Raw genomic sequence first — 57,671 nt, 5'->3', positions numbered from 1 at the left:
TCTTGCCGAGCCGTTCAATTTTGTGCTCGGCCCTTTGTTTTATGGTTATGTGTACAGCCGCATCTGGCAGCGCTTACCACGCTGGTGGGGATGGCATTTCGTGCCGTTTGCTATCTGGCTGGTAAACGCCATAACCTGGATTTACCAGCCTGTTGAGTTCAAATACAACTCCTACCTCGATTCATGGCATCCTGAGCTGACTTTTGTTGCAGTGAAGTTGTATCTAAAAGAAGATTTTACGGGCCTGCGTGACATTATCAATGAGATGACGTTAGTGAGCTGCATAGTGTATGCAGTACTGGCTTTGTTAACCATCCGAAATGCCACTCGTCAGGACGTGGCTTTGCGAACATCGACCAAGATAAATGCATTACGGGTCCTAAGCTGGTTATATGCGTTGGTATCTCTCTTAATTGTACTGGTAAAACCACAGTTTTACAACGATCTGGGCGATTATCTGCTAGCGACATATATGGCCGTAACCATTTATACAATCAGTTTTCTGGTCATGCGTGGGTCTAACTTTTTTGAGCACGAATCCCAACCCGCTCTGGCTGGTAGCGACGTACCACCGTTGGAGGAAGCCGCTCTTGAACCCCGAAAGAAATACGAGAAATCATCATTGTCGGAAGAAGTTGAAGAGGCTGTTCTGGCCAAGTTGAATCGGATAGTCGATACCGAGAAACCCCATCTTCAGCCGGATCTGTCGCTGCCTAAGCTAGCCCAGCAAGTAGACACCAGTCCGCATCATCTGTCGCAACTGCTCAACGACCGGCTCGGCCAAAACTTCTTTGACTGGCTGGCTACCTACCGCATTGCCGAAGCCCAGCGTCTACTGCACGATCCGATGACGGCCAATTTGAAAATCGACGAGATTGCTGAGCGCGTTGGGTACAATTCTCCCTCAGCCTTTCATACTGCCTTTAAGCGGCTGACGGGCCAGACGCCGGCTCAGTTTCGGTCGGCAGTTACTTCGTCCCGGTCGGCGCGAACTTCGTAGTTGTCGGCAAATAGGACGAATGGGACGCAGCAAGGCCAATTTTGGCTCATGAAACCGAATAAATCCATGCAAGCCCAAATCGCTTCTGCTTCACCGTTGCATCCTGAACCTGCCGTCTTAAACACCCAACGGCGGTATGACCTCGACTGGTTACGTGTCATCGCCATCATCACCTTACTGTTCTATCATACCGGCATGATTTACGTGTCCTGGGGCTGGCACATACAAAGCCAGGACACTAGTGCCGTCTTCGAACAGGTCATGCGATGGTTGCATAATTGGCGGATGCCATTGCTGTTTTTTATATCGGGTGCTGGCGCCTTCTTTGCGTTGAGAAAGCGCTCCTCAGGAACCTACGCTGGGGAACGTATCCGGCGGTTATTCATTCCCCTTGTCTTCGGCATGTTTGTCATTGTGCCGCCCCAGATTTATACGGAATGGATTTTCCGGGGAAGATTCAGCGGAAGCTATGCCGAGTTTTATCCGGAAGTTTTCAATTTTCAACCCTACCACGATGGAGGAACTGGAGGTGCCTTCAGTTGGCATCACCTCTGGTTCGTGGCGTATCTGTTTCTGTATTCGCTACTCAGTATTCCGGTGTTCGGTTGGCTGAAGAGTGCGGGTGGGCAACGTTTTACTGACCGGGTTGGTCGGCTGATTACTAAGCCGGGAGGAGCTATGTGGCTGGTTGTGCTGCTATTGTTGAACGATGTGGCGTTAGGGGGCTTTTTCCCCGATGAAACTCATGCCTTAATCGATGACTGGTCGTATTTCGTAAAAAATCTTATTCTCTTCTGGTTAGGCTACGTACTGGTTAGCCGTCAAGATTTCTGGCAAACCATTACGGACCAACGGCATTACTTTCTGGTGGCTACCCTTGTTTGTTCATTGATTATGTACGCTGCACCTGTTATGCTTACCTATGACCGAATTGATGGTTCCAGGTTGCTCACGACATTGTATAGTTTTGACAAACTCGGACTCACTTGGTTTTCAGTGCTGGCTACGGTAGCGTACAGCTATCGTTATTTGAACGTAAACCGACCCATTCTCCGCCACCTGAATGAAGCCGTTTATCCGTTTTACATCCTGCATCAAACCGTTATTGTCATCATTGGCTATTACGTATTGACCCGAACCAGTCTGGGCGTTTATGATGGGTTTCTGATCGTAAGCCTTTCGTCATTAGCCGTTTGCGCAGCTATTTATTTACTGTTGATTCGACCTTTTAAGTTGACGAGGTTATTGTTTGGAGTGAAGTGAAATGGTCCAGAGTGGCTGGTGGCTGTTTGAAATTCTGTGTTTTTCTTCAGATTTGTTCTAAAGGGTAGTAGCCCGGACGTGGACGTCCGGGCTACACCTTATGAGTCTTTTACAGGACTTTAGTACAGAAGTAAAAGTTGAATTTTATTTGAGCATATTAATGATTTGCTCCAGATCAACTTCTTCCTGCTGGTGACGAGCTTTCAGCTGTTGGCGTTCTTCGGTATGGCGTATACTCAATTGAGTAAGCCAGAAAACTTGATTAGTCACCTGTTCCAGCATAGCCATTTTACCAACACAATGACTGGATGATTGTCGATTAGCTTGTTCCTGGGCTAATCGACGAATTTGCTTTTGTTGCTCCAGCAAATCACTCCATTCGATCACATGCCGTTTCAATAGCTTAATACGTGGCCCTAAACCTCTTAGCTTTTGATTTGCTTTCATCGGATACAGGCGTTTTAAGTCTGCTACTACCGGATTGATGTTAGCTCTAAGTGTCTTGCTTAGGCATGTAGCAAAGGTAAAACTGTAAAAGATAAAAATCCTACCTGATCGGTATATTATATAGTAAATTAAACCGGAAATATTACCGAAATAGAATGGCCTGTTTATTGACGCATAGTTATATACGTTCGGTGTAGCTGACAGCTGGTTTACCTTCTTATAAACTGGGTGTCCTGGCTACTCTAGAGTTAAGTGTCGCGTACAGAGCGTCTTCTAATCGATTGACGGCGTCATTAATACTCCATTTCTCTGTCACAATTTGGCGGCCATTGGCTGACAATCGCTCAAACAAGGCTGAGTCGGTTAGCACCCGCTGAAGAGCAGCTGCAATATCGTTTTGATTCCGGGTCGTAATTAATCCATTGTAACCATCGATCACCGTTTCGCGAACCCCTCCTTCGCCGATGGCAACAACAGGCAGGCCGCAGGCATTAGCTTCGAGTGGCGCAAAACCAAACGGTTCAAGCGCTGATGTGTACAATAAGCAGGAGGCTGTGTTCAGTAAATGGACTAACTCATCTTGAGACACGTATTGGCGTGGTTCAAACACAACCCCGAGTCGTTGGCTCATGTCTACTAAGCTGGCGAGGTAGTTCTTATCCCCGATGTTGCCAACCCACACCAGTTTTGGCCGGAGCGGCTTAGGTATGCGTGATAGAGCTTCAATGGCTGCATCAGCCCGTTTAGGTGGATGAAAGGAGCCCAGACCCATCACGAAAGGCTCGCGGGGAAGGTTCTGAAATGGAAACAAAGCGGGGTCAATGCCGAGGTAGCACACTTCACCCGGACCCCCATACGCCCGGATCAGGCTTTCGTTACTGAAGTAAGAATTAACCAGAATTTTGTCGTAGCTGCGGTAGTTGATTAGTTCTTCCCGCACGAGGACTCGGGCTCGGTGCGTATGTAACAGATCCTGAATGTATTGGGAATAGTAAGACGGGTCAAAGTAATGTTGCTGAATAGACGGCAATCCGGTCCAGACCAGTTCGGGCGAGGCTTCGTAGAGCGATCGGTTCGGTTCCTGCAAATACAATAGTTTGGGTAGTTTATTAACAAACCGACCAATGTAAGGCATGTTAAAATAGTGGCAGGAATTGGCAAACAAAATGTCGAAATCGCCTTCCTCGATCTGATCCGCGCAGTGCTGGCAAAAGGCTAACATTCGTTTAATACGAGTGCTGTTTAGGAAAAGCAGCGAGCGCACATTGTCGATGTAGTCAACCCGAACCCGGGTGGCAATGGTAAGGGGAAGGATATGGGTCTTGGCAACGTACTGATCTACATCTAGGAACTTACTATCTGCTAGTGATGAGGTCCAGACTTCAATGTGGTGGCCCCGCTCGGAAAGACCTTTGATATGTTGGTGTAGTGCACGGCTAGCACCACCGCTTGGGAGATTATGCCAAACAGCAATTTTCATGGCAGATTTTCTTAGTCGAGTAGAGAAATGATGGTTATATCGCTGGTTTAAAGATATGTAGCTTGTTGTGCCGTTGTCAATTCGATGAGGTGTAATTTATTAAGCGGTTTGTTTTGGCTACAAATAAGCATATATGAGAAATAACGGTGTGGTATATAGGCTACTTCCACCATGCTTGGACGTACGTAAAACATTGGTATCCTAATGAACTGTATCTAAATTTGACTTTTCGCTTTCAAGATAATGACCATTATGCGTACCGACTGGACCCGCGCCGAAATCGCCGAGATTTATAACTCCCCCATTCTGGACCTGATTTACCGGGCCGCCACCGTGCATCGTCAACACCACGATCCGCAGGAAGTACAGGTTTGTACACTGCTGTCGGTTAAAACTGGTGGCTGTCCTGAAGATTGTGCGTATTGCCCACAGGCGGCTCGCTACCACACCGCGGTAAAAGTGCACAAGCTGATGGAAGTCGACGAGGTACTGACAGCGGCACAGCGGGCCAAGGATACCGGCAGCACGCGTTTTTGTATGGGCGCGGCCTGGCGCGAAGTCCGCGATAACCGCGACTTCGACAAAGTGCTGGAGATGGTGCAGGGTGTCAACGAAATGGGTCTCGAAGTATGCTGCACACTTGGTATGCTCACCGAAAGCCAGGCGCAAAAGCTGAAAGACGCTGGCTTATACGCTTATAACCATAACCTCGATACCAGCGAAGAATTCTACGGCGACATCATCAGCACCCGTACCTACGACGATCGCTTAGATACACTCGGCCACGCCCGCAAAGCCGGTATTTCGGTTTGCTCAGGTGGTATCATCGGCATGGGCGAATCCGATCAGGACCGCATCGGCATGTTACACACATTAGCTACTTTACCGCAGCACCCTGAGTCGGTGCCGGTCAATGCGTTGGTGCCGGTAGAAGGTACTCCGTTGGAAGACCAGCCGCGGGTGTCAGTCTGGGAAATGATTCGCATGATTGCCACCGCCCGAATCATTATGCCCAAAGCGATGGTCCGTTTGTCGGCGGGGCGCGTTCGGATGAACGCCGAAGAGCAGGCCTTGTGCTTTCTGGCCGGAGCGAACTCGATTTTTGCTGGTGACAAACTCCTGACAACGCCCAACCCTAACGAAGATGCTGATCAGCAGTTATTCCAGACGTTGAACATTCGCCCCCGAAAGGCGTTCAAGAACCAGGACCAGCCCGCGGTTGTGTTTGAACAGATTCCACTATAATACCTCTTTTGGCGAGTTGACTAACGTAGCAAACGGACTACTCTTACATCGCTCCGGTAACGGTTCGTCGCGTTATCGGAGCGATTTCTTTAGGAACAGTTGGGTTAAGAGATTGTTGATGCTCAAGAGACTGTTGAGCATAGTCTCAGACTATGCTCTGGTGTTATCCGGTCTTGGACCGGAGTAGAACGTCGACATACTCCGGTCCAAGACCGGATAACACCAGAGCGAAGTTTCAAACTTCGCTCAACAGCGCTCACTCAAAACCGCTTTTAGTGAAAGCAAAAGCATGTTTACAAATAAACCTAAGCGGCTGAGTCATCAGCTTACCAACACTATAAACTCATTTAGTAAACCTGTTTTTATACCTGATGATAAACGACTTAGCTACACTCGCGCACGAAATCGGTATGATCGCTACCAGCGCCGGGGCCTTCCTGCTTCAGGAGCGAACCCAGTTTCAGCGCGAGGCCATTGAATACAAAGGGCTGAACAATTTAGTCTCTTACGTAGATAAAGAAACAGAAAAACAGTTAGTCGAGCGCCTGAGTGAGCTACTGCCCGAAGCCGGTTTTATTACTGAAGAAGGCACAACTGGGCAAGAGGCCGACCCATCGGCGTTGAACTGGATCATTGATCCCCTCGACGGTACCGCCAATTTTATTCACGGATTGCCGGTGTTTTCGGTGAGTATTGGGTTGGCGCAGGGCAGTACGCCCATTGCCGGGGTGGTGTATGACCCCAATCGTGACGAAAGCTTTTTGGCCTGGCAGGGCGGAGGGGCGTATTGCAATGGTATTCCCATGCAGGTTTCCCCCGCGACCCAGTTGAACGAAAGCCTGATTGCTACCGGATTTCCGTATTACAGCTTCGACCAGATGCAGAAATACCTACAGATTCTGGAGTCGCTGATGCAGCAAACTCATGGGTTACGCCGAATGGGCTCGGCTGCCATCGATCTGGCCTACGTAGCCGCTGGTCGGTTCGAAGCGTTTTACGAGTACAACCTCAACTCGTGGGACATGGCCGCTGGCGTTCTGCTGGTGAAAGAGGCCGGAGGGCTGGTGACCGACTTCGACGGAGGAGACGAGTTTCTGTTTCGGGGCGATGTGGTAGCGGGTTGTGGAGTCCATCCCGAATTGATGCAGGCGATTCGAACGTATTGGCAGTAACACGGTAAACAATAAACAAAGCATTGTAAACCATACACTATGGAAGACATCGAAATCCTCCGATACCCAATTGGTAAATTCGATCACGGAAAACCGGTCTCGTTCGAAGAAATAAAGCAGCAGGTCGAGGCTATTGATCAACTGCCCATTAAACTAACCGAGTTAGTTGGCAAGTGGGGAGACGATCGACTTGATACGCCCTACCGACCGGGTGGCTGGACAGTACGGCAGCTCGTGCACCATGTGGCCGACAGTCATATCAATGCGTATGTGCGCACGAAGCTGGCGCTGACTGAAGATAATCCGACGATCAAACCCTATGAAGAAGGGGAATGGGCTAAACTGCCCGATTCTACGTTGGATATTGCGCCTTCGTTGGTCATTCTCCGAAACCTGCACCAGCGTTGGGTCGTGCTCCTCTCGGGATTAACTCACGAAGACCTGCAACGAACGTATTACCACCCTGACAGTAAGCGGTCGGTGCCCTTATCGGAGGTAATTGGATCGTATGCCTGGCACGGCGAACACCATTATCAGCACGTATACCGGTTGGCCGTTCGGAACGGATGGACAGAGACGAATGAGCAAGATTGACACTAATTGATTGGTGCGGATAGCGAGAACTATCCTGGCGTAAAAAAACGTTTTTTCGGAAAGACAAGCGTAGCTGCGGGTTACCGCCGTCATCTGTATGCAGGAGTTCATTATTATCTTAGTTTTTGTGGCCGCTGTTGGTTTTCTGGCTGTTAGAGCCTATCGAAGCTTTTCGAAGAAGCAGGCGGGGTGCGGAAAAGGATGCGGTTGTGCTACGAATACCACCGTGTCTGTCTCTAATAAGAGATAAAGACTACAGATTTTATAGGCTAACAATTTGATAATCCGGTAGTTTGTTGTAGCAGTGAATGGTTAATAAACCCTGTGAACGCTCGACGAATTATCGGATTTTTATTTGTGACTACGGCTTTGGTTACGGCCGTAGGTTGTCATCGTGTGCGGCCTAAAGCTCCCTTTGCCGCCGATTTTGAGCCGTCAATTCCTGATCCTATCTCGTACGTAGCTGGCAACGTTACGTTCAACATTCGGGACTTAGAGCATAAGATCAACCAGGCACTGGGTCAGGTGCTGGTGTCGGAGGAAACCTTTGAAGGAAAGAAAGGAGAAGCCTGGCGGTTACGTGTGGAGCGAACCGGCCCAGTGCACATTCAATACGCAAATAGGCGGGTGTCTTTTTCGGCTCCTCTACGAGTGTTGTACAGCAATCCAATTGGGTTGCGAAAGAAACGTAAACAACGTCAGCTTTGCGCTCTGTCGGTTAATTTTGCGAGCCCTCTTACTATTGCTCCTAACTGGCGGTTAACCACACGCTCCCGCTTCGAAAACTACCAGTGGATTGAACGGCCGACCGTTCGGTTGGTTGGCTTAAAGATTGGCGTGACCAAATTTGCTGAAAACATCCTCGATAAGCGCCGGGCCGACATTGAAGCCGCTATCGATAAAGCCGTTCACTCTGAATTAAGGCTCGACCGCTACGTTAAGGGCATCTGGCGTGATCTGCAAAATCCGCTTCGAATTAGTAAAACGCCCGAAGAAATCTGGATTGTTCCCCGGCCGTTTAGTGTGGCGGCAGCGCCCGTTTATGGCAACAAAAAACAAATTACGGTTCCTTTACAAATCGCTTTCCGGGTTGATACCAGGTTTGGTCCCAAGCCCGACAGCCTAACCCTCGAGCGACTGCCCAGGTTATTACGACGGATCAGGCTGCCCGAGGCCTCGCGGCTCCAGGTGCTGGCTCACATTCCCTACACAGACCTCAACCGGGTGTTGATGCAGACGATTGATAATCAAAAATTAAAGCTGGCTGGGGGTGAGGTGAAGGTAGGTAAAGCAACCGTATATGGCGGTGGGCGATCACTATTTGTAAAAATGGACGTTAGCGGATCTGTGAACGGAACGCTGTATTTCCATGGTGAACCCGCATACGATACACTGACGAATACCCTCCGCGTGAAAAATCTGGACTTCGACGTAGACACAAAAGAACGGCTATTTGCCACCGCTGATTGGCTTCTGCACGACCATCTCCGTGATACGCTTCAGTCGGTTATGGTAGTACCCTTACGCCAGGAAATTTCGGTGATCCCGAATAAAATAGAAACCGCCTTCACGCGCGCCAAAGCAGGACGCAAAACGGACCTGGATATCAACGCATTCAGGATGGTACCTCAGCGGCTGGTTGTTCGTCCCGACGGAGTACAGGTACTGGTCAAAGTGGAATCGAAAGTAGCGGTTAGGGTTAAACGGTTATGACTTTCACCGGCACAAAAGAGGAAACACATTCCTAATACAATAAAGTATGGACGAAGCTCCAAGAGTCACATATTTAATTAATTGTGACCTTTGATCGCCTATCAGACAGTCGTATGGAAGAAGCTATTCTGAATTATATCAAGGCCTACAACGCCAAGGACGTACCGGCCATGCTGGCTTTGTTGGATGATCAAATCCTTTTCGAAAATGTCTCTAACTCGTCAGGTACTACCGTAACAACCACTAAAGAGGAGTTCGAAACCATTGCCCGCCAATCGTTGAGCTACTTCTCGGAACGTAAACAGATTATTCGCTTTTCGGTGTTGAGCGAGGAGTCTGCTGCTGTAGAGATTGATTATCAGGCAACACTGGCGCAAGATTTGCCCAATGGTTTGAAAGCGGGGCAACAAGTACAGCTCCGGGGTGTGAGCCTGTTTGAAAGGAGAAACGGCAAGTTTGTCCGCATTAGCGATTATAGCTGATTAACCAGTTCGTTAAGATTGTGGTTTCCAGCGCCACAGATACCGGCTGGCCGTTGTTCGGTACGGACGCCAGGGAGCCGCAATTTCCTGCAACACCTTGTACAAAGCGCGACCTGTTAGCCCTTCGGTTCGGTCGGGATAAGCCAGAACCATGCGCTGTCGAATCACTAAATCATCAATCGGAAAAACGTCAGGTCGGTTCAGCACAAACATCAAGAGCATCTCGACCGTCCAGCGGCCAACGCCCTTAATGGGTAACAGATACTGCACAATTTCTTCGTCGGTCATCGGGTCGAGGTGCGCCCGGTCGAAGGCCGGGGTCGCGCCCGACTGGGCCAGCGAGAACTCGGCAACACTTTGTAAATACTTAATTTTCTGAAACGATAAACCCGCGCTACGTAACTCATCGGTTGTTTTCAGCAAAAGAGCATCGGCTTGTGGGTAACCGTCGGGAAACAAGGCCCGAAAGCGCCCGAAAATAGCGTCGGCCGCTTTCACAGAAATCTGCTGTGAGACAATGCTTTCGAGTAGGGCCAGATAAACGTCGTCGGCGTAGTCGTTGAAAATTTTCGGGGCTGGCGTTTCGGCGATGATACGGGCCATCGTTGGGTCCTGGGCCAGATGGACCAGGGCAGGGTCAGTCGGTTGCATACGGAAGGGTTTGGTCAGCAAAGGTAACGGGCCTTCAGTAATTTCTTAGGGCCACTGCCGAACCTCGCGCGCTTTACGCAGCCGTAGCCAGAACCAGGTCGTCAACACGACAAACAGAAGCACACAACCAAGGGGAAACCAATCGGGATGTCGCGTGTAAAAACTGAGCCGATTGTTGCATCGGATACTAAATGTTGCGGTGGCAGCCTGTCGGCGGGGAAGTAGCTCAACGATGCGCCCAAAGGGATCTATATACCCCGAAAAGCCCTGGTTCGAACATCGGGCAATACTACGACGGTTTTCAATGGCCCGCAGCCGGGAGAACTGGAGCAACTGGACAGCGCCGGGTGAGTCGAAGAACCACCCATCGTTCATCATGAACGTAAGTACCTGAGCGCCTTGCGCCGTTAAGCGAGCAATGGTTGTCGGATACATTTGCTCGTAACAGATACCAATCGCCATTCGACATTCTTCGTTCCGACGATCCGTAAACCGAAACAAATAAGGGTCTTCACCGGTGAGCATAGCCCTGTCGCCAAACAGCGATTTCTGGTAAAGACTAATTGGCCAGGGCATGGTTTCGGCAAACGCCAGTGCATGTTGCTTATGATACACTTGCAGATCTGATGGTTTCAGGCCTAGCTGGTTATAAACACGACTTAATTGGGGGTAAACAAGAATGCTTCGTTGTAGTACCCTTGCCGGGTCCATTCAAAGAAGCCAGCCGCCAAAGGTGTGTTTACAGCTCTAACAAAATCGCGGATCTGTCTTGACAATAACGGGTCTTGTAGCAGCGGAATAGGCAGGCTTGCTTCCGGCGTAATCAGTAGGTCGGGCTGGGTCGTCACCGCCTTTTGACTCAACATGAGCAATTCATTAATTAAACCACTGACCGTTTTGGGCGTAAGCTTTTCGTACGAATTACGATTGGTCTGTAAGAGCGCTACGTTTACGGGAGAACGGCCCCGTACGATTTGCTGAGGAACCAATTCCGTAACGTACCAACCATATAAAGCGGGAATGCCTACACAGACCCCGATAGTCAGCGACAACCGGGAAAATAGGTAGCTGAGGGGCCAGCGCTGCCGCTGGGCTCTATCAAGCAGGAGAGCCAGGAAAACGTTAAGGCCCATCACCCAGGCTGAAATGCCCCACATCCCCGTCAGATCAGCGTACTGCACCAATCCGGGCAGGCTGCTTTGCGTGTAGGCTGTGATGCCTACGCACAGATTATAGTCTGACACCCGAAGGCAGAACCACTCCCAGGCCGGCCAGATTAAGGGAAGTAACACAATGGAGCGGTGCCAGCCCAAACGCCGTTGCAGCCCATAAAGGCCAAGGAAGGGTGCGTAGATGAGCGGAATTTGAGTAAGCCAGATAACGCCTATCGCCCAGGGGCTAAAGTAAGACAGCCACCAGCTAATCAGTATGGAGGATAGTAAAAAAACAGGTAAGGTGACCGCCAGATAAGCCCGGAATGAAGCGGCCCGACGGATCTGTAATAACATGGGTACCAGCGCGATCCAGGCTAACCAGCCGGTAGGGAAGGTAAGAAACGATGGCCAGGCCGCTCCGTATAATAAACCGCTAAGTAACCAGCCTGGCATAACGTATTGTTTCGACATAGAGTTGTTGAATGGCCAAGGATAAAAAGGTGGACGATGTGGCTAAGCGGTTAAGCCGTGTTCCTGCGCAAACCGGATCAGGTCAACAGTAGTGGTAGTTCCTAACTTAAAATGAATATTCCGGCGGTGGCTTTTTACGGTGAGGTAACTCAGGTTTAGCTGCTCAGCTAACTGCTGGGAGCTGAGCCCGGTACAAACGCCCTGCAAAATTTCCAGCTCACGGGGCGTCAGCTGAAACTTACGAATGAAGGCGTCATCGTTATGTCGGGCTGTTTCGTGAGGCTTTGCCAGCGACGAGTCAAAATAGCGGCCCCCGGCCCGCACCAGCCGAATTCCTGTCAGGAGTTCGCGGTGATCGACGTTCTTCAGCATATAGCCGTGAACACCCAATTGCTTAAACGTGTCGACCAGGTGGCTTTCGGCATACATGGTTACCATAATGATGCGCACATGGGGGAACGTCCGCAGTAGTTCGGGAACCAGTTCCTGTCCATTCTGGCGGGGTAGGTTAATATCGAGTAGGATTACATCAGGACGTAACCGATGTACAGCACTGACTACCTCGAAGCCATCGAAAACCTGACCCACTACGTCCAGATCGGCTTCGGCGCTGAGCAGGCTGTTGAGTCCGTTACTAAACAGTCGATGGTCGTCAACTAACAGAATGCGAGTGGGTTGAGTATGATGTGTCATAGGGAATTTCCAGCGTGATCAGTGTTCCAGACGGGTTCGTTTCTATGTTGAGCGTTGCCTGTAAGTATGTGGCTCGCAGTCGGACATTTTTTAAACCAATTCCTCGTGCGTCGGTATAGTGGGGGAGGGATGAAAAGCCTGGGCCGTCGTCTTCTACGGACGTGTACAGAAACTCGTGGTAGAAAATCAATTGGACGACAATGCGCGTGGCCTGGGCGTGTTTGAGAGCATTGGTGAGCAATTCCCTAACGATGCGATACGCGTTAATTTCCAGTTCGGGATTTAATCGGCGAGGGGCACCCGAGCAGACAAACAAAACCCGGGCGGTCGACTGCCGATCCGCTAATTCAACGGCTTCCTGCAAGGCAATCTGTAACCCTTTTTGGGAAAAAATAGTGGGCATTAAATGGTGGGCAATCAATCGAAGATCGACCGTAGCCTGTTGCGCCATACTCAGGGCCGTAAGCAACTGGTTACCAAAACGTTCGTTTTGAATAGCGATTTCTCGCTGTAAAGTAGCTAAGGTGCCGCCCAGGTCATCGTGCAGATTAGCCGCTATCTGCTGGCGTTCTTCTTCCTGAGCGAGCATTACCTGCCGGGTATTTTCCTGGGTGGCTTCGGCTAGTTTGGCCATGATGCGCTGACGATCGCTATTGAATCGGTAGACAAGGCTTACACCGAGGGTAATCATTTCAAACACCAGCACGGGATAAAAGGCAAATACAAACAGAAACCGGTAAACCGGCAGCACGCGGCCCGACAACAGGTAGTAAATCCACAGCAGTAGCATAGGCGTGAGCGCAAGGCCAATCACCCTGACTTCGCTTCGGCGGTGGTAAATGCTCCAGCCCAGGCAACCCACCAGCAGGCAAACGTATAGGATAACGATGGACGTAGCCAGCAGGAAAGGCAACGGCTGTTCTGGCTGCAATACCATATAACTGGCAACGAGCAATGTACCGATAATCAGGCCATTCATTAACTTCCAAAGCCAGGCAGGGGCGAAGTCTTCGAAGTGCATGAAACGCAGATAAAAACTTATATGAAACGCGCTGGAAAACAGCGCCATTACCCCGCCAAACACAGGATCAGAAAGCCAACCGGTCTGGTCTGATAACTGACCAAAAATGCCGTTGATGTTGAGTATATACCCCAGTTGAGAGCCGGTGTACAGGCAATAAAACCCGTAAATGGCTTGCCGGGCGGTTATCAGGAAAGTCAGCCCAAAGCAGAATACCAGCAGAATGGACCCGTATAAGAGCCCCTGGACCAGCAACTCGTTGGCGTCATAAATCAGGAATGCCTGTTCGTCATAGAGGCCAACCAATGCCTTGCTGGTGCGTTGGCGCGGACTGACCCGCGTGTGCAACACGGCCGTAACGGTCTGGCGAGGAGGTAGCTCAATTAGGAAGTTATGGAGTCGATAAGGCAAGGGCCGCCTGGCAACGGGTATCCGCCAGCTGCTATATTGCTCTTTAACCAACGACTGGCCTGACGGATCGTACAAAAACAAGTTGGCCTGTTCAAAAAAAAGCTGTTGAAGGTTTAAAATCAGCCGACGGGGCTCCGGTCCGCTGTTGTAGAGTGTGAAACGAAGATAATGATGTCGCGGGTCAGAGCCGTAGTTAACAACGGATTCGGTAACCGGACGAAAATGGCTGAACTGCAGCCGCAGGCCCGTGGCTGATAGCGCCCGGCTACTGTCGAGTCTGGTCATGTAACCTACCAGAAAAGATTCCTTAAACGAAGGGTCGATCCGTAGTACAGGCTGTGCCGACAGGGCGTGCAGCACCCCAAGCCACAGCCCAGTAAACCAACCAGATAAACGCATTTTGTCTAGCTCCGAATCATAAATAAAGCAAATTACGAGATCAAATTGTGGTTACAAAATACCTCCTAGGAGGTATTTCCGGTAACGTATTCCACCTGTTTCTTTGCTGCCGATTTATAAAAACAACTTATTCACTACCCATGCACATTGTAAAGTTCGCCTTCCTCTTTTCACTACTTATCGTAGCTTTTAGTTGCAAAGACGACGAGCCGACGGTCGTTTCTAAATCTCAACTGATTGCCCGTAGCTGGCAGATTCAAGCCTTAACTATAACCCTGGGCACCACGCCGATTCCGGGATACACCCGAGGGGGCGCTCAGAACATAATTAATCTGGATGCTTTCCGCTTGAACTTCAAGCCGGATGGCAGCTACGTGCAAACCAACGAAGATGGTTCTGTCGACTCCAATTATAGCTGGAAATTTATCAACAGCGAGACAGCCTTTGCCCTGATCACTCAGCCCAGCCAATATACCGTTCAATGGACCCTGGACGAGTTAACGGATCGGACATTGAACTTCAGCCGTAAGATTGCCGCTAACTCGACCGACCCTTCTGATCTGTACTACCTCAATTTGCTTAAGGCTGCTGGGCTGCCTACGGCGGCCGGTGCTACGCTCTCGATCAAAGCCACGGCTGCCAGTTGATAACAACGTACGCACTGTCTTTAAATGAAAAACATCGTCTTCCTCAAATTACCTTTTCTATACTGCTGGCTGTTAGCGGCCCTGCCTTCCAAAGCCCAATCGGGTCTTGAGGGGCGGGCCGCCAAAGCTATTTATGTAGAAGTTGCAGGAAGTAGTCCTGGTCTATCGCTCAACTATGATACCCGTTTTCGGGCGGGGCTAACGGGCCTGGGCGTGCGGGCAGGGGTGGGTGTTATGGGCGGCTTCAGTGAAGGCGCTCTCTCGGGTTATACGGCCCCGTTTCTGCTCAATTACGTACTTGGCAAAGGGCGGATTGCCCTGGAAATTGGAGCTGGCGTAGCGGTGGGATACGCCACCCGTACCGGCACGAATCCGCTTACCGGCGTGCAAGTCAACGAAGAAGGGTTTCTTCTTTTGGGCAGTACGGGCAACCTGGGGCTGCGATTACAGCCCGCAAAAACGGGCCTCCAAGGTCGTTTGTACTGGTCGCCCTTCCTGACCGGTGATGGGCTTTCACTCGCCAGGATCGGTTTATCACTGGGAGTGGGCTTTCGATGAAAGCAGGCCTTGCCCCACCAGCCTTTGTTACACCTCAACTGATTCCAGTGGCGGAACAGTGTGTTAAAGCCGTGCCGATTAGCCAAAAACAATGTCCATCTCCAAATTTTAACAAGAATATATGAAAAACAGATACCCTTTTTGGGGACTAACCTGGGTTTTGGGTTATTTCATGGTATTTACCGGTTATGCAGGAACCCCGACCTGCAACCCGCCGACAGGCATGGACCCGGGTCAGGCCGTACGTACCTCCACCCCTGATGACCCCAGGGCCGCCCGGAAAGCCGCCCCTGCTGATCTTTCTTATGCTAATCTGTCTGCTTCTGCGCAGGCTCGTTTACGTAAGGAGGCATCTGGAACCGTTTCTGATGACGCCGTTACCATTGATCGAGAGGACTACCTGCGCTTTGCCAAATCTGGCAATCAGATAATCCAGCAGAGTTCACGGGCCAATGATGCTTTTTTAGATATGAACATCGGGCCGGCCGACGATCAGCAACCCCAAAGCTGGACTTTACCGGCTGGCTTCCAATCTATATTCGATACCCTGACCATAGGTGACTTTGTAGCGCCTGAACAGGTACCGGCCGACCTTCGAATTGATGAGGCTACGCATATCATCCGTATCAATTCGGATGGGGGAATCATGTATCGGGCTTATCAGCTTAAAGATACCGAAGTCGAGGCTCTCGGATATAGTGTCGATTCGTTACAGGGCGCTGATTTTAAGGAAGATAATGACGATCTGGGTTTTTCTAAGTACAGCGATGTACCCCTGAACTTAGGCGATGAGTTTTTATCGATCTATGAGGAGTATTTGCCTGACCGAAGCGAACGGCACGAGCTTCACTCCGGAACCAAATATGACGCCTTCGGGACATTGACTACGCCCGCCGGGACCTTCGATGCGTTACGATTCAGTACGCGTGATACGCTGTTTTTCTTTATGGGAAAGCAGACCAATCCGTTTCGTCAGCGCTACAGCGAACGGGTCGGATGGATCACGAAAACAGGAATCTACTTCGATGGTGAGGTTAGGAGTTATAACCCAGCTACGGGCGAAGCTGGTCTGGCTCTGGTAAATTATCAGACGATTCGTTCGTCTATTCCGCCTGCGTCACTTAGTGTAAGCCTGACGGCTAATCCAGGCCAATTGCTGGTTGGTGAGACCACTGCACTGACCGCCACGGTTGGTGGGGGCACTCCTCCCTACAGCTATAGCTATGTGGGAGCCGGTGTTATGGCTCCTAATTCCAGTACGGCCTTCGTATCAGGACTAGGTACCGGTGTCAATAGCTTTACGGTCCTGGTCAGCGATGCCAGCCTGCCCGTGTCCCAAACGGCCACTGCCACCGTGAGTGTGACGGTAAGCGCCGTCGGAACAGCCTCCTTTGCCATTACGGGGGTGAATATGGTCAACTGTCAGCTCATTGATGAAGCCAGGGGCGGTTATCGGGTGGAGTTTACGCCCCAGTACAGTGGAGCCAACAGCAACCCTATCAACTTTTCGGTGGTCAACGAGATGTTACCCACCACTCAGCCAGCGCCCTATAACCTGCGTTTGTATACTGATAACCCCGCCATTACGCTGGTGGCCAATCAGGCGGGCAACCCCGAAGCCCGCTTCGCCTACCAGTGGCTGGTCTCCTGCCAGACGGGGGCAACGCCTAATCAGCCACCAGTGACCTCGGGTGTTCCCAGCCAGACCCTCCTGCAGGGACAGCCCTACCAACTGGACCTGACCAGTTACTTCTCCGACCCCGATGCCCAAAGGCTGAACTTTACGGCCCTGGGCCTGCCCGCTGGACTGAGCCTGAGTGGCTCGCTGATTAGCGGTACACCGTCTCAGACGGGGGTGAGTACGGTGCGCATCACAGCTTTAGATCCGGGTCGTTTGTCAGTTGCTACCCGCTTTGAGCTACGGGTAAATCCTCCGCTTGGTATACCCACTGGCTTTGCAATCACGGAGGTTTCCACGGTGAGCTGCGATGCAATGGGCGTGGATGAACGGCGGGTAACATTCACACCCCAATACGCTGGAGTGAGTGGAGAACCTGTCAGTTTCTCAGTAGTCAACGAACTCTTGCCTACTACCGAGCCGGGCCCCTACTCGCTGCGTTTGTACACCGACAACCCGGTCATCACCTTGTCTGCCCGGCAGGGGAGCACCGTATCAAAATATGTCTACAACTGGCTGGTCGCCTGTAGCACAGCGCGTATCCAATCCGAAACAGGCTCAGTACCATCTGGTTTACAGGTGCGGGTGCTGGGCAATCCGGTCGAAACCGAATCAGCCGAAGTAGACATCAGCGGAGTGACCGGCCAGACCGTGCTGCTTCGTGTATCGGACATGCAGGGCCGGATTTTATACCAGCAAACTATTCCTCAAGCTCAGGCTCATGAGCGAGCCAGCTTATCGCTGGACAACCCTGGTAAGGTATTGATCCTACAGGTCAATACCCGCACCGAGCGTCAGCAGATTAAGTTGCTCAAGCCATAGTCGTTCATCGTACGACTGCTATCGTAAAGCCTGGACCTGATGGGGCCGGGCTTTATTGTTGTGTCTGCTCCGTCCTAGGTCATTTGATTAATGACAACGGTCGCAGCATTCCGCTCCGTTTGCCTTCTCGAAGCTTTCCTGCCCTTCTTTGAGCGAGAACCAGGCCAGGCCCAGCATGCCAGCCGCGTCGATGTAAGGGATACGGAACCAGACATACAGCAGGCTGGACACCAGCAGCACTACCGACATATAAACACAAACCATCGTACACTGCCCATCGGCGATGATAGGTGCTGATTGCAGTCGTTTACCCGTCCGGATCTTCCAGGCCGCCAGACCCCGCATGATGCCGATTGAGATCAAGGAGATCACTACGCCAGCCGTGGTTGTTTCCGGCTGCCTTCCCTGCCAGAGGCTGAGAGCCGCTCCCACCATTAAGAGGATAACCAGCGCGTAGAAGCAAACCCCCGTGGTGCGTAAAGCTAACTGCTCAAAACGCCCTCGATCACGGCCTTTGTGGCGCTGCAACCGGACGATCATCGCCAGTATGCCCAACCCCGATATCACTTCAATGAAGCTGTCGGCCCCAAAACCGGCCAGCGTCAGCGCAGCGTCACTTACGCCAAAGTAGAGCGAGATCAGCCCCTCACCGATGTTGTACAGCACGGTGAATAAGGCCAGCCCCCGGGCAATGCGCCACAGGGCTCCTTTTGTATGAGTAATTGTTGTTGTGTGCATTGGCTACCGGGCTAATAAGCCGCTTATAAAAATAATTTAAGACCCCCATTGATGATCCGCCCTTCAGTGGGTGCCCAGATCTCCCGGACAAACTGTGGTTGCAACCGGGGCCCAGTGACCATCGGCTGAAAGCGCGACAGGCGTACATCGGTGAAGTTTTCAAAGTTAATGAACAGACTGAACCGTTTCCACCGGCGTTCGGCCATCAAGCCCATCGTCCAGTAAGGCCTCGTGAGCGTTCCGGTTTCTAACTCCTGGCGTCCCGTATAATAGGCTTCAAAGCCTACCCGCAGCTTGCCTTCCAGCTCGTACATGAGTACGGCCCCAACCCGGTGGCGAGGGGTTAAGGCAATGGGTCGATTGAGGCCTTCGTAATGACGTTTAGTGTCGGTGAAGGTGTAGAAGCTGTAGAGCCGCACGTCGCCGTAGCGCAGCGTCAGGTTGGTCTCAAAACCCCGGCTATCGGTATGGCCGTTGGCATTGCGGTAGCGAAAGCCCACCAGCCCATCCTGGACTAGCACCAAGGGCTGCCCAATCCGGGTGTAGAAGAAGAGGTGGTTCACCGACAGGCTCCAGTCTTCGGCCAGTTGAGTCCGGTAGTTCACGTCCCAGCTAAGGCCCTGCGAAGTTTCGGCCCGAGTTGTGCGGGGGGCGATCGGTTGCACCCGCTGGTAGAGCAGCTGCTCGGCCTCTTCGGTGAAGATCGTAGGGGCTCGGTAGCCCAATCCACCTCCCAGGCGGGAGGAGAGCTTGTCGCCGGCTTTGAAGAGCACCGAGAAGCGGGGCAACACAAACGTACCGTATGTGGGCTGACGGTCCAGCCGAAGCCCCGTTTCCATCGTCCATCGCTCGGCGGGCTTGTAGACGTTCTGCACGAAGGCCCCCACGGTGTTGAGCGTGTAGTTGCGGACGAACCCGCCGGGCTGCGGGTTCTGCTCACGAAAGGTGTCGGTCCACAGGTTTAGCCCACCGACCCATTCCAGCTTCTGGCCGTAGCGGTTGAGTCCTAACTCGGTGAAGGAGGCCCGTTGCTTGCCCATAAATTGATAGCCGGGTGTAATCAGGGTTCTATCAAAGAAGCTTAGGCTGTTCTTTACATACAGCGTTAGGGGCTCCTGTAGGCGATGTCGTACGTTGAGTTGGGTGGTGTAGCGGTCCGAGGTATTGCGTTCGGTGTAACCAGTGGCTCCATCGCGGATTACTGCCAGATCTCCGCCGGTGCGATCTTCAATACTGACGTTCAGGCCAACGTCGGCCGTCGTGCGCTCGGACAGATACCAGAACAGGCGCGGGTTGACGGTGATCCGATGCGACTGTGGAATGTCGGTAAAGTCATCCCGGTTGGGGTCGTAGCCTCGTTGGGTGTTCCGCGACAGGTACAACGTATACCCTAGGTTGTCGCCCCGGCCGCTGAAAAAGCCGTTCAGATCCAGTCCGCCCCCGGAGGTACCATTCAACAGCAAGAGGTTTTCCCGCTCGGAACCTGGCTCTTTGGTCACCAGGTTAACGATGCCGGCGATGGCTCCTCCGCCGTAAAGAGTCGATTGACTGCCCTTGATGATCTCGACCTGTTTCAGATCCAGGGGTGGAATCTGCAAGAGGCTCAGCCCCGAAGCAAAGCCGCTGTAAAGGGGTAACCCGTTCTGCAGCAGTTGGGTGTAGCGCCCATCAAGGCCTTGGATACGAAAGGTCTGGTTGGCCGAGGTAGCGGAGGTTTGTTGCACCTGGATACCGGGTGTTTCTCGTAGAACCATAGTGATGTTAGCCGCGTTCATGTTGGTCTTTTCTTCTAACTCTTCGGCGGCAATAACCTCCACCCGCGTGGGTTCATCATCAATGGTCCGCGTACTGCGGGTCGAGGTGACGACTATTTCATCGAGTTCTTCACCTTCCGAGGGTACAAGTCGCACTACCACCAGCGAGTCTACCGACAGGGGGAGCGTCAGGCTATCGGTTTGCGACTGATATCCCACAAACGAACAGGTAAGGACGTAGCGGCCGGGTGTGGGCACGGTGAGCCGTAATCGACCAGCCGTGTCAGCTGCCGCTCCTGCCGGGCCGGGCGTCAGCCGGGCCGTCGCTCCGATGAGGGGCTTACCGGTCTGGGCATCCTGAATCAACACCGGCAGGCTACCCTGCGCCCGGCTTATGGTCACTGTCGCTAGTGTCAGCCACAGTGACATCATCAATAACTTCATACGATCAATGTCATTAGGTTAGTCAATAACTATCCGGCCTGTTCTGTAAAAAAAACAGGTGCAAACACGGGAAAGGGACTAACTTAAGCGGGGCGGTTGCCAGATACGGTCAGGCACGTATAGGGCGTGCGGAGCCTGATAGCAAGGCAGCAGGGCCACTGTAATGAGCTGATCGGGCGGGATTACGGCCGAGAAAGGATGTGACCGGGGTATGGTGAAGCCGGAACAGGTGGCGCACAGGCAAAAGGGCGAGCACCACTCTTGATCGGCGCAATCATCCGAAACCGGTCCTGGCGACTGGTCAGCGGCTGGTGTTGGCTCCTCACCGAGGCATAAGGCTTCACAAGGTAGTGCTGACAGCACGACCACATAAAGAGCCAGAATGAGTTGTACCAGTCTCATGACCCAAAGATACGGTGTCGATTAATGCAACCGGTAGGCATCTTGGTCAATGAACTTCTTGACTATACTGGGGGCGAGTAAAACACTGTGTACTTTTGAGTATTCTTCTTGTCCCGTGTTGGCTGAGTCAGATGCTGGCAACCAACGAGGCCGCCCGCGCGGTGATTAGCCTGAATACGCGGGGTGCACGTGAGGATTTTCTCCAGTGATGCATGCTGTTTGAGCGATTTATGATACTCCTCGATACCACATTGCTTTGGGTGAGTCGTCAGAAGTTATTGGTAAGTCATTGGCATATTGGTAGTGAGCAGGAGCAGTTCTTTCACGGGTCTTATCTTGAGCGGTAAAGATGCCGCTAATTGACTAATAGCGTCTTAATGTCATAACTCTTCTACTGACGCAGCCTTGTGCCGGGCAAAGTGTATCAATGCTCGTTAAGGTGATGGTTTTACCATCAACTATGCCTTTATATAGGCTTGTGTAAGTACGAATGTCAGTACGGATACCTCCATCCGGACAATACGCAGTACCATTTTGGAGTATAGTCAGCGTATCACCGTCCAAACTACCCGACAATTGGGTAGGCGAAGTACTAAATCCCTTAAACACTGCCCCAACATTTGTCCTTGAAACATTAAATCTGGCTTCCACCTCGATACTTCCTCCGCTTGCGCCCGGGAAATTGCATCTGCCAATCTCATTGGTTCGGATGCTACCAGCCCAGATGCCATCGAGAGGACCTCGGGGCATAAGCTGAATGTGGTTGGATTGACCACACCCTGCTGCAATACCAGCTAATAGTGCTGCCCGTATAAGTTGGTTCAGTTTCATGAAGTTGAACGCGTTGTGGAATCTGCATTGGGTTACCAGAAAAAAGCAGTATGAGCAGGTTTAACTTCCTGTTGAAGAGAAGGGCAACGGCAAGGGGTCCGAATGATCCCCAAACTGTTACTCAACTGCTTTTAAAACACAGGGGACAGCTTGGTCTGCTGCTAACGTATAATTAACGAAAAGAGCCATCTTCTGAAACCGATTATAATATCGGCTATTGCCTGTCACCGGCACGAAGCCATCATAGACAGCATCATGAGTCAGGTGCCCGAGCGTGGATGCCCCTTCGTCCCAGGCAATTTCATTAACCAGCCCATCGCTTTTCCGGATTCGGACAAGAATTTGAGCGTTGTCATTCTCCTTTTTATACGCGTAAATCGTGCTTTCTTCTCGTTCTTTGCTAGTCGCTGACTTAAACCGCTTCAGGCTAAGTATGCTTTCTACGGTTGATTTATGCTTCAAAAGCAACCCTTTCAGCTCATAGTAATCAAGCAATTGCCGGGATTCCACCGATTGAGCTTTTGAAGAATAATGCGTTAATAACAGGCTTGAGCAAGCCGTCAAAAGCAGGCGTTTGATGAGTATGAATCTCATATTAGTAGTTGTCACATAAGGTCGATTCAAGACAAATACGTGCTCATCTAGTCAGGGCTACACCGTAGGTAAATACACGACAAAGGTAGCTCCCTGGCCGGGTGCGCTGTGGGCCCTGATTTGGCCGTCGTGGTTTTCAACAACCCGTTTACAGATGGCCAGTCCGATGCCTGTACCCTGGTATTGGCTACGGCTGTGTAAGCGCTCAAACAACTGAAAGATACGGTCCTGAAACTCCTGATCGAAACCAATGCCGTTATCCTCGACGGCAAGGGCCACGTACGGTTTTTGCTTTGTCTGTAAGGCAGGCGTGAGTTCATCGGGTTGGGCGGGTCGGGACGTGATTTTAATGTGCGGTGTTTCGCCCGGGCGCACAAACTTGATGGCGTTGACCAGCAGGTTCTGAAACAACTGGCGCAGCTGGCGTTGATCGCCCGGTACAGTAGGCAGCTCATCAACGTCAATGACCGTGTGAGATTCCTGAATGGAAAAGTCGAGATCGGTCAGAACATCATTAACCACCTCCGATAGGGCGACTGGAACAAACAACTCCCGGTTAGACGTAACGCGTGAGTAAGCCAGGAGGTCCCGGATCAGCGTTTGCATCCGGGCGGCAGCGGCTTGCATTCGGTGCATCATATCCTGGCCAGAATCGCCCACCAGCGGCCCGTATCGACTAAGCAATACATCCGAGAATGACTGTACTTTACGCAGGGGCTCCTGTAAATCATGAGAAGCTACGTAGGCAAACTGCTGAAGGTTTTCGTTGGCCGAGTTCAACTCAGCAACCTTTGATTCTAGCTGTTGCTGTAGCTGCTTCAGCAACGTAATATCAACAAAGTTAATGACGATGCCATCGGCCTGGGGACCTACCAGAATATCGAACCAGCCCTTGACACCATCAGCATAGTAAGGGACCTCGAAACGGTCGGGCTGCCCGGTTTCTACTACTGCCCGGTAATGGTCAAAAAGCCCGCCTTCTTTATAATACGGAAACAGTTGCTCTACCGACGTGCCCACCATTTTTTCAATGGGTTGGCTTGTTAAGTGGCTCAGAGCCTGATTAACCTGGCTAAACACAAAATCGGTGATGGTACCGGACTCGTCATAAACGGGCTTCATCAGGGCAATGGACGCGGGGGAAGCGGCTAACACATCTTCGAGCAATTGGGCTTGCTGCTGAAGCTGCAGTTGCGCTCGTTTCACATCCGTAAAATCCGAAAAGGTAATGAGCACTTCCCCATCCAGGGGCGTTGCCTGAATATCGACCCAGGCATTGATACCATCGGCGTCGTAGTGAAATTCAAACCGCTCTGTCACACCCTCGTCGGCCACCCGACGATAACGCTCAAACAACCCAATCTCCTTATATGAAGTGAAATATTGACTGGCTAACGAACCCACTAAGGCCTGGGGCGTTTGGCCTACGTAATTGGCCTGAGCCTGATTGACCAGTGTAATAACGAAATCAGTGATGCGTCCCTGTTCGCGGATGGGGCGTATTATAACAATGGCCATATGGGCCTGATCAATGACGGCCTGCAGGCGAACGTCTTTACGCTTCTGTTCGGTTATGTCGGTAAACGAAAGCACAAAACCGGCCATCATGGGAACGGCATTGATCAAAAACCAACCGTCGTACCCGTCAGCCTGGTAATGAAACTCAAAGTGCTGAGCTTGTCCCGTTTCAACAACTTGCGCGTAGTGATCAAAGAGCCCAATTTCTTTTACAGAAGGGAAAAAACGGGTCATACGCTCACCAAGCACTTGCTCAGCTGGTAAGCTAACGAGATCATAAACTGCCTGATTGCCTAACCGGTAAATGAAATCTACGATACGACGCGGGTAGCCCGGAGGTTCATCCCAAACGGCTTCGCAATACGTGATGAGGTTCGGCGAAGCGTCGATCATACCTTGCAGTAAATCAACTACTTGCTGAGCCTCCGTATTCGTTTCCGAAAAAAGACGAAGCGCGTTGTCCATAACGTTATGTACCGAATGATTACAAACCTGGGCTGCTTACTGATAGACCGCTGCCCACTAGTTCTTTAGACGAATATCATACTAAAACCGATTTAATTTCTGTGTAAACGGTCGAATGCCTTGTTATTATTAGTCACTGGTATACTTATGGCGAATGCGCCGGACCACATCATCGGCTAGTTCGTCGCGCATGCTCGCGTAAAGGCGCCAGCGTGAGGGCGGAAACAGGTCCGCTGATTTTAAACTGCTGCCATTCAGTGCCCGGTCATCACCACTGAATTTTTGCCATTCGGTCTGCCAACTGCGGCTTTCCCAAACGCTGTCTTCCCAAAGCGTTTTCCCGGTTTGCGTATCTATGGCCCGCATCCGTAAGGTAAGCCCGGCCGTAATCTCCCGCCGGTACGTTGTCAGGGTTCCTTTTACTTTTTCTTTAATGTCTACCTTGGTCGAGTCGTTAATCTTTTTCTCGCCGACTTTGTATTCCTGGGTGCTGTAGACGGTCGTGCTCGACGATGACGTACTCTCGTTGTAAGGTGAATAATCGGTTACCTGCATTTGAACAGCCTGGTGAATAGGCCAGCCGTCGCCCGCGTTTTCGTTGGGTGGATACAGCCGCACAAAGGTCGACGGGGCTTCGTTGTAATTAATCTGGCGGAGAATCAGATCCTGTAATTCCTGATTGTCACCGGGGCTGATTTCAGTAGTAGGGCTGAGGGGCTCGACAACTACCCGCAGTAGGGCAAAATCAAAGGCATCCTGGGCTTTGGCGAGGGCTTGCTGATAGCCCGGTACCCAATCGTTGGCTTTTCGGTAGCTTACATACGCGTCTTTGGCCGCTAACCGGTTTTCTTCCCGATACGCAAATGCCTGTTCGGCGGCTTCATACCGATCGGCTGCGGCCAGCTGGCGCGTGTCTTGCCTGCGGTCGTCGTAGGATGTTGGGTAAGCCGCCAGCCAGTCGGCGCAGGTAGTGCAATGCTTAATAAACCCAAGTCGGGCATTATCCGTTAAGGTTTGTAGCTTTTCATACTCGCTATGCACAATCTCCCAACGGAATGCATCGGTGTTCGTGGGCGACGACAGCTGCCTTATTCTGGCCTGGTGCTGTTCGTAGGCCCGCTCAAAGGCCTGTTTCAGCACGAGTGGGGCCAGTACGTGGCCGCGTTTGGATAGGCCGGGGCGTTGCTGGAGCCGGTGCGATGCTTTTTTTACGGCCAGATCAAAATGACCGTGTTTCAAGGCGGTTTGTCCACTGCTACAGGCAGCAAGTAGAGCAGCCGTTGCGGCAACGGCCGTAACAACGAAGAGTAGGAGAGGGCGGTGCATAGTGGTATGAACTAAATATACGATTTTCGGAATATTCGACAACGTAGGAAGTAGTTGGTTTATCTTTGACCCCAAAATGTTAGTTACCGTTTGTGGGCGAACGCGTAGAATTATCGGGCGCCTACCGCAAACTAGTTATTACGAAGCTGAGACTTATTTATGGCCAGACGCCGACGCTACCGATCGGCCGAGAAGACCCTCGGCACGTCGCCCGGTACGCTTACCTACGTAGGGGCGGAAATTGAACACGCCACCAAGATCAAACGCATTGAATATAACGAAGCGGAGTATCGCGTCGATGATTCCAGCAGGCTCAGTGCCTGTCGGTTGCCCAATACCGAAACGCCTTTTGTGAATTGGCTTGATGTCGACGGCATTCATGAACCGAAGGTTGTGGCCGCGCTTGGTCAGCAGTACCACTTGCACCCGCTGCTGCTCGAAGACGTCATGAATACTGAGCAAAAGCCTAAAATTGATTTATACGACGACACCGTCGTTTTCGTGACGCTCAAAAATTTACACCATAGTGCGCATCGTCAGGAGATCGAATCAGAACACGTTAGTCTGGTTTTAGGTAAAAATTACCTGATTTCATTTCAGGAAGAGCGTACAAAAGACATCTTCGATCCTGTTATTGAACGAATCAGGGCGTCGTCGGGCAAAACCCGGCGCAACGGGGCTGACTACCTGCTGTATGCGCTTATGGATCTCATGGTAGATAATTATTTGCTGATTACGGAACGGATCGGCGAAAAAATGGACGAGCTGGAGGATGTTATTGTGCAGGAGAAGGCAAATCAGCAAACCCTGGCAACGCTCTACACCCTAAAGCGCGAGCTAGCGTTCATTCGTCGGACAGTACTGCCGCTACGTGATATTATTGGCGTCTTGATCCGCGGAGAATCGGACTTGATTCAGCCCGCTACTATGCCGTTTCTGCGGGACCTGGCCGACCATGTTAACCAGGCCGTTGAAACACTGGATGCCTATCGCGAGGTTATCTCTGGCTTAATGGAGGTCTATTACTCAATTGTAAATAACCGAATGAACTCGGTGATGAAAACGTTGACGATTGTGTCGGCCATTTTCATTCCACTGACCTTTATCGCCGGTATTTATGGGATGAACTTCGAAAACATGCCGGAATTACGTACACAAAGCGGTTATTTCTGGATACTGGGCATCATGCTGATCATTGCTGTCGGCGAAATTATCTATTTCAAACGACGGGGCTGGATGTAGCTGGCTAACGGCTTACGTATGCACTAGCTACTTTTTACAGATTTAAACAGACACACATTGCTCGACACGCAATCAATTATAAATCGTGAATGGCTCACCGACTCGCGGCAGGTAACAGGCCGGGTGGATGATGTCGTTTTTTTTGCCATCCAGGGCGAACACCACGACGGACATAACTTCATCGGCGATCTCTATCAAAAAGGCGTTCGTCAGTTTGTCGTCGAACGGTCGGCGCTAACACCGGCTCGTCGGACCGAGCTGATGAACTACCCTGAAGCGCAATTTATTGAGGTAGACAGTAGCCTGCAAACGCTGCAGAGCCTGGCGAGCCAACATCGTCGGTTGTTTCGTATTCCAGTCGTTGGCATCACCGGCAGTAACGGAAAAACCATCGTGAAAGAGTGGCTGGCGCAGCTGCTGGCCGACGACTTTGTGATCGTTAAGAGTCCCAAGAGCTATAACTCTCAGTTAGGCGTGCCGTTGTCAGTACACCCCCTCAACGACAGTCATACGTTGGGTATTTTTGAAGCCGGTATTTCTCAATCACATGAGATGCAGGCGCTGGAGTCGGTGATCTTACCAACCATTGGCCTCTTCACAAACATCGGGACGGCCCACGACGAAGGGTTCAAGAGCCGCAAGCAGAAAATAGCGGAGAAGCTGCGGCTGTTCATTCATGCCCAGACGCTGGTGTACTGCAAAGACTACACCGAGATTGACGACGAAGTGAACATGCTGCTGAAGGCCGTTAATCCTGACATGCAACTCATTACCTGGTCGATGCAGGGCAAAGACGCTACGTACCAGGCGCAACTAACCCAGAACTGGCTAACGCTGACCGGGCCGTCGGGGCATGTGAAACTGCGGTTGCCTTTTACGGACCCGGCCTCGGTCGAGAACCTGATCCATTGCGTGGTTGTGATGCGGTGCCTGAAGTTTTTTAGCCAGTATGCACTACAGGCTCGGATCAACCGCCTGCGCCCCGTATCGATGCGGCTTGAACAGAAAGAAGGTATTAACAACTGCGTGCTGATCGACGATTCATACAACAACGACGTAGCGGGTCTGTTGCTGGCGCTCCGCTTCCTGAATCAGCAAAGTACGCGATCCCGGCGGGTGGTTATCCTGTCGGACGTATTACAATCGGGGCAGGCCGAGGATGAACTTTACGAACAGGTGGCCTCTTTAATGCAGGCGGCCCATGTTGAACAATTCATTGGTATTGGTCCTCTGGTGAGCCGAAATGCTCGATTTTTTGCCCCGAACAGCACGTTTTATGAAACAACCGACCAGTTTCTGACTCAATTTGCGTTCAGCGATCTGCGCGATAGTGCGGTGCTGGTCAAAGGAGCAAGACCGTTTTCGTTTGAGCGGATCGTTAACCGGTTGCAACGGAAAGTACACGGCACCGTCCTCGAAATTAATCTCGACGCCCTGACGCACAACCTCAACTATTACCGCGAAAAGGTTGGCCGGAGCGACGGTGATGCGGCACACCGACCCTCTACAACCAAAATTATGGTTATGGTGAAGGCGTTTGCCTACGGCAGTGGGAGTGGAGAGGTCGCCCAATTGCTTCAGTTTCATCGGGTCGATTACCTGGCGGTTGCTTATGCCGACGAAGGCGTGTCGCTCCGGCAGAACGGCGTCGACCTGCCAATCATGGTTATGAATCCAGCTCCCGAAACCTTCGCAACGTTGCTGGAATATAACCTGGAACCCGAGATCTACTCCATACGGCTATTGCGTGAATGGGGAGAGTGGGTCGAGGGTGTAGGGCGTGGGGCAGAGGGCGTGGAGCAGGGAGAAGAAGCCCCCCGCCCCGCGCCCTCTGCCCCACGCCCCCTGCACCTCAAAATTGATACGGGTATGCACCGGCTGGGCTTTCTGGAGCATGAGTTGCCTGATGTAATTGAGTACCTAAAAGCTCGCCCTGCTTTGTGCGTAGCTACCGTATTTAGCCACCTGGTTGGTGCTGATGAGTCGCAGTTTAATTCATTTTCAGAGCAGCAGTACGATACATTCTTACGTTGCACCACTGCGCTCGAAGCGGGTTTAGGCTATCGCCCAACGCGTCACTTGCTCAATTCGGCTGGTATCGTGCGGTTCCCGGATTATAAGCTCGACATGGTTCGGTTAGGCATTGGCCTGTACGGAGTCGAATCGAGTCAGCTTGATACATCGGCCGTTCGCCCGGTTGGTACGCTCCGTTCGGTGATCAGCCAGATCAAAACGGTGCCGGCCGGAGAGTCGGTGGGCTACAGCCGCCGGGGCGTACTTGATCATGATGCCCGGATTGCAACCCTGGCCATTGGGTATGCGGATGGATATGATCGGCGGTTTGGAAATGGCGTCGGCCAGGTCTGGGTTAACGGAACACGCTGCCCAACGGTGGGTAACGTGTGCATGGACATGACCATGATCGACGTAACAAACGCGTCGGCCTACGAAGGGGATGAGGTAATCATTTTTGGGCCGGAGATACCCATTACGGAGTTGGCCCACCAGATTGGGACGATTCCCTACGAAATCCTGACGGGGGTTAGTGAGCGCGTTAAACGGGTATTTTTTAAGGAAGAAAACTGATTGAGTAAGCGCTGTTGAACGTAATGACCTGAATAAATAATACCACTCGTTGTTCACGTTATTTTAGCGAACACGTCCTTACTTGCTCGTATAAACCACGGCGATAGTCGGTGGGAGTGTGCTGATAATGTCGTTTAAACAACTTGTTCAGGTGGCATACATCGGCGAAACCAAATTCATCAGCGATCTGTGAAATGGTCATCGTACTTAAGCTCAGTCGTGTCTCAACCAGCTTGAGTTTGTAGCGGATAATGTATTGTTGAATAGATTCGCCCATGTGTTGCTTGAAGAGCGCTCCAAGATGACTCGGTGAATAATTGAAGACATCCGCCATTTTTTCCATCCGTAGTTCTTCGGGCTCGGTAATATGGCGGCACACATACGCAGCAACACGTTGGGTGAAAGCCGATGGCGCTGGGCGCACCGTAGCTGGCTCAAGCGACTGCTGTGCGAGTTTCCGATCCAGCAGCGTAAGTATGGCCTTCATCAGCGATTCGACAACCGGGTTAGAAAAGAGGGGGCAGGGGCTGTGTCGTTCCGCCCATATAATTTCTACCAGTGCTTGTAAATTACGTTGCTCTGTCCCGCTTCTTACCAGGTTGCTCACTGACAGATGAGTAGCCGGGGTACTACGTTCCTCAAGATGAACCCACGACTTGGTTCCGGATGGCATCAGACTGGCGACGTAAAGGGCCGTGAAAGAAAGGCTATACATACTCGTTTGGGTAGCGATACTGAACGTGTGATTATCTGACGGCCTAAGGAAAAACGCATCGCCCGATTGATAAGCCACGCTGTTCCCATTAACAACATGCTGCCCGCTGCCCGCTTCGATGAGAATAAGCTCAAAGTGATTGTGTGTATGAACTGGCAAAGTCCATTTGTCTGTGTCCAATTGTTGAATAAGCAGGGGCTCGTATTGAATAAAGCGTTTCATGATCAGGAGAGGATAAAGTACTTAACGAGATGATTACCAACTCCATTACCAATGAAATGCCAACACACTATCCAAGGCTTTACTGTTGTATAAGATATCTGTAAATCAATAAGTTAAAATTGAATATTGTAAATAATTTCCGTCCAAAATAGTAGAGACTCCAACATATTGGAGAAATGGACTGGAGTTAGGATAACATCGTACCTTTACGACTCACGTCTCTTACTCTGTCGTTATGGTTTTGTCTGATGAATTCGTTCATTTACCGGCCTTACTCATTGTGGAGGATGAGTTTTTGATCGCTAACGACCTCCAGCGTATCCTGACAAAGGCTGGTTATCAAGTTATTGGACTGGCAGGGTCGGTAGATGAAGCTAAAACAATGGTCGCGGATCAAACGCCCGACATCGTGTTGCTGGATATATTTCTAACCGGCGACCAGACCGGCATTGACCTCGCTTACTGGCTAAATGACCAATCAATTCCCTTCGTCTACCTATCGGCCAACTTGACCGATGGTTTATTGGAAGCTGCCAAGGTAACGCAGCCGTTCGGGTTTCTGACCAAGCCGTTTCGGGAGAAAGATGTGCTTACTACGCTGGAAATTGCCCGTTATCGTCATGCCCATAGCGAAGAAGCCAAACTCCGTCGGCAGCAGACCATCCAGATTGGGGTCAACAATGCCATCGTCAGTATTCAGGACCGCGAGCAACTGTGCCTGGCAATTGCTGAACAGATTCATCAGCTTGTTTCTTTTTCCTATTTGAACATCCGCATCGGCCTGCCCGACGAGTCTTCTTTTTACTGGCTGATGCTGGAAAAAACCGCCACCAACACCTTCGAACGAGTTAATCTGTCGGCCCTGTTGCGAACAGAAACGGATGAGCATATCCTTGAACGGTTGGATCGGGAAGCTCCCGACCGATTAAGCGAGAAAGTAGGCGTGTTCACGGAAGATGCGTTTAACCAACTGTGCGATACCTACGTAACGGCCCGTTCGTGTCGGGATAATTTTGGTGTCCGCTCGCTGATGTTGTTCCCCATTCATTTGAAACGAAACTCGCTGACAACAATTATTTTGTCGAGTCCGCTGGCAGACGGGTTTACCCAGAAAGAGTATGAGGCTGTCAGCCTGATCACCCCCCAGATTGCGCTGGCACTGGATAACCTGCTGGCGTATGAAGAGATTGATGCCCGTCGACAGACTAAAGCCATTGAACTGGCGATTGTTAACGCTTTTCGCAACGGTAGTGATACAGACGCTATTTTATCGCAGGTGGCCGGCGCCATCAATCAATTATTGCCGGTGGATCTGGTTGCTCTTTACCAGATTGGTCGTCAGTTAGGAGCCGTTACTATGGATAGTATCGTGCGTAAAGACAACGGTTTTTTCGTGCCCTTAACCGAACAGGACATTGTTCAACACTATAACGTCAATCCGGCAGACTGGCAGACAGCACTGGCCGGTATGAAAACCTGCCTGGTTAAACCAACGCTTCACGTGGGAAGCCAATTCACAAAAAAGCTCACTGAAGATGTAGCTGGTGCCTTATATCAGAAGAAGCTGGGCCTGCAATCGGCTATGTATGTGCCCATTTTTGTCAAAAACCAGCCAATGGCGTCGCTCATACTAGCCAGTAAAGCTCCCTACGCGTTTACTTACAAAGACCTCAGTACGTTGCAGGACATTAGCGTTCAGATGGCGCTGGCGTTAGAAAACCTCCTGGCTTTTGAGCAAATTAAAACGTTAAGCGAGCAACTTCAGCAGGAAAAAACGTACCTGACCGAAGAAATAAACACAAACCATAATTTTGAGGAAATTATTGGAACCAGTCCGGCGCTGGAAACCGTCTTTACTAACATTAGTCAGGTAGCGCCAACCGATTATACAGTGTTGATTACGGGTGAAACCGGAACGGGTAAAGAACTTGTAGCCCGGGCGATTCACAACCGATCGGCGCGTAACGGCCGGGCAATCGTTAAAATAAACTGTGCCGCTCTACCCGCTCAACTGATTGAGTCCGAACTCTTTGGCCATGAGAAGGGCAGCTTCACAGGGGCAACCGAAAAACGGATCGGTAAATTTGAACTGGCTAACGGCGGCACGCTATTTCTGGACGAGATTGGGGAGTTGCCCCTTGAATTACAGCCCAAACTGCTGCGGGCCATTCAGGAGAAAGAGATTGAACGAATTGGTGGAAAAGGGCCCATCCTGATCGATGTTCGAATTATTGCGGCCACTAACCGAAATTTGCAACAGGAGGTCGCCAACGGTCGGTTTCGTTCCGATTTATACTACCGGCTGAACGTATTTCCCATCGTGGTACCACCCCTTCGGGAGCGTCGTGAGGATATTCAGCCGTTGGCCCAGTACTTCCTCAAACGGATCAGTAAAAAGCTCGGCAAACCGCTGACAAGCATAGCCAATACGTCGCTTCACCAATTGCTGAACTACGATTGGCCCGGCAATATCCGCGAACTGGAGCATGTGCTTGAACGAGCAGCTATTCTGTCGAAAAGCGCTACACTGGCATTAGCCGAGCCGCTACAAGCGAGTTCAGTTGCTCCCGTATCACTTATAGCCGGCCAAGCTCCGGGTACTATACAGCCCATTGAAGAGACCATGCGGGCCGCGATTCTGGCGGCTTTGGCGAAGTCAGGTAACCGTATTCGGGGAAGTGGGGGCGCAGCTGAACTGCTTAACCTGAAACCGACTACGCTGGAAGCCCGGATGAAGAAACTGAACATCAGTACGTAGTGAAAAGACCCGGCACTCTGAACCCGGCGGTTAAATCTGCGCCCAGACAGCTTTGTCTGCTTTTTTTACCGAACTAAACGTCAGGTGCATCCGAACGCCTGACTCCTGACGAATCTGCAACTGCCCACCAATCTGGCGGCTCAAACCACGAATCATGGTTAGCCCCAAGGTATTAGTGTGTTCTAAATCAACGTCAACCGGCATCCCTACGCCGTTGTCGCTGATAGTTAGCTCACAGGTGTGATCGGTGGTACGTTGGAGCGCTATTGTAATAACCCCGGAACGATCATAGGGGAAGGCGTATTTGAGCGAGTTGGTGACAGCTTCGTTGATAATCAGACCAATGGGCGTGGCTAGGCTGACCTCAAATTGTATGGCTGATACATTCAACACAACCTTTACCAACTCCTGTTGATTAAAGGACTCCACCAGATAATCAACAATTTCGTCGATGTATTCCCGCATATCAACCAGAGCGAGATTGTTCGACTGATACAGTTTCTGATGGATCAGCGCCATGGCGTGCACGCGATTCTGACTATCCTGGATGGCGGTAAGCGCTTTGGGTTCCTGCAGATAGTCTGACTGCGCGTTAAGCAAACTGGACACAACCTGTAAATTGTTTTTGACCCGATGGTGGATCTCCTTCAACATCCACTCCTTTTCTTCTAACAGCCGCTGCAAGTACTCGTTTTTCTGGTTGATCTCCTGTTGTTGCACCTGTAGAACATCCTGCTGGGTTTGCAGCTCCTCGTGCTGCGCCTGTAGTTGAAGTTGCTGGGCCTGAAGCTGTTCGTTACTCCGTTTCTTGAGCCGATAACGATTGTAGCTTACGCCCAGCAACCCAGCCAGCAGCATAGCCCCGGCAATGATCGTGTTGCGAGTCGCTTGCTCGTGTTTTAATTCGCTTTGCTGTAGTTGACTTTGTTTGGTGAGTAAGGCAATGTCATGCTCTTTTTTACGGGTATCGTATTCAATCTGCAAGCTGGCAATCTGCTTGCTCTTTGTTTCGTTGAACAGCGAGTCGTTCAAGGCTTTATGCTGGCGAAAATGCTGAATAGCGGCCAGATAGTTGCCTTGTGCAGAATCGACTTTGAACAAGAGAAAGTGTAGGTCTTTTATTGTCGATAACGAATTTTTCTGCGGATAAAAACTCAGGGCTTTAGTTAAGTGGTTCTCGGCTTTTTTAAAGTTCTTCTGCTTTACATAAAATCGCCCCATATCGATTTCGGCCTGCTGCGATGACTCGAAGTCCATCTTGTTTTTGGCGAACCAATCGAGCGTTTCCAGGTAATAGCGTTCGGCCAATTGATCGTTATGCAAGGCGTCGTAACAATACGCTAAACTTTGCGCTACCGATGCTTTTTGAATGATTGTGTTCGTCGGAATCTCTTTGATCAATGTTTGGATTAACTGAAGTGCTTCGCGGGGTTTCTTTTGGTCGATCAGATCTTTGGCAATGAAGCTGGCGGTATTATACATGGCAAAGTTTGGCAACTTTTCCTGCCTCCACGTTTGGAGTGATTTTTTATGCCATTCAAGCCCTTTGGGGTGATTGCCTGTTTCTTCATAGATCCGCGCCAGATCACCGTAGAAAGACGCTGCCGATACCGTATCGGCCGTTTTATTCATGCTATCAATGCACAACAACGCATACGAAAGCCCTTTATCGTAATTTCCCTTTAACGTACTGACGGTAGCTAACAGGTTGTATGTGTAATGCAGCTTAGGGTAGTTAATGGCTTTGTAACGCTTCAGTACGTTTACCAAAACGGCTTGAGCACTGTCTAATTTACCCTGATACAAGTAGGTGATGCCCACTTCTTTTAAGGCATTGATCTCTTTTTCTTGGTCTTTTAACAATTTATAAATGGCAGCAGCCTGGCGAAAATTAGCAAAGACCTCGCGGTAGTAATTATTGTCAATGTTTCGTAACCAGATTCCTAGCCGAACACGTACAGTAGCTTCGGCGGCTTTATCTCCCGTTTTCCGGCAATCGTTAATTAATTGCTGAAAGCGCTGTCGGCCAAGCTGGGTGTTGCCTCCTTCCATTTCGGCCACAATCAACATGCCTTCTACTTCGTGCTGCCAGGTCAGTAGATGAAGCGAGTCGCTTAGTTTTTTTGCCTGGTTGAGGTAGGTTAAGCCGCTGTCCAGGTCAATTTTTGCTTCGCCCGGCTTGTAGATGTGAAATTTTCCTAATTCAAGCAAAATGGGAAGCCTCTTCGCATCGGCTTTGCTTGTTTGTAATTGACTTAGCAGCAGCCTTACCTGTTGTCGGTTTATGTTTTGCCCGGTTGCATTCGTGCGTAAGATCAGGCCCAAAAGCCCCGTGCATAAAGTACATCTAAACGTAAGCAGGAAGCCTATACATCGTTGTGTCGCTCGAATCCATTCAAAAAGCTGCATAAGTCCGTTCGTTTAAGGGAATCGAAACGAGAGCGAGTGAGCCAACGCACATAAACAGGCTGTGCTCACTCGCTATACAAACATAGTTCCGCTTAAACGTATTCGTATAATCGAGCCCGATAAAGCCAGGACTGTAACTGGTGAATGAACGAACGGTACCGCAGTGGATGACCTACCGGTACGTCTGTTTATCAGACGAATCATGGTAGTGTATCTGTCTGTGTTCAAGCGTTTTTTGTACGCAGGATGTACTTATGTTGACCGGAAAGTACCAGATCGCCATGCTGATTATGAACGGTTGCCGCTGTCACCACTACGCCCGTACCGCCCTGCGGAATAAGGTCTGTAATTTCCAGGGCTGGGTATAGCGTGTCACCGGCGTGCACTTCTTTCAAAAACTGGCAGGATACCTCGCTGAAATTGACGAACACCTCGCCAATATAATGCGGAAACAAGGTGGCTCCTGGAGCCGTAAAGGCCAGCACCTGAAGGCCATGAACAACCGGTGCCGTGTGCCCATGCTTACGTGCCCATTCGGCATCGTAGTGAACGGGGTGATTGTCGCAGGAGACGGTTTGAAAGGCCGCAGCATGGGCATCGGTTAGCGTGCGGCTCGGCGCGCGGAATACGTCACCAATGCGTAGGTCCTCGAACGTTTTGGCCGAAACGACAAGAAAATCTGTAGAGTCAAAAGGCTTGCTGCCGGTTAGTGTTGATTGAGTTTCCATGAGAGTGTATGCTTTATTGCTTGGATTAGGTCTTCCTGTATTTCCTTACTTAAGGTGCGCCCGCAGCATCCAGGCAATTTTTTCGTGCTTTTCCAATAGCCCGGTGATGAAATCGCTGGTACCGGCGTCCTTGTGGGCGTTGGCAAACTCATTAATGTTTCCACGAATGAATTCGATGACGCTTTCGTGGTCGCTCAGCAGCTTTTTGATCAGGCTGCGGCTATCGTTTCCGTCCTTATCCTGCTCCGTCAGATGGGTGAGTTGAAGGAAGTTCTTGAGCGTCGCCGGGGCGTAATGACCCAACTGCCGGATGCGTTCCGCGACGTTGTCGACAATCTCCGCCGATTGATTGTACAGATCCTCAAAGTAGACATGTACGGAGTGAAAATCGATGCCTTCCAGGTTCCAGTGGGCGTTGAGCGTTTTGGTGTAAAGAACAAATTCGTCAGCCAGCAATTTGGCTAGCTCGTGGGCTACAACGTCCCGGTTTTCAGCAGAGATGCCAATACTCGTTTGCATGATTGATCAAATAATTAGTAGTGGAGTGTCTTTATCTTACTATCGGTAAGACTTTCTCAATCTTCGCCCGTGATGCTTCGTATTGTTTGGGCAGCTTTAGGTGGCTTCCCAGTTCTTCCAGCGGTTCATCGACCGTAAAGCCGGGATTATCGGTAGCAATTTCAAATAATACGCCACCCGGTTCTCGGAAGTGCAGCGAGAAAAAATAGTCGCGGTCTATTTTCGGGGTGATCTGTAAACCACTGCTCAGAATTTTGTCCCGATAGTCCATCTGTATGGCGTCGTTAGCCACCCGGAACGCTACGTGGTGATTGGTTCCGGCCGCATTCCGGCCCAGGTGGCCTTCGGGTTCTTCCAGCAAATCAACAATCGATGCGGTGGGCACGGCATCCGTTTCAAACCGGTAACGATTACCCTCCTGCGCCAGCAACCGATACCCAAATATGTCCGTCAGAACGCGGGCCGTTGGTTCGATATGTTGCAGCGCTAGGGTGATGCTATGAAACCCCCGCGTGGCTGTGTCCCGCTTAATATCCTCTGTTTCCCACACTGGACGATTGTCGGGTTGTTTGGGAGCGATGAGCGTGAATGCGAGGCCATCGGGGTCCGTGAAAGGCAGGTAGCGTTCGCCAAACCGTTCGGCCTGTTCACCGGCCGACACGCCAAGCTCCTTAAACCGGCCAGCCCAGTTATCCAGACTGTCAATTGGGACCGAGTAGCCGATTTCGGTGGCCATACCAACCCCATTTCGACCCGGCCCTATGCCTTCCCAAGGAAAAAAAGTGAGAATGGTACCCGGCGTTCCCTCCTCATTTCCGTAATAAAAATGATACGTACCGGGATCATCAAAATTGACAGTCTTCTTTACCATCCGCAGCCCGAGTACGTGGGTGTAAAAATCATAGTTTCGCTGCGCGTTGTTGGCAATGGCCGTAATGTGATGCAAGCCTAAGATGGAGTTATTCATAATAGAAGTAGGGCATCTATGGAGTTAGAACGCAGATTATCATGACGATGATTTTTATCATAGTAGATCATAACAATCTGCGTTCTATTACTTACTTCGTTGCCAGCTTCTGGGCCGCTTCGATGATGACGTTGGCAATCGTTTTCGGCTCAGCCAGCATGGCCACATGGCTGGTTTTTACCTCCAGCGTATTGGCTTTCATCTTCTTGGCCAGCGTCCGCTCTAGATCCGGATTAATCATACGGTCGTTGGCGGCCACTACGTACCAGGAAGGTTTCGTTTTCCAGGCGGCTTTACTAACCTTCTCCTGCAGCGCCGTAAACGCTTGCGGCCCCTGGGTGGCCAAAATTAGTTTCCGTTCTGACTCCGGCAGATCCTGCGCGAAATCCTCGAAGATGCCTTTGGGCGACATGCTTACGTACCCATAGGCATCCGGGCGAATCTGATCATTACCTGGCGTTGAGGGTGCGGTTTGAACCAGTTCCAAAAACGACTGGCCCTCATCAGGAGCCGCGGCCGCTACGTACACTAGCCCTGCTACTTTGTCGTGGTTACCCGCTTCGGTAATGACCACGCCCCCCCAGGAGTGCCCCACCAGCAGAACGGGACCATTCTGTAATTCAATGGCTCGTTTGGTAGCTGCTACATCGTCTCCCAAAGACGTTAGTGGATTCTGTACGGCGAGTACGTTAAAACCCTTGGCTTCCAGCAACGGAATCACCTTAGACCAGCTTGAGCCATCGGCCCATGTGCCGTGCACCAGCACTATGTTTTTTACACCGGTGGCTGTTGATTGAGCCATTGTTGCTTCGGTTGATGACAGGGTCATAGTCAGTGTGAGTAATGCGCCTAAAGCGACGCGGTTGATTGTCCACATAATGAAAAAGAATGAAAAACTTTGGTTAGCTAAGGTACTTTTTGAGTTCAGCGGCTGCATGAACAAACAGCGAACGAACCGGAGGCAGGTAGGCCATTCCGTTGAGTAAGCCAAAATCGTGGATCATTCCGTTATAGCGAATGGTCGTTACAGTTACACCCGCTTCATCTAATTTACGCCCGTAAGCTTCCCCTTCATCCCGCAGGATGTCTGCTTCAGCAACCTGGATAAGCGCCGGTGGAAGGCCGCGCAACTGCTCAACCGAAGCTTGTAACGGCGACGCATAGATCTGTCGGCGCTCGTCGGGGTCGGTGGTATATTGGTCGTAGAGCCACTTCATCAACGGCGTCGTCAGGAAACGATCCTGACCAAACAACTGGTACGATTCGGTCGTGAAATCGGCATCAACAATCGGCCAGAACAGAATTTGAAGCTTGATGTCGGGGCCGCCGTTTTCCTTCGCTTTCAGGCAGGTTACAGCGGTCATGTTGCCGCCTACACTGTTGCCGACCACCGCCAATCGCGAACCATCTACATTGATTTCGTCACCGTTTTCAGCCACCCATTTAGTAGCAGCATAGATCTCGTTGGTGGCCTGAGGATAATGGGCTTCGGGGCTTGGCGTATAGTTGACAAAAACCGCAACAAAACCAGACTCGACGACCAGGTCGCGTACCAAACGCTGATGCGTTGGGAAGTCACCCAGTACCCAGCCACCCCCATGAATAAACATGAAAACCGGCAGTTTACCTTCCGCACCCGCTGGCCGGACAATATGTAGCTTAATCGTGAACCCATCGCTTGTAATGGTCTTTTCCGACACCTCGATACCCGATAAATCGACTGGTACGGATGCCTGCGCATCAACCAATACCTGCCGGGCTTCTTTAGGCGACAACATTTCCAGCGGTGGGCCTCCGCCAGCATTTAATACGTTTAAAAAGGCTTTTACACCCGTTGAAAGGTGTGGGTCCTGAGCGACTGGTACCGTTAGTGGCTCTGCTACCATTGTGGCGCTACTCATACGTTTAGTTAGTTAACGTGATTAGAGCAGATAGACAATCAGCGATGTACCGTTGAAACTACCCGCGTTTGACAAGACAAACTTAGGGGTGTAGTAGGCCTTAGTCGCGGTATGAATCGACGGTTCTGCGGTACTTTGAGCGGGTTCCGTAGCAGGAGTGGCAGGACGTAGGGCAAATGGCGAATTTCCCGTACGGTATGAATTACCCGAAAGCCACGCTCAGACTGGACTGGCGTGGCTTTCGGGTAGTGATTTTTCTAAGAATAGATTGGGACCTATACCCCATAACGACAGATTATTGGTGTTACTATCTGCCATTGAGTGCAATCATGGTCGTTTGGCTTTAACAGCCTCAACATTCTTTTTCCGGTTATCTAATGCGGTCATAGCCGCTTCCTGCTCTGTTTTGTTGGTTTCTATGTCTTTCTGAAGTTGCTCCAGCTCTTTCGCATTATCGTCGAGCCGCTTCAGGAGCCGTTCTTTTTCTTTGGCATTGGCTTCTATTTCACGCTGGAGCCGCTCACCATTACGCACGGCTTTCTGGTGGTTCTTTTGAGCTTCGTCGAAGCCAGTCTCCGCCGTGCGTACCTCCTGGTTGAAAGAGGTTTTGCTGGCGAAGTCTTTCAGGATCTGTTCGGCGGCCGAATAACCGGAGTCGCCGGTTTTAACGAAATTGCCGCTGCCCAGATCGAAAGCCGCAAAAATGGTGGCTGAGGTGCGCGACGTTTTAACGGTGCTGGTGAGGTTGATCGGCTCCGGCGAAATATCACGAATATCGGCGCTCGAAACACGGTACGTGCCGCGTGAGCTTGACACCCGACCATAGGTTTTTAACTGATTCTCCCAGTCCTGTTCAATTTGCCGTCCGTCGCCTTGCAGCGTTAGGTAAAGACCCGATAATTTCTTTTGATCAACTGTGTTTTCGCCCGCATAAACGGTTTGGGCACGAGCCGTGGTAACTAAAGCAAACAGGCTGGCAATAAGGGCCATGCGAAGTGTAGCGTTCATAGTTTTTTTGTTTTATCGGAATGGTGTATTGTATCTGATCAAGATCAACTTATTGCCTTTCGCTTAAGTTCGCTTTGGTGGTAATTAGTAAGCGTTTTTCGCCATTGAGTAGCGTTGTTGCCAAAATGTAAGTATTTCCTCCTTCCTGTAGGGTTAACTTTTTACGGAGTTCAGCCACCGTTTGCGGAAAGTTTCGAACGGTTAAGTTAGCTTTCAAACCAGGTACCAGGGCTTGTAAGGCCTTACGGTCGGGCTTAATTACGTGCTGTAATTCAAAAGCTCGACCCGGAAAGTCGGGTCGTAACTCGTCACTCGTGTACAAATGGCTATTCGGCGACAGTTTGGTCAGATTAAAACGAGCGGCTACCAGTCGGAAGGCGCCTGCTTTCAGCACTGCTGCATTGGGTTCGTAGACATACCGTTGCGGATCGCCAAATGGGATGTCGGCGCTACGTTCGTCGCCTTTGTTAAACTGAAAACGAATGTCACCCAGAGCAGTTAAGTTAACGGCGGTTGTTACGACATCGTTGGCCAGAAACGGCGCTTGGCCAATGACAAATAACACTTCTTTCACCTCGCCTTGAATGGCCACTACGTCTACCCGCTCAATGCCACAGACCGACTGGCTAGTAAGTTGCCGGATCGTGGCGTCAATATCAATCAGGGGCGACGTTTTCAGTAGAATTCGGTTTGTTTTTGTTAATAAACCGGCCAGCACATCGGCCTTGGAAATGTCGGGTTCGCAGTCGGCTAGTTGAACTACTTTATTCCCCTGCTCATTGCGCCGGTGGGGGTCAAGGTAAAGCCAATCGGCGGCTTGAGTAAGCTCATTTATTACGTCCAGACCATTACCGGCTCGAACAACCACATTGGTGGCCCCTAATAAGGGAAGGTTATAGCCGGCTAGATTGGCTAAATCTGCCTGCTGCTCAATGTACATAACTTGCTCGACACGTTGCGCAAACGCCCAGCTATCCACGCCCATGCCACCCGTTACATCAATCAAGCGCTGGCCGCTCACCAGTGAGGCTTTGTAGTGCGCCGTTCGTTCGGAGGAGGCCTGTTCTACCGACAGAGCAGGTGGAAAAACGAGGGCGTCGTTGGCAAACCAGCTCGGAAGTTTATGCTGCGCTTTCTGGCGAGCCGCAATTTGAGCCACTACTTTTTTTATATCAAGTTCGGGCGAATGAGCGCTGAGTAATAATGACCGGACGTCGTCGGAGATGTGATTACGTATAAACTGACGTTCAGTCGGTAAAAGAGCCATACATGGATAGGTATAAATTATATTTTAACCTCTTTTTAATTCTACGCAACGTTGTATATTGCTTCAACGTTGACGTACTAAGCAATCTATTTGTTCTCCTTCATGCAACGAGTCAGCCCTCTTCGAACATTCAGAGAATATCAATCCGGTTGGCTTCGTCAGGACCTGCCCGCTGGCTTATCCGTTTTTTTAGTGGCGCTTCCACTTTGTTTGGGTATAGCGCTGGCTTCGGGTGCGCCCTTGTTTGCCGGTCTGGTCGCGGGCATGATTGGGGGCATTGTGGTTGGCTTTTTATCGGGCTCCGAAGTCAGCGTTAGCGGACCAGCCGCTGGTTTAGCTGTCATTGTAGCCGATGCCATTGCAAAAATAGGCTCTTATGAGGCATTTCTGGTAGCAGTTATACTGGCAGGACTCATGCAGCTGGTGCTGGGCTTTATCAAAGCGGGGCGGTTTAGTAGTCTGTTCCCCGATAGCGTTATCAAAGGATTACTGGTCGCCATTGGGGTCGTCATCGTTCTAAAACAAATTCCGCACGCCCTCGGCCGCGATAAAGATTACGAAGGAGAGTTTGAGTTTCAGCAACTGGCCGATGGCGAAAACACAATCTCCGAAATCTACCGGGCCATCGAAACTGCCAGTACTGGTGCAGTGATTATCAGCGCATTGTCATTACTCTTTTTAATTGTCTGGGGACGTATCGCCGATCGGAGTCGTCAAACATCAATTAAGAATTTTCCGGTGGCGCTGGTCGTCGTAATTATGGGAATCGGGCTCAACGAATTCTTTCGGGTGAGTGTGCCTGAGTGGTATTTAGGCGATACGGCGCATCAGCACATGGTGCAAATTCCAACCGTTGCCCCCGGCAAGAGCCTATTTTCGATTTTCGATTTTCCTGATTTCGGCGCCCTTGGTGACCTGAAGACGTATAGCATTGCTGCGACCCTCGCACTGGTGGCCAGTCTCGAAACCTTATTAAATCTTGAAGCCTCCGACCGGCTTGACACCGCCAAGCGGGTTACGTCGCCTAATCAGGAGCTGATTGCTCAGGGGATAGGGAACACATTGTCAGGACTGATTGGTGGTTTGCCGGTTACATCGGTTGTTGTCCGGACATCAGCGAATGTGTACGGTGGGGCCAGAACCCGGGTTTCTACTATTTTGCATGGGGTGTTGCTGCTGCTGGCTGTTTTTCTGGGTGGCCCACTGCTCAACCTGATTCCATTGTCATGCCTGGCCGCAGTACTGATCATGGTTGGTTATAAGCTGGCCAAGCCCGCTGTTTTTGTAAAGGCGTTTAAAGATGGCTGGAGTCAGTTCATCCCTTTCATCGTTACGGTAGTCGGCATTGTCTTCACCGACCTGCTGATCGGTATTGCACTCGGCACCGTAGTTGGAATTTTGTTCGTGCTTTACTCCAACTTCCAGTCTACGTTCCAGATGATACGTAATGGTCATAACGTGACAATCGAGTTTGAAAAGGATCTGTATTTTCTGAGCAAACCGCAGCTTAAAGAAGCCCTGGGCAGTCTTCAACCTGGCGACGACGTTCTGATTGACGGCAGTAAGGCTCACTTTATCGATCACGACATTTACAACATGCTGCGCGACTATCAGGATATTGCCGTGGTGCAGGGTATCCGATACGAGCTGCGCGATGTAGCTTTGAAGAAGCGGGTTCGGAAGCGTAACGAAGAAGTAATCGCAACGGATTAAACCTAATGAGGGCTAGCCACATCTTATAGCTAGCCCTCATTAGGTTTAATCCGTTGTCAGGACTATCGGTTAACGGAGCTCAGGTGGCACTGGGCGGCCTAAGCCGTGAGAATCTGCTAAGCTTTTCGTTCGATCTCAGTTGCTCCGGCCTTTGTTTGGACGTATCTCTTGCCTGATTTGGCCATTCGTTAAAATAAAGCCACTTATACAACAGATTTGCCTGAATGTACATTCGTTTAATTAGTCTGATCACTTTTGCTTCTCTTACTCATATTTTACAGGCTCAAACTAGTCCGGATACATCGTCTCGAGCTACTTACTTTCTAGAGCAGCATGCCTTGTTAACTCCCAAAGGCCAATTAGTTTATAACAATTATTACGTATTGGCTAACTCTTTTACTTACCATATCACGGAGCGTTTAAAGGTCTCCGCTGGTGTATTAATTACAGGACAAAACCCTCCTGTCTATGGTACAATTCAATATAGTGTGCAGATTGGTCAAAATATGTATGTAGGGGCTAACTTAGGTTATTATCAACTAGATTATGATAAGCCTAAATCTAGCTACCTTGTAGTACCTCAACTTCTATTGACAAAGGGGAATAGCCAGATAAACACCACTTTTAGCGGGGGAGTTACTAGGGGGCGTTTCCTATTTGGAGTAGGTGGTTTTTTCTCACAAACAAGGGTCAACCTACCCAGTCGAGTGAACCTAATCTTAAGCTTAAGTCATCGGCGTCCACTAACCCGAGAACTATCTTTTATTACTCAAAACGTGTATGTGTCGGCTCAAGCCCCGGTCGGTAGCCGTTATTCAGAACTACTTATGTTGTCAGCAGGTCTTGGTTGGCATCTTCAACGCAACACCTTGAAAGCAGGGCTGGGGACTGTACTTTTTCTAAAAGGGAATGAAGGTAGTAGTTCTGCCGTATTACCATTCGTGGGTTATTCTTATTTACTCAGACAGAGATAAGCGTAGATTGATCTATGTATAACCTCATAATATAGCTCACGTGGCTGTTGCAAAAGTTTGAAAAGGGACTTGAGAGCCTGGTCCGCCAGCTAATTTCTAGCCGTTGGATAGATAGAAACCACCAATTCATGGTGCTGATATGATCAAGTATTAACTTTTGCAACAGCCACGTGAGTTATAAAACAGGTCTGACAAAAGTACAAAATTTAGATTTTTCTAAACCCTGTACTTTTGTCAGGCTATTTCTGTAACTCTTCCTGATTGAGTACGAAGTCCGGCTGTTCATTATGAACAGCCGGACTTCGTGTTTTAGCTCCCAGCATATCTGAGATCAATAAGCCACACTGAGCTTTTCAACAACTAGACAACGCGTATTCACCACTCATGGTCAAATACATACGACTCGTGGTGGAATTTTTGTGAACACCCCTTACCTCGCTCAATTTTACCCTGTCGATTGACAAAACAATAGTAAAGAAAGGGCGAACCTACCAACTAAACTGGGTACGTAGTCAGGTATTTCTCCGGTCATACTAACTACCAGTTCCCATTAAAAGGCCGTTGCGGGTAAGCCTACATTTGTCCTGTTAACTAAACATAACAACAACTACTACCATGAAACAATTGCTCATTATGCTTCTCTCTACTAGCTACTTAGTAGCTGGATCGTATTCAAAAGCTGAGGCCAGCATCAGGCCCGGGAAAGACCTACAAAAACAGTTAGCTGTTTACATTACGTTTCCAGAATTATTACAAAAAACAGCTCACAACTCCTCCGTAACCATTCAATTTCGGATCGCCACTGACAACCGCGTTGAACACCTACAGGTATTCAGCCAGGATCAGCAGTTGAATCAGGATTTAATTCATCAGCTGATGGGTAAAAAGCTGAAAGTATCTAAATCGGAGCAAGGTATGCTGCATACAGTACGGCTTCGATTTGTGCAAGAATAGCCGACTAGATATAGAGGTTCGTACAACGCCTGGCACTCCTCCCCAAGAAGTGACCAGGCGTTGTGCCTTTCTCAGACCTGTTGTATAATCACTCTTGTCACACGGTCCTGGAAAGGCCTTGTTTTGAGGAGTTGTTCATTCGTAATTAACTCTTCTCACTTATCGGATTAACGCTCTTTAGGGCGCAGGAGTTTCTCCGGCCCAACGGCTTCGATGTCGGGTGGTCCGTCGGGGTAATGCCGGAATGTGGTGTGCTGAACAAGCGACGGATACGGTTTGAAGGTCAGCCAGCGTAACGGAAACTTCCGTATCCAGAGTCCGCCCGCAATTAAGGCCGTAAACCAACCGGGTGGAGTTACATAGCCAAAGGCGTCTCGTAATTTGGGGCTGATCATGGCGGCAACCGCTGGCTGCACCAGCGGACGGAGAAAGTTAGGAAACCAGCCTTTCACGATAGATACCGTAGCGTCGGCAATACGTCGGTTGCTCTCCGTGTACCGGAAATAACGATCTTCATACGCATCCGTGAAGGCTCTTAACTCGGCTATACTATCAGGTAGATCCGTTAGATTCATGCGCTCACCAACGGCCCGAAAGAAATAAAAAATAGACAGCTCTTCGGCAGGAGTTAGTTTCCGCCAGCCGTATTGATTTACCCAGTTGATCGGATAAAAGATAAACGTGGACAGCACAAACAGGTAGTCGGCATTATCAATCTGGTAATGGCTGTGAATCAGATTCATGTGAGCAATGGCCCGCTGACCCTTTTCGCTGTCGTATCCCGACTCCATAAACTCGGCAATCAGGCGGCTCGTGTCATCGTACCGTTTCTGACCATGCCGTTCAAACTCGCCCGTGTGGGCCAGCAGCCCCGACACCCGTGGACTGGCGTAGGTGTGAAACAGCGCCAATTCGAGCGCTCGGGTAATATCGAACGGAAATTCATAGGCTGTCAGCAAATGCACCATCCGCTGGTGGTCGCTGATGGGATCGAGTGCCTGAAGTTCGCGTCCAATGGCTGGGTGGCGGAAAAAGCCGAAACGTTTGCTGTACACGGAAGTCATTCCGGATGCTTAATCAACCTGCAATTGCCGGGCTAATCGTTGGGTTAGGGCAATCAGCTGGTTAAAATTGGCTGGTTTGGTTATGAACTGATCAGCGCCCAATGACAGAGAGTGCTGTCGGTCGCTTTCGTCCGATGAGGTAGTGAGCATCACCACCGGCAAGGTAGCGTATTTTGACGTCGTGCGCAACTGTTTCAGCGTATCAAAACCATTGCTATACGGCATGTTAATATCAAGTAAAATCAGCTGCGGCAGCTCGTCATACTCCGCTAGTTTAGGCAATAGCTCTTCGCCATCGTTCAGCGTTAGCACACTAATTGGCGGACTGATGCTCGCAAAAGCCGTACGGATAAACAACTGATCGTCTTCGTCGTCGTCAACGACCCAAACAGAAGGCACAGCCTTTTGCATGGAGTTTTGGGTGAATCGGTTTGTCATAACAAAAGTGCATTAAGCCGACAAATGCGAAGTAAGCATTGATAACCGACTGACTACGGCGTACTACTGAGGATCGTGAGCTAAGACCAGCCCCATGCCTTCGAGAAGGCTTAAACACTCCGAGATCGGCCTGGACTGCTGAGGGGACGGAAGAAGTGTTAGCGTGTTAACAAATATATACTGGTAAAGTTGCCTAGACAAGTACTTACTACTGGTAAAGTGAGCTAATTAATAGTAAGTTAATCCTTCATTTTGGCAGTTATTTCCCGTCTATGAAAAGATCGCTTAACAATCAGCAACTAACCCGATCTCTTTTGAAAAGCAGTATTAAAACAAATTAATGGTGATTAATACGAATTAATGTTAAGGTTATATATACGGGAGTGTTGCCCAACACACGCCTTGTTGTTGCAAGCTAAAACTGGCCTCTTAATTTATCCAAAATTGCATTGATATAAACCGTTTATGGCTATACGTTAGCCAAGAAGGGTTGAGTGCTTTTACCTTCCACCACGTAGCAATTTCTGTGGCCATCTCGCTAGCAAGCTCGAAATGGCTGACGTGCTTTCAACGACGCTGTAACTCGCTGCCGATTTTTTCTGCCTTGTATGCACACCTTGTACCCACTTTGTGTACCCGGTTCGGGGCATTGGATAAGATGTTCTAAACAGCCTATTAAACATATAGTTAAAGTATGAATAAAGGAATTGATAAAATTTAATAAAAGAAAGGAATCGTCTAATGCTAGCTATGAATTACCGAGGGCCTTTCAGGGTCCGTGCTGACCACAAGCCGTATCCGGAGATCCTGCATCCCGGCGATGCCATTGTTCGCGTTACCCGCTCGTGTATCTGCGGGTCCGATTTACACCTGTATCATGGTCTGGTGCCCGATACCCGGGTAGGTACGACCTTCGGGCACGAGTTTATTGGCGTGGTGGAAGAAATCGGCTCATCGGTCGAGAAGCTCAAAGTAGGGGATAACGTTATCGTGCCGTTTAACATCGCCTGCGGAAAATGCGCTTTCTGTAAGCAAGGATTGTTTGGAAACTGCCACGAATCGAATCCGCAGGCAACGGCCGTTGGCGGAATATACGGCTATTCGCACACGGCCGGTGGCTATGATGGCGGGCAGGCCGAGTTTGTGCGAGTGCCTTACGCCGACGTAGGACCGATGGTTATTCCGGACTGGATGGATCACGACGATGCGGTTCTGCTAACCGACGTAGTACCAACGGGCTATCAGGCGGCCGAAATGGGCGGTATTAAGGTGGGCGATACGGTAGTCGTTTTTGGGGCCGGCCCCGTCGGTATTCTGGCGGCTAAATGTGCCTGGCTGTTCGGGGCCGGCCGCGTGATCGTTATTGACCACCTGGACTACCGGCTGGACTTCGTGCGGGAGTACGCGCAATGCGAAGCGTATAACTTCAAATCGATGGACGATCCGGTTTTGTTCCTGAAGAAAACAACTGACTGGTTTGGGGCCGACGTGTGTATTGACGCCGTTGGTGCTGATGCCGCCGGAAGCGCTCTCCAAACCATTACGGGCCGAAAAACCCTGTTGCAGGCGGGTTCGGCAACGGCGCTTCACTGGGCCATCAATTCAGTTAAGAAAGGCGGAATCGTTTCAATCGTTGGCGTGTACGGCCCGACGGATAACCTGGTTCCAATCGGAAACGTACTCAATAAAGGGCTAACGATCCGGGCCAATCAGGCATCGGTAAAACGACTGCTGCCCAGGCTGATCGATCACATTCAGGCCGGGCGTCTGAACCCGAAAGAGATCATTACGCACCGGGTGCCTTTGGAAGAAGTAGCTGACGCGTATCACATCTTTTCGGCAAAGCGGGATAACTGTATTAAACCCGTTCTTATTCCACCATCAGCCAGGAAATAAAAAGACATATCATGGAGAACATAGCAAAGGATTATTCGCACATAAAAGGGTGGGGGGTAGACGCTGATCCAAAGAATGAGCCTACGTACCCAATGAAGAACTACACGGGAGACGATCATAACCGGCTCAACTACGAACGGCCTCCTCAACAGCCTATAACCGTGGAAGTGCTTCATTCCAACGAACGGCCTAACGTAACAGCCGTATTCGGTACGGTTGCACCACCGTCGGGGTTGAGCGGAGCGCTTCGTCGGTACGCCTTCCGGTTCAGTGAATCAGAATACGGCCATTGGCTTCCCTTGTTGCTGGCCGACCGGGTCAACGTGGTGGAAGGAATCGTGGACGACCTGAAACGAGGACATGTACCAAATATTTTTGCTGAAAAAGGCTGGAAAGCCGAGTGGAAACACAATCCTAAAGGACTGGCGCAAAAGGTGATTATAACGGTTGCCATCACCACGGTTGTTGTTGCGTTCTTCAACCGGAAAACCAAGTTAAGCAGAGGCTAGCTGAGCTGTTGGCGTACCATATCAATGTTGCCCAGTTTGCGTAAGTGATGTTGAGCATAGTCTCAGACTATGCTCAACATCACTTACGCAAACTGCTTAGTAAAGGAAATACACAGAGGAGTATTTCAGCAAAATCTCCGTGTATCTCCTTTTACTTCGTGAATCCGCTTCGGTGGTCCGATCTGCGCAACAACCTTTTTTGCTCAATTATAATTTGTGCTTGTTCTGCCCACCAGTTCGGAACCCCCCTATACAAGAGCTTTATCAACAGCGGCTTTCGCGTCATGATACGTGCCTTTCATCGAATCAACAACCGAATCGATCGGAGTAATATTCGTTAACTTATCGCCGATAGACGTGTCAGGTAGTGCATCCAAAACCGACCGCTTGGCTGAATTGACTTTAGCGCGATACTTGAATTTGTCGTACGTGTTGATTGCCCCGTTGCCTCGGCTCCGCGACAACAACCACAAGCCACCAATCACAGCAGCCCCTATGGCCAGGGCAATGGTTGTCTTTTGCGCATCTTGTTTCGCTTCTTCGCGGCTTTTTAGCAGGTTTCGGCCGTTTTGGGTTACTACAGCATCTGGCAAAATGTAAGAAGCCGCCGTCATTATCTTAGCCATCAGGCCTACGGCTACCTTGTCCTTACCTTTCATCAGGGCATTGTAACCGGTTTTAGCGACTTCGGCTGCGCTCATCGAACGTGCCTGCTCCTGGGCCACCGTATGCGTAGCCCCGGCTTTGTTAAAGAAATCCGTGTCGGTAGCCGGAGGCATGAGCACGGTTATCGTTATGTTGGTGTCTTTTAATTCATTCCGCAACGCTTCCGAGAATGAATAAATGAACGCTTTTGTCGCTCCATACACCGCCATCATCGGATGAGGCATCACTGAAGCAATCGAGCCCAGCATAAGAATTTTACCCTCGTTACGGGTCACCATATCTTTAAGATACAGCTTTGTCAGGTGTACCAATGAGGTTACATTCAACTGAATGATGGACAACTCTTTTTGCAGATCCGACTCGGTAGCAAACTTGCCGTATTCGCCAATGCCCGCGTCGTTGACTAGTACATCTATCTGAAGACCTTGCCGCTGGGTTTCGGCGTAGATTTCGTCGGGCGCGTTCGGATCGGCCAGGTCCCGGCTGATGACCGTAGCCTGAAGGCCAAACTGCTGTTCGTATTCCTGAGCAATTTGTTGCAGACTGTCTTCGCTACGAGCTACTAAAATCAGGTTGTAGCCATCTTTAGCGAAGAGGTTGGCTAGTTCACGACCGATACCGCTGCTGGCACCCGTTATGAGGGCCGTTTTGCCGGTCGACTGGCTACCAACTGAGGTTGCCTGCTCTGGCTCACCCAAATTTAGATTTACGTTAGGATCAATGCCCGTACCGCTCATGCTGCCGACGACGGCAGTGCCCGAACTGGCATCTGTTTCCGATAAACCACCCATTGCTCCGGCCGTACTACCCACGAGTGTAGCGGCATTTACCTCCGGAATTTCATCGTCATCAACATCTGCCGAGCCGCTGGCTGTCAAGCCTGCATCGTTTAGCGTTCCTATGCCCGGACTGCTGAGGTCTCCGCCAGCCCCTACGCCTGTGCCACTGTTGGCGTCGGCAATAACCAGATCGTCATCCGCATCTACCCTACGATCTAATGCGCTTACGTTGCTGATCTCAACTGTACCCGTTGTATAGTCGTCATCGTGGTCTGTAGTACCGGCTGAGCTACCGAGGTTGGTAACGCCGAGGTCCGCAGATCCCAGATTATCGTCATTCAGGTTTGGTAAGCCATTGCCCGTAGTATCTGCACCAGTTGTCGTTCCTGCCAGATCATCCCCGTTGGTTAGACTACTGCCCTCCAGCGAACCGCTATTTCCCTGATTACCGTTGCCGCCCCTGTCGTCTGGCCTATACTGTCTGATCACCTGTTGCATTTGATTCGTTAGTTAGCTGTGTACATTGATTACCTGTCTTTCTCCCCGGTCTGATTCCGTTAAAAATCATGAGAAAGTAAACGCTCAACCTGAGGGAGCCGAGCGTGTTTTAGGGCGGAGGGGCTAAGTAAGGTAATGGCCCTTGCACCAGCGCCAGCGCTTACAAGGTGAATAACAAGCTAATGGCCAGCGCCTGACTGTACTGGACACTACTGTTCTGGTCGTAGAGGATTACGCCACTCAGGTTGGCATTTACAATGTTGTTGATCTTACCCGTTAAGGTCGGGCCAGTTCGGTGATCGATTGCCGCCACAGATTGCGATAATCGACAAAGAACTGGTACCGCCCAATAAGCAATCGTCGAGAGAACTGGCCTTTAACAAAACGGAAATAGTAGATGACTAGCGCTGTGAGCCCCCAGAGAATGTCATAATTTCTACCGTCAAACGTCATCAGTTCCGGTACTGCCTGGTTAGCTACCAACCAGAACAGGATTATCTTAACGGGAATGTGTACGACGTGCAACAGGGTTAATTGATCGAACCGCAGCGTATTGATTAAATCGTATCCCTGAACGGGTCACGAACAACCTATTGTGAGTAATAAAGGAGGAAGTACTAAAAGCGGAAAACGGGGAGGGAAAGTTGTTGATTTCCAGGTAAAACCCCGCTACGGCGAGCCCTGCCTGTAAACTCAGCCAGGGAACTAAGACAACGAGCGTTTCTTTAAACCCAGACGCAGCCCGGTAAAGAAAGCAGCAGCAAAGCAGGGTCGTCAATCCAAACACAAGACTGATGTAAGAAGGAAGGTGGGTAATCATTACGAGTGAGGTTTATATAAAGGCAGAGATACGTAAAAGCTAAGCTATATAATGCTAGATACCAAGCAATTAAATAGCCGAAGGGTCGTTCTGTGAGCAGGACTGGACGAAATTCTGTTATAAAATCAACTCTTGTCGCACTGAGTTTTCTATTTGTGAATGGCGCAGTGTGGTAGCTACTTATCTAAAGACTCATTCGAAGCTAAGTACCTACCAACAGATGCTAGCCGCTAACGCATCAGCTAAGACAGCGATCACGTATCGCCTTCCTGCCGAACAAGAGTGGAACAAATTGTCCCGGCGCTTTACTGATAAGGATAATGCTGGAATCGGCTTTCGATGCGTTATAATAGTTGAAAAAACAGGTAAGCCAGAAACACCAAGTCTCATATAAGCTGCAGACACGTCCCGGTAAGGGGTAAGGGTGTCGTTTGTACTGCTTAAATAAACAAAAAAACTGATTCAACCGGCTTGTACATCGGTCGAATCAGTTGGTCTGAGTTACTACGCTTTTCTTATTGCTTGCTTTCCGCCTTCTCTTTGCGGGTTGCTGCGGCTTTCCTGGCAGAGGCTGAACGCTCTTCAGCGGTTCGGGAAGCCGAAGCGGCTCCGCCTTTTTTGCCTCCGGTTTTTGTTGGCTCTTTGTTTGCGGCCGAGCCACGGCCTGACGCGGCCCGACCTGAACCGCTCTTTTAGCCGCTCCCCGACGTTTTATTGACCGTTGCCCAGGCCCGGCGCTCTGCTTCTTCCTCGGGCACTCTGCGCTCTTCGTAACCTTCCTCAATATGCTTCGTCTGCCGTTTTTGCTTATCGGTATAAGCCGATTTGTCTCCTCGTGGCACAGTTCTAATTGATTAAGTGATGATGAAACGTACAAAGATTACCTGGTTGGCTCCACTAACTTCGTCGCCTGGCGACCGCATGTTTGGAGCAACTATGATGAGAGATCCGTGGCTACTGCGCAAGAACAACCATTGCCTTACACCGGCTGTGGCACTGGTTCGATAGTATTGACAATCGACCAGCCGAGACCAATGGCCAGGGCATCTTCGGCCAGTGCCACTACCGGATCGGGTACGCCTACCCCTTTACTCAGCCATTGCCGCAGGTGGAAAAAGACCAGCGTACCCACCACCGTCCCGAGTCCGCCGACAACGGCCCCAACCGGAATCTCACCGCCTTCGGCCTGGGTCAGAAATCCTCCACAAGTTGCACCCGACGCAACCCGAGTTGCAAATTCAATCGGAATCGTGCGATCGGGTACGTTCGGAATTTTGTCGCCAGCAATCTCGCCACCGGCCAATACCTTCAGGGCTAACGATGTGGTTGGCTGAGCCAGGTAATGAATAGGTTTGCTTGGTTGTTTAGTTGGAAACGTGCGGACTAGTTTGTGGCTCAACAAGGCTGGCGCGATTAAGGACCGCATACCAGCAACGACACCAATACCGAATGCCTTCAAATATGTCTGATTCATAGCATTATTCATTGTTCAATAAGAGTAGTGAACCCCCGAACGTTCATTGGTTATCAACACGGGTAGGCCACTGATTAATGCTCATCTTTAAGCGTTTGCATGTCAATCACGAATCGAAACCGCACATTGTCATCCATCATCCGACTAAAGGCGTTGTTGATGTCTTTCATCGCGATTAGCTCTACCTCGGGCATAATCGCGTGTTCGGCGCAGAAGTCCAGCACTTCCTGCGTTTCGGCAATGCTACCAATAATGGAGCCGGCTACGCTACGTCGATGCATGGCCACATCCATGTTGTTGAGTGGGCTTTTATACTTACCCAGCAAGCCTACTGTAACCAGTGAGCCGTTTTTCTTCAGCAGGTTGACGTAGGCGCTAACATCGAAGGGATCGGGAATCGTGATCAACAGCATATCGAACGCCAGCTCGTGGGCTGTCATCGCTGCCTTATCATCTTCAATGAGCACCTCGTGAGCGCCCAACGCCTGGGCTGCTCCGCGTTTCTCTTCACTCCGAGTAATGGCCGTTACCTGAGCCCCCATTGCCTTTGCCAGTTGAACCGCCATGTGTCCTAAACCACCAATGCCAACGATGCCGACCTTGTCGCCTTCCTTTACGTTCCAGTGGCGTAATGGCGAGTAAGTGGTTACGCCAGCGCACAGGATCGGAGCGGCCCGTTTAGCGTCCAGCGCGTCGGGAATCCGCAGCACAAACGACTCTTTCACGACAATGCTGGTGGAGTAGCCTCCGAACGTATTGAAGCCGTTTCCGTTGGGTTTCATGTAGCCGTTGTAGGTGGCCGTCCAACTGACGGGGCCTTCGCAGTAATTCTCTTCGCCTTCCTGACAGGACGAACACTTGCCGCACGAGTCGATCATGCAACCAACGCCCACCACATCGCCCACCTGGAACTTGGTCACGGCATTACCGGCCTGTGCCACTTTCCCAACAATCTCATGGCCGGGTATGCAGGGGTAGACTGTGTTGGCCCAGTCGTTCCGAACCTGGTGCAGATCGGAATGGCACACGCCACAATACAGAATGTCAATTAGTACTTCATCCTCTTTAGGACTGTTACGCTCAATGTCCATCCGCGACAGACGACTGAGCGAGTCAATGAGTGAGGCCTTTGCCCCGTATGCTTTTGTTTTTATCGCTTCCATACGTTGGGTATAAGCAACTGTTAAATCAGTGGATTTCTTGTAAACGGGCCGAACTACTTTAGATCAAATGGAACGCAGATTCCTATGATAGTTATGATCCGAATGATCTACAAAATCATAGCCATCATAAGGATCTGCGGTCTATTTCGCTTGTCTAGTCACACTTAGATGATCTATACCAAGGCTTTCTCAACGGTGGCTTTAGCGTGATGATAAGCCCCGGTTACCGAATCGGCTACGGAGCTCAAGGCGTTTTCTGCGGAGTGCTTGGCTTTACCGGCTTTATAGCGATACTTAACCTTGTCGTAGGTACTAATGCCATAGCCGTTGCGAGTACGGGACAATAACCACAATCCACCAATGACCACTGCTCCTACAGTGAGTGCCACAGTGATAGCCTGCTTTTGCTTTTCGACCTCTTCTTTTGGCGTCATCTCACTTCGAACATTGGCGGCTATGAGCGGATCGGGAAGAATGTGCGCTAAGGCTACTGTCAGCTTATTTTTGAAGCCAGCCACAACGTGATCTTTGCCACTCATCAGTGCTTCGTAACCGGCTTTGGCGACATCGGCTGGGCTGGCCGTTTTTGATGGATCAGCTCCTTTTACGTGGGCAGCACCGGCCGTCCGGAAAAAGTTAGTACTCGTAGCTCCCGGCATCAGCACCGTAACCGTAATTTTTGCGCCACTCGCCTTTAGTTCGTCGCGAATGGCTTCGCCGAATGATTTAATGAACGCTTTGGTAGCCCCATAAACGGCCTGCAATGGATTGGGCGCTACCGATACCTCAGAGCCCAGCAGCAGAATTTTTCCGTCATTGCGGATGACCATATCTTTGAGATACAGCTTGGTCAGGTGCATCAGTGCCACGGCGTTCGTCTGCACCATAGCCAACTCTTTTTGCAGATCAGTTTCGGTAGCAAACTGGCCGTATTCGCCAAAGCCCGCATCGTTCACTAATACATCAATGTGCAAGTGTTGCCTACTTGTTTCGGCATAGATTTCGTCGGGGGCTTTGGGGTCGGCCAGATCTTTGGTTAGCAGCGTCGCTGGGGTGCCGTACTGATTCTTGAGGTTATAAGCGACTTGATTTAAACCTTCTTCATCGCGGTCGACCAGAACCAGCGCGTAGCCATCTTTAGCGAATAGTCGGGCCAGTTCGAGGCCAATGCCGCTGGCGGCACCCGTAATGAGGGCCGTTTTACCGTTTTGTTGCGTTTCCATACGTTGATTAATTGTCGTTAGGTGGTCATTTGTTATCATCAAGTAGTCATTGATGGTTTAGTTCTACAATGAATGACCACCTGATGACAACAAATGACTATCAATGACTATAGTTTAAGGTTTGAGTACTACTTTGGTGCAGTCGTCTTCTTTCTTTTTGAAAATTTCGTAGCCCCGCGCAATGTCTGACAGCGGCAATACATGAGAGATGATGTCGTCGAGCACAACTTTCCCCTGGGCTACAAGGTCCATCAACATACTCATATCGCGGCTTACAAACGACTGTCCCATGCGGACCGTCAGCCCTTTGTCGAAGAAGCGGCCTACCGGAAAATTGTCGGATGGCGTTCCATACACACCCACTACGGAGACGATACCACCCCGGCGCACGGCCCGGAAACACGTTTCTAACACGCTGGTGGTGCCTTTTTCAAGATTAAATACAGCTTTCGCTTTGTCGAGTACGGATCGTTGGGCTTCCATGCCTACCGCGTCGACGCAGAGGTCGGCCCCACGGCCATCGGTCATGCTACGAATGACTTCTATTACGTCGACTTCGTTTGGATTGAGCGTTTCAACTTTGTTCACGCGCCGGGCTCGTTCGAGTCGGTAGTCCAGCGGGTCAATCGCAATGACGCGTCCGGCCCCCTGCAACCAGGCCGATTTCTGGGCCATCAAGCCCACGGGGCCCGAGCCGAAGATGGCGACCGTTTCGCCCCCCGTCAGTTCGCCCCAACTTATCGAACTCCAGCCCGTTGGGAAGATGTCGGTCAGAAACAGGACCTGCTCATCTTTAAGCGTTTCAGGAACCAGGTGCAGGCTGTAGTCAGCGTAGGGGACCCGTACGGCTTCGGCTTGCCCACCGTTATAGCCGCCGTAGAGGTCAGAATAGCCGAAAAGAGCACCGCCTTTCTCGCTGAGCAACCCGCCATCTGGCCCGTAGGCTTCTTTGTTCGAGGTTTCGCAGTGCATCTGGAGGTTACGTTCGCAGAAATAGCACTTCCCGCAGGCGATGGTGAAGGGAACCACCACGCGGTCACCCTTTTTAAGATTCGTTACGCCCGAACCTACTTCTTCTACGATCCCCATGAACTCGTGACCGAGTACTTCGGGACGAAGTTGCGGCAAAAAACCGTCGTAGATGTGGAGGTCGGAACCGCAGATGGCGGTAGACGTAACGCGGATGATGGCATCGCGGGACTCTT

The 57,671-nt window shown here is 50.6% G+C and carries 51 protein-coding genes and 1 pseudogene (2 of these 52 running past the window's edge); 20 read left to right on the top strand and 32 right to left on the bottom strand.

From position 1 onward, the window contains the following. Both ACFSUS_RS15285 and ACFSUS_RS15280 read left to right on the top strand, forming a co-directional pair. Positions 1-1,000: the 3' portion of a helix-turn-helix domain-containing protein gene (locus ACFSUS_RS15285; protein WP_381524001.1), read on the top strand. 218 nt of this gene lie to the left of the window's left edge; the window shows 1,000 of its 1,218 coding nt (coding positions 219-1,218); its start codon lies off the left edge, out of view; it ends in the stop codon at positions 998-1,000. 66 nt (positions 1,001-1,066) lie between these two features. After that, positions 1,067-2,263, top strand: coding sequence for an acyltransferase family protein (locus ACFSUS_RS15280; RefSeq protein WP_381523999.1), 1,197 nt, complete (start codon positions 1,067-1,069; stop codon positions 2,261-2,263). Positions 2,264-2,407: 144 nt separating this feature from the next. On the opposite strand, the gene ACFSUS_RS15275 is transcribed toward ACFSUS_RS15280, so the two are convergent. Together ACFSUS_RS15275 and ACFSUS_RS15270 are read right to left on the bottom strand one after the other, a co-directional pair. After that, entirely contained in the window at positions 2,408-2,710 is a 303-nt protein-coding gene (locus tag ACFSUS_RS15275) for a hypothetical protein (protein ID WP_381523998.1), read from the bottom strand. A 217-nt stretch (positions 2,711-2,927) separates the two neighbouring features. Beyond that, entirely contained in the window at positions 2,928-4,190 is a 1,263-nt protein-coding gene (locus tag ACFSUS_RS15270; protein WP_381523996.1) for a glycosyltransferase family 4 protein, read from the bottom strand. Between the two features lie 243 nt (positions 4,191-4,433). Between ACFSUS_RS15270 and bioB the strand changes: the two genes are divergently transcribed. The 6 genes from bioB (at position 4,434) to ACFSUS_RS15240 (ending at position 9,396) form a co-directional block, all read left to right on the top strand. After that, the gene (bioB, locus tag ACFSUS_RS15265; protein WP_381523994.1) at positions 4,434-5,435 is read left to right on the top strand and encodes a biotin synthase BioB; all 1,002 of its coding nucleotides are present in this window, start codon (positions 4,434-4,436) and stop codon (positions 5,433-5,435) included. A 371-nt stretch (positions 5,436-5,806) separates the two neighbouring features. After that, on the top strand, positions 5,807-6,607 hold the full coding sequence (locus tag ACFSUS_RS15260; protein ID WP_381523993.1) for an inositol monophosphatase family protein: 801 nt from the start codon (positions 5,807-5,809) through the stop codon (positions 6,605-6,607). Between the two features lie 39 nt (positions 6,608-6,646). Continuing rightward, the gene (locus ACFSUS_RS15255; protein WP_381523990.1) at positions 6,647-7,201 is read left to right on the top strand and encodes a YfiT family bacillithiol transferase; all 555 of its coding nucleotides are present in this window, start codon (positions 6,647-6,649) and stop codon (positions 7,199-7,201) included. Between the two features lie 97 nt (positions 7,202-7,298). Continuing rightward, on the top strand, positions 7,299-7,451 hold the full coding sequence (locus tag ACFSUS_RS15250) for a FeoB-associated Cys-rich membrane protein (protein ID WP_381523988.1): 153 nt from the start codon (positions 7,299-7,301) through the stop codon (positions 7,449-7,451). Between the two features lie 74 nt (positions 7,452-7,525). After that, positions 7,526-8,914: a DUF4403 family protein gene (locus tag ACFSUS_RS15245; protein WP_381523986.1), complete on the top strand. Its 1,389-nt coding sequence runs from the start codon at positions 7,526-7,528 to the stop codon at positions 8,912-8,914. Positions 8,915-9,027: 113 nt separating this feature from the next. Beyond that, the gene (locus tag ACFSUS_RS15240; protein WP_381523984.1) at positions 9,028-9,396 is read left to right on the top strand and encodes a nuclear transport factor 2 family protein; all 369 of its coding nucleotides are present in this window, start codon (positions 9,028-9,030) and stop codon (positions 9,394-9,396) included. Between the two features lie 12 nt (positions 9,397-9,408). Here the strand turns inward: ACFSUS_RS15240 and ACFSUS_RS15235 are convergent, their stop codons facing one another. Genes ACFSUS_RS15235 through ACFSUS_RS15215 form a run of 5 tightly spaced genes read right to left on the bottom strand, consistent with a single transcriptional unit; the run spans position 9,409 to position 14,196 of the window. Next, positions 9,409-10,047: a DNA-3-methyladenine glycosylase family protein gene (locus tag ACFSUS_RS15235; RefSeq protein WP_381523982.1), complete on the bottom strand. Its 639-nt coding sequence runs from the start codon at positions 10,045-10,047 to the stop codon at positions 9,409-9,411. Between the two features lie 45 nt (positions 10,048-10,092). Continuing rightward, complete coding sequence (locus ACFSUS_RS15230) at positions 10,093-10,662, bottom strand: nitrilase-related carbon-nitrogen hydrolase (protein ID WP_381523980.1); 570 nt, start codon at positions 10,660-10,662, stop codon at positions 10,093-10,095. A 44-nt stretch (positions 10,663-10,706) separates the two neighbouring features. Continuing rightward, positions 10,707-11,672, bottom strand: a complete 966-nt coding sequence (locus tag ACFSUS_RS15225) for a hypothetical protein (RefSeq protein ID WP_381523978.1) — start codon at positions 11,670-11,672, stop codon at positions 10,707-10,709. A 42-nt stretch (positions 11,673-11,714) separates the two neighbouring features. Beyond that, positions 11,715-12,365: a response regulator gene (locus ACFSUS_RS15220; RefSeq protein WP_381523976.1), complete on the bottom strand. Its 651-nt coding sequence runs from the start codon at positions 12,363-12,365 to the stop codon at positions 11,715-11,717. Next, the gene (locus tag ACFSUS_RS15215; protein WP_381523974.1) at positions 12,325-14,196 is read right to left on the bottom strand and encodes a sensor histidine kinase; all 1,872 of its coding nucleotides are present in this window, start codon (positions 14,194-14,196) and stop codon (positions 12,325-12,327) included. The genes ACFSUS_RS15220 and ACFSUS_RS15215 overlap by 41 nt, the downstream gene beginning before the upstream one ends. Positions 14,197-14,336: 140 nt before the next feature. On the opposite strand from ACFSUS_RS15215, the gene ACFSUS_RS15210 reads away from it, so the two are divergent. From ACFSUS_RS15210 to ACFSUS_RS15200, 3 genes are all read left to right on the top strand, one after another. After that, positions 14,337-14,843 carry a hypothetical protein gene (locus tag ACFSUS_RS15210; protein ID WP_381523972.1) on the top strand — a complete coding sequence of 169 codons (507 nt, stop codon included), beginning with the start codon at positions 14,337-14,339 and terminating at the stop codon, positions 14,841-14,843. 24 nt (positions 14,844-14,867) lie between these two features. Beyond that, a complete protein-coding gene (locus ACFSUS_RS15205; RefSeq protein WP_381523970.1) occupies positions 14,868-15,401 on the top strand; it encodes a hypothetical protein in 534 nt (177 codons plus the stop codon). 121 nt (positions 15,402-15,522) lie between these two features. Then, complete coding sequence (locus ACFSUS_RS15200; RefSeq protein WP_381523968.1) at positions 15,523-17,901, top strand: Ig domain-containing protein; 2,379 nt, start codon at positions 15,523-15,525, stop codon at positions 17,899-17,901. A gap of 87 nt (positions 17,902-17,988) precedes the next feature. On the opposite strand, the gene ACFSUS_RS15195 is transcribed toward ACFSUS_RS15200, so the two are convergent. The 7 genes and pseudogenes from ACFSUS_RS15195 to ACFSUS_RS15170 all read right to left on the bottom strand — a co-directional run bounded on the left by ACFSUS_RS15195 (position 17,989) and on the right by ACFSUS_RS15170 (position 25,973). Then, entirely contained in the window at positions 17,989-18,639 is a 651-nt protein-coding gene (locus ACFSUS_RS15195) for a cation transporter (protein WP_381523966.1), read from the bottom strand. A gap of 23 nt (positions 18,640-18,662) precedes the next feature. After that, complete coding sequence (locus ACFSUS_RS15190; RefSeq protein ID WP_381523964.1) at positions 18,663-20,837, bottom strand: TonB-dependent receptor; 2,175 nt, start codon at positions 20,835-20,837, stop codon at positions 18,663-18,665. Positions 20,838-20,915: 78 nt separating this feature from the next. Then, complete coding sequence (locus ACFSUS_RS15185; RefSeq protein WP_381523962.1) at positions 20,916-21,239, bottom strand: hypothetical protein; 324 nt, start codon at positions 21,237-21,239, stop codon at positions 20,916-20,918. A 161-nt stretch (positions 21,240-21,400) separates the two neighbouring features. Continuing rightward, positions 21,401-21,583, bottom strand: a pseudogene (locus ACFSUS_RS29170) (IS701 family transposase); the annotation flags it as partial. 604 nt (positions 21,584-22,187) lie between these two features. Beyond that, positions 22,188-22,664 (bottom strand): hypothetical protein, encoded by a 477-nt coding sequence (locus tag ACFSUS_RS15180; protein ID WP_381523960.1) that lies wholly within the window; start codon positions 22,662-22,664, stop codon positions 22,188-22,190. A gap of 57 nt (positions 22,665-22,721) precedes the next feature. Beyond that, positions 22,722-24,647: a PAS domain-containing sensor histidine kinase gene (locus ACFSUS_RS15175; protein WP_381523958.1), complete on the bottom strand. Its 1,926-nt coding sequence runs from the start codon at positions 24,645-24,647 to the stop codon at positions 22,722-22,724. Between the two features lie 129 nt (positions 24,648-24,776). Further along, positions 24,777-25,973 carry a hypothetical protein gene (locus ACFSUS_RS15170; protein ID WP_381523956.1) on the bottom strand — a complete coding sequence of 399 codons (1,197 nt, stop codon included), beginning with the start codon at positions 25,971-25,973 and terminating at the stop codon, positions 24,777-24,779. A 159-nt stretch (positions 25,974-26,132) separates the two neighbouring features. On the opposite strand from ACFSUS_RS15170, the gene corA reads away from it, so the two are divergent. Both corA and ACFSUS_RS15160 read left to right on the top strand, forming a co-directional pair. Next, on the top strand, positions 26,133-27,215 hold the full coding sequence (gene corA / locus ACFSUS_RS15165) for a magnesium/cobalt transporter CorA (protein ID WP_381523953.1): 1,083 nt from the start codon (positions 26,133-26,135) through the stop codon (positions 27,213-27,215). A 57-nt stretch (positions 27,216-27,272) separates the two neighbouring features. After that, entirely contained in the window at positions 27,273-29,801 is a 2,529-nt protein-coding gene (locus ACFSUS_RS15160; protein WP_381523951.1) for a bifunctional UDP-N-acetylmuramoyl-tripeptide:D-alanyl-D-alanine ligase/alanine racemase, read from the top strand. A gap of 58 nt (positions 29,802-29,859) precedes the next feature. On the opposite strand, the gene ACFSUS_RS15155 is transcribed toward ACFSUS_RS15160, so the two are convergent. Continuing rightward, the gene (locus tag ACFSUS_RS15155) at positions 29,860-30,738 is read right to left on the bottom strand and encodes an AraC family transcriptional regulator (protein ID WP_381523949.1); all 879 of its coding nucleotides are present in this window, start codon (positions 30,736-30,738) and stop codon (positions 29,860-29,862) included. Positions 30,739-30,973: 235 nt separating this feature from the next. On the opposite strand from ACFSUS_RS15155, the gene ACFSUS_RS15150 reads away from it, so the two are divergent. After that, positions 30,974-33,496 carry a sigma 54-interacting transcriptional regulator gene (locus tag ACFSUS_RS15150; protein ID WP_381523947.1) on the top strand — a complete coding sequence of 841 codons (2,523 nt, stop codon included), beginning with the start codon at positions 30,974-30,976 and terminating at the stop codon, positions 33,494-33,496. Positions 33,497-33,526: 30 nt separating this feature from the next. On the opposite strand, the gene ACFSUS_RS15145 is transcribed toward ACFSUS_RS15150, so the two are convergent. The 8 genes from ACFSUS_RS15145 to ACFSUS_RS15110 form a co-directional block, all read right to left on the bottom strand. Beyond that, positions 33,527-35,905 carry a tetratricopeptide repeat-containing sensor histidine kinase gene (locus ACFSUS_RS15145; RefSeq protein ID WP_381523945.1) on the bottom strand — a complete coding sequence of 793 codons (2,379 nt, stop codon included), beginning with the start codon at positions 35,903-35,905 and terminating at the stop codon, positions 33,527-33,529. Positions 35,906-36,129: 224 nt separating this feature from the next. Then, the gene (locus ACFSUS_RS15140; protein WP_381523943.1) at positions 36,130-36,633 is read right to left on the bottom strand and encodes a MaoC family dehydratase; all 504 of its coding nucleotides are present in this window, start codon (positions 36,631-36,633) and stop codon (positions 36,130-36,132) included. Between the two features lie 45 nt (positions 36,634-36,678). Then, the gene (locus ACFSUS_RS15135) at positions 36,679-37,152 is read right to left on the bottom strand and encodes a Dps family protein (RefSeq protein ID WP_381523941.1); all 474 of its coding nucleotides are present in this window, start codon (positions 37,150-37,152) and stop codon (positions 36,679-36,681) included. A gap of 31 nt (positions 37,153-37,183) precedes the next feature. Continuing rightward, on the bottom strand, positions 37,184-38,119 hold the full coding sequence (locus ACFSUS_RS15130; RefSeq protein ID WP_381523939.1) for a ring-cleaving dioxygenase: 936 nt from the start codon (positions 38,117-38,119) through the stop codon (positions 37,184-37,186). A 91-nt stretch (positions 38,120-38,210) separates the two neighbouring features. Then, on the bottom strand, positions 38,211-38,948 hold the full coding sequence (locus ACFSUS_RS15125) for an alpha/beta fold hydrolase (protein ID WP_381523937.1): 738 nt from the start codon (positions 38,946-38,948) through the stop codon (positions 38,211-38,213). Positions 38,949-39,021: 73 nt separating this feature from the next. Continuing rightward, the gene (locus tag ACFSUS_RS15120; protein WP_381523936.1) at positions 39,022-40,020 is read right to left on the bottom strand and encodes an alpha/beta hydrolase; all 999 of its coding nucleotides are present in this window, start codon (positions 40,018-40,020) and stop codon (positions 39,022-39,024) included. Positions 40,021-40,347: 327 nt separating this feature from the next. Next, the gene (locus ACFSUS_RS15115; protein WP_381523934.1) at positions 40,348-41,028 is read right to left on the bottom strand and encodes a hypothetical protein; all 681 of its coding nucleotides are present in this window, start codon (positions 41,026-41,028) and stop codon (positions 40,348-40,350) included. Positions 41,029-41,077: 49 nt separating this feature from the next. Then, complete coding sequence (locus ACFSUS_RS15110; protein ID WP_381523932.1) at positions 41,078-42,295, bottom strand: THUMP-like domain-containing protein; 1,218 nt, start codon at positions 42,293-42,295, stop codon at positions 41,078-41,080. A 102-nt stretch (positions 42,296-42,397) separates the two neighbouring features. On the opposite strand from ACFSUS_RS15110, the gene ACFSUS_RS15105 reads away from it, so the two are divergent. From ACFSUS_RS15105 to ACFSUS_RS15095, 3 genes are all read left to right on the top strand, one after another. Beyond that, positions 42,398-44,008 carry a SulP family inorganic anion transporter gene (locus ACFSUS_RS15105; RefSeq protein ID WP_381523930.1) on the top strand — a complete coding sequence of 537 codons (1,611 nt, stop codon included), beginning with the start codon at positions 42,398-42,400 and terminating at the stop codon, positions 44,006-44,008. A gap of 224 nt (positions 44,009-44,232) precedes the next feature. Continuing rightward, a complete protein-coding gene (locus ACFSUS_RS15100; RefSeq protein ID WP_381523928.1) occupies positions 44,233-44,982 on the top strand; it encodes a hypothetical protein in 750 nt (249 codons plus the stop codon). A gap of 615 nt (positions 44,983-45,597) precedes the next feature. Beyond that, positions 45,598-45,936: a hypothetical protein gene (locus tag ACFSUS_RS15095; protein ID WP_381523927.1), complete on the top strand. Its 339-nt coding sequence runs from the start codon at positions 45,598-45,600 to the stop codon at positions 45,934-45,936. 167 nt (positions 45,937-46,103) lie between these two features. Here ACFSUS_RS15095 and ACFSUS_RS15090 read toward each other — a convergent pair whose 3' ends face one another. Together ACFSUS_RS15090 and ACFSUS_RS15085 are read right to left on the bottom strand one after the other, a co-directional pair. Continuing rightward, entirely contained in the window at positions 46,104-47,000 is an 897-nt protein-coding gene (locus ACFSUS_RS15090) for an oxygenase MpaB family protein (RefSeq protein ID WP_381523925.1), read from the bottom strand. Positions 47,001-47,009: 9 nt separating this feature from the next. Then, the gene (locus tag ACFSUS_RS15085; protein ID WP_381523923.1) at positions 47,010-47,438 is read right to left on the bottom strand and encodes a response regulator; all 429 of its coding nucleotides are present in this window, start codon (positions 47,436-47,438) and stop codon (positions 47,010-47,012) included. Positions 47,439-48,179: 741 nt separating this feature from the next. Here ACFSUS_RS15085 and ACFSUS_RS15080 point away from each other — a divergent pair. Together ACFSUS_RS15080 and ACFSUS_RS15075 are read left to right on the top strand one after the other, a co-directional pair. Further along, positions 48,180-49,334 carry a zinc-dependent alcohol dehydrogenase gene (locus ACFSUS_RS15080; protein WP_381523921.1) on the top strand — a complete coding sequence of 385 codons (1,155 nt, stop codon included), beginning with the start codon at positions 48,180-48,182 and terminating at the stop codon, positions 49,332-49,334. Between the two features lie 11 nt (positions 49,335-49,345). Then, on the top strand, positions 49,346-49,843 hold the full coding sequence (locus ACFSUS_RS15075) for a hypothetical protein (protein WP_381523919.1): 498 nt from the start codon (positions 49,346-49,348) through the stop codon (positions 49,841-49,843). Between the two features lie 248 nt (positions 49,844-50,091). On the opposite strand, the gene ACFSUS_RS15070 is transcribed toward ACFSUS_RS15075, so the two are convergent. Both ACFSUS_RS15070 and ACFSUS_RS15065 read right to left on the bottom strand, forming a co-directional pair. Then, positions 50,092-51,786, bottom strand: coding sequence for an SDR family NAD(P)-dependent oxidoreductase (locus ACFSUS_RS15070; protein ID WP_381523918.1), 1,695 nt, complete (start codon positions 51,784-51,786; stop codon positions 50,092-50,094). Between the two features lie 160 nt (positions 51,787-51,946). Beyond that, complete coding sequence (locus ACFSUS_RS15065; protein ID WP_381523916.1) at positions 51,947-52,099, bottom strand: hypothetical protein; 153 nt, start codon at positions 52,097-52,099, stop codon at positions 51,947-51,949. 1,029 nt (positions 52,100-53,128) lie between these two features. Between ACFSUS_RS15065 and ACFSUS_RS15060 the strand changes: the two genes are divergently transcribed. After that, positions 53,129-53,302, top strand: coding sequence for a hypothetical protein (locus ACFSUS_RS15060; protein WP_381523915.1), 174 nt, complete (start codon positions 53,129-53,131; stop codon positions 53,300-53,302). Here the strand turns inward: ACFSUS_RS15060 and ACFSUS_RS15055 are convergent. From ACFSUS_RS15055 to ACFSUS_RS15035, 5 genes are all read right to left on the bottom strand, one after another. Next, positions 53,299-53,448, bottom strand: a complete 150-nt coding sequence (locus ACFSUS_RS15055) for a hypothetical protein (RefSeq protein WP_381523914.1) — start codon at positions 53,446-53,448, stop codon at positions 53,299-53,301. The two genes, ACFSUS_RS15060 and ACFSUS_RS15055, sit on opposite strands and share 4 nt — an antisense overlap. Before the next feature lie 137 nt (positions 53,449-53,585). After that, positions 53,586-54,080, bottom strand: coding sequence for a DUF4126 family protein (locus ACFSUS_RS15050; RefSeq protein WP_381523912.1), 495 nt, complete (start codon positions 54,078-54,080; stop codon positions 53,586-53,588). Between the two features lie 74 nt (positions 54,081-54,154). Next, entirely contained in the window at positions 54,155-55,243 is a 1,089-nt protein-coding gene (locus ACFSUS_RS15045; RefSeq protein WP_381523911.1) for an NAD(P)-dependent alcohol dehydrogenase, read from the bottom strand. 173 nt (positions 55,244-55,416) lie between these two features. Then, positions 55,417-56,466, bottom strand: coding sequence for an SDR family NAD(P)-dependent oxidoreductase (locus ACFSUS_RS15040; RefSeq protein ID WP_381523910.1), 1,050 nt, complete (start codon positions 56,464-56,466; stop codon positions 55,417-55,419). A 114-nt stretch (positions 56,467-56,580) separates the two neighbouring features. Further along, positions 56,581-57,671: the 3' portion of a zinc-dependent alcohol dehydrogenase gene (locus ACFSUS_RS15035; protein ID WP_381523909.1), read on the bottom strand. 67 nt of this gene lie beyond the right edge of the window; the window shows 1,091 of its 1,158 coding nt (coding positions 68-1,158); its start codon lies beyond the right edge, outside the window; it ends in the stop codon at positions 56,581-56,583.

Origin of the sequence: Spirosoma soli, from assembly GCF_042684525.1 — a bacterium.
GTDB lineage: Bacteria > Bacteroidota > Bacteroidia > Cytophagales > Spirosomataceae > Spirosoma > Spirosoma soli.
Note: the sequence above shows the minus strand (reverse complement) of the source record. Positions and strands in the feature narration are given on the sequence as shown.

Bases quoted from the DNA above. Each gene is read 5' to 3' on its own strand.
- ACFSUS_RS15070 (WP_381523918.1), bottom strand. From the start codon at position 51,786: ATGCAACAGGTGATCAGACAGTATAGGCCAGACGACAGGGGCGGCAAC.
- ACFSUS_RS15280 (WP_381523999.1), top strand. From the start codon at position 1,067: ATGCAAGCCCAAATCGCTTCTGCTTCACCGTTGCATCCTGAACCTGCC.
- ACFSUS_RS15110 (WP_381523932.1), bottom strand. From the start codon at position 42,295: ATGGCTCTTTTACCGACTGAACGTCAGTTTATACGTAATCACATCTCC.
- ACFSUS_RS15095 (WP_381523927.1), top strand. From the start codon at position 45,598: ATGAAACAATTGCTCATTATGCTTCTCTCTACTAGCTACTTAGTAGCT.
- ACFSUS_RS15085 (WP_381523923.1), bottom strand. From the start codon at position 47,438: ATGACAAACCGATTCACCCAAAACTCCATGCAAAAGGCTGTGCCTTCT.
- ACFSUS_RS15150 (WP_381523947.1), top strand. From the start codon at position 30,974: ATGGTTTTGTCTGATGAATTCGTTCATTTACCGGCCTTACTCATTGTG.
- ACFSUS_RS15210 (WP_381523972.1), top strand. From the start codon at position 14,337: ATGCACATTGTAAAGTTCGCCTTCCTCTTTTCACTACTTATCGTAGCT.
- ACFSUS_RS15275 (WP_381523998.1), bottom strand. From the start codon at position 2,710: ATGAAAGCAAATCAAAAGCTAAGAGGTTTAGGGCCACGTATTAAGCTA.
- ACFSUS_RS15125 (WP_381523937.1), bottom strand. From the start codon at position 38,948: ATGACCCTGTCATCAACCGAAGCAACAATGGCTCAATCAACAGCCACC.
- ACFSUS_RS15050 (WP_381523912.1), bottom strand. From the start codon at position 54,080: ATGAATCAGACATATTTGAAGGCATTCGGTATTGGTGTCGTTGCTGGT.
- ACFSUS_RS15220 (WP_381523976.1), bottom strand. From the start codon at position 12,365: ATGACACATCATACTCAACCCACTCGCATTCTGTTAGTTGACGACCAT.
- ACFSUS_RS15090 (WP_381523925.1), bottom strand. From the start codon at position 47,000: ATGACTTCCGTGTACAGCAAACGTTTCGGCTTTTTCCGCCACCCAGCC.
- ACFSUS_RS15270 (WP_381523996.1), bottom strand. From the start codon at position 4,190: ATGAAAATTGCTGTTTGGCATAATCTCCCAAGCGGTGGTGCTAGCCGT.
- ACFSUS_RS15155 (WP_381523949.1), bottom strand. From the start codon at position 30,738: ATGAAACGCTTTATTCAATACGAGCCCCTGCTTATTCAACAATTGGAC.
- ACFSUS_RS15145 (WP_381523945.1), bottom strand. From the start codon at position 35,905: ATGCAGCTTTTTGAATGGATTCGAGCGACACAACGATGTATAGGCTTC.
- ACFSUS_RS15215 (WP_381523974.1), bottom strand. From the start codon at position 14,196: ATGCGTTTATCTGGTTGGTTTACTGGGCTGTGGCTTGGGGTGCTGCAC.
- ACFSUS_RS15250 (WP_381523988.1), top strand. From the start codon at position 7,299: ATGCAGGAGTTCATTATTATCTTAGTTTTTGTGGCCGCTGTTGGTTTT.
- ACFSUS_RS15170 (WP_381523956.1), bottom strand. From the start codon at position 25,973: ATGCACCGCCCTCTCCTACTCTTCGTTGTTACGGCCGTTGCCGCAACG.
- ACFSUS_RS15045 (WP_381523911.1), bottom strand. From the start codon at position 55,243: ATGGAAGCGATAAAAACAAAAGCATACGGGGCAAAGGCCTCACTCATT.
- ACFSUS_RS15195 (WP_381523966.1), bottom strand. From the start codon at position 18,639: ATGCACACAACAACAATTACTCATACAAAAGGAGCCCTGTGGCGCATT.
- ACFSUS_RS15225 (WP_381523978.1), bottom strand. From the start codon at position 11,672: ATGTCGAAACAATACGTTATGCCAGGCTGGTTACTTAGCGGTTTATTA.
- ACFSUS_RS15240 (WP_381523984.1), top strand. From the start codon at position 9,028: ATGGAAGAAGCTATTCTGAATTATATCAAGGCCTACAACGCCAAGGAC.
- ACFSUS_RS15100 (WP_381523928.1), top strand. From the start codon at position 44,233: ATGTACATTCGTTTAATTAGTCTGATCACTTTTGCTTCTCTTACTCAT.
- ACFSUS_RS15135 (WP_381523941.1), bottom strand. From the start codon at position 37,152: ATGCAAACGAGTATTGGCATCTCTGCTGAAAACCGGGACGTTGTAGCC.
- ACFSUS_RS15115 (WP_381523934.1), bottom strand. From the start codon at position 41,028: ATGAACGCTACACTTCGCATGGCCCTTATTGCCAGCCTGTTTGCTTTA.
- ACFSUS_RS15205 (WP_381523970.1), top strand. From the start codon at position 14,868: ATGAAAAACATCGTCTTCCTCAAATTACCTTTTCTATACTGCTGGCTG.
- ACFSUS_RS15040 (WP_381523910.1), bottom strand. From the start codon at position 56,466: ATGGAAACGCAACAAAACGGTAAAACGGCCCTCATTACGGGTGCCGCC.
- ACFSUS_RS15190 (WP_381523964.1), bottom strand. From the start codon at position 20,837: ATGAAGTTATTGATGATGTCACTGTGGCTGACACTAGCGACAGTGACC.
- ACFSUS_RS15235 (WP_381523982.1), bottom strand. From the start codon at position 10,047: ATGCAACCGACTGACCCTGCCCTGGTCCATCTGGCCCAGGACCCAACG.
- ACFSUS_RS15130 (WP_381523939.1), bottom strand. From the start codon at position 38,119: ATGAATAACTCCATCTTAGGCTTGCATCACATTACGGCCATTGCCAAC.
- corA (WP_381523953.1), top strand. From the start codon at position 26,133: ATGGCCAGACGCCGACGCTACCGATCGGCCGAGAAGACCCTCGGCACG.
- ACFSUS_RS15260 (WP_381523993.1), top strand. From the start codon at position 5,807: ATGATAAACGACTTAGCTACACTCGCGCACGAAATCGGTATGATCGCT.
- ACFSUS_RS15200 (WP_381523968.1), top strand. From the start codon at position 15,523: ATGAAAAACAGATACCCTTTTTGGGGACTAACCTGGGTTTTGGGTTAT.
- ACFSUS_RS15105 (WP_381523930.1), top strand. From the start codon at position 42,398: ATGCAACGAGTCAGCCCTCTTCGAACATTCAGAGAATATCAATCCGGT.
- ACFSUS_RS15175 (WP_381523958.1), bottom strand. From the start codon at position 24,647: ATGGACAACGCGCTTCGTCTTTTTTCGGAAACGAATACGGAGGCTCAG.
- ACFSUS_RS15180 (WP_381523960.1), bottom strand. From the start codon at position 22,664: ATGAGATTCATACTCATCAAACGCCTGCTTTTGACGGCTTGCTCAAGC.
- ACFSUS_RS15080 (WP_381523921.1), top strand. From the start codon at position 48,180: ATGCTAGCTATGAATTACCGAGGGCCTTTCAGGGTCCGTGCTGACCAC.
- ACFSUS_RS15185 (WP_381523962.1), bottom strand. From the start codon at position 21,239: ATGAGACTGGTACAACTCATTCTGGCTCTTTATGTGGTCGTGCTGTCA.
- ACFSUS_RS15075 (WP_381523919.1), top strand. From the start codon at position 49,346: ATGGAGAACATAGCAAAGGATTATTCGCACATAAAAGGGTGGGGGGTA.
- ACFSUS_RS15140 (WP_381523943.1), bottom strand. From the start codon at position 36,633: ATGGAAACTCAATCAACACTAACCGGCAGCAAGCCTTTTGACTCTACA.
- ACFSUS_RS15255 (WP_381523990.1), top strand. From the start codon at position 6,647: ATGGAAGACATCGAAATCCTCCGATACCCAATTGGTAAATTCGATCAC.
- bioB (WP_381523994.1), top strand. From the start codon at position 4,434: ATGACCATTATGCGTACCGACTGGACCCGCGCCGAAATCGCCGAGATT.
- ACFSUS_RS15120 (WP_381523936.1), bottom strand. From the start codon at position 40,020: ATGAGTAGCGCCACAATGGTAGCAGAGCCACTAACGGTACCAGTCGCT.